We start from the raw sequence: 57,671 nt of genomic DNA on the forward strand, positions 1-57,671 counted from the left end.
ACACCCAGGAAATTTTCGGCCCTGTGCTGGTGGTGCTGGAAGTCGACACCCTCGACCAGGCCATCGCGCTGGTCAACGCCAACCCGTTCGGCAACGGCACCGGCCTGTTCACCCAGAGCGGTGCGGCGGCGCGTAAATTCCAGAGCGAAATCGATGTGGGCCAGGTCGGTATCAACATCCCGATCCCGGTACCGGTGCCGTTCTTCAGCTTCACCGGTTCACGCGGCTCGAAACTCGGCGACCTGGGCCCGTACGGCAAGCAAGTGGTGCAGTTCTACACCCAGACCAAAACCGTCACCAGCCGCTGGTTCGACGACGACAGCGTCAACGATGGCGTCAACACCACCATCAACTTGCGCTGATCGAGGAGATGACCATGAAGATTGCATTTATTGGCCTGGGCAACATGGGCGCGCCGATGGCGCGCAACCTGATCAAGGCGGGCCATACGCTGAACCTGTTTGACCTGAACCAGACCGTGCTCCAGGAACTGGCCGAGCTGGGCGGCACCATCAGCGCCTCACCGCGCGCCGCAGCAGAAGGCGCCGAGTTGGTGGTAACCATGCTTCCGGCGGCAGCCCACGTGCGCAGCGTATGGCTGGGTGGAGAAGGCGTGCTGGCCGGCATCGGCAAAGGCGTGCCGGCGGTGGATTGCAGCACCATCGACCCGCAGACCGCCCGCGATGTAGCAGCGGCGGCAGCAAAACAGGGCGTGGTGATGGCCGATGCCCCGGTGTCCGGCGGCACCGGCGGCGCCCAGGCCGGGACACTGACCTTCATGGTCGGCGCCACCCCGGAACTGTTCGCCACCCTGCAACCGGTACTGGCGCAGATGGGCCGCAACATCGTGCATTGCGGCGAAGTCGGCACCGGGCAAATCGCCAAGATCTGCAACAACCTGCTGCTGGGCATCACCATGGTCGGCGTCAGCGAAGCCATGGCCCTGGGCGATGCGCTGGGCATCGACACCCAAGTGTTGGCGGGGATTATCAACAGCTCCACCGGGCGCTGCTGGAGTTCGGACACCTACAACCCGTGGCCCGGGATTATCGAAACGGCACCGTCGTCCCGGGGTTATACCGGCGGGTTTGGTGCGGAACTGATGCTCAAGGATCTGGGGCTGGCCACTGAAGCCGCACGCCAGGCGCACCAACCGGTGATCCTCGGCGCAGTGGCGCAGCAGTTGTATCAATCGATGAGCCAGCGTGGGGAAGGGGGCCAGGACTTCTCGGCGATCATCAACAGCTATCGCAAGCCCAGGTAGGGCTGCTGTCTCTCACCACGGTGAGGCCCTGATTTTTACTGCGTAAACCTTTCAGCACCAGCTCACCACTGGTGCTTTTTTTTGCCCTGAATAAACCCCTTTACTACGTTCGTGGGGAGCCGGTATTACTTATCGACTAATGCCTAGGCGTAAAGTCATTTTGCATTGTTATAACTGTGAAATAAAATTTTACAAGTTTGCTGAATAATGGCTGAATATCAAGTTATTGATCATGGGTTATTAATGGGTTTAGTGCTTGCGAAGTGCTCGGTTATAACGCGATTGTAATAAGTTTCGCGATTGTGTGTGCTCGGTTTGTCGTGGGTGTTCGTATTAATTGCCCATGTTTAATGCGTGTTTACTTTTCCCTTTGATGTTGACTATTGCCTCGCTAGTATCGGCTTCGCGAGCGTTGCGATGGTTGCCATGTCTCGATAATTTCCGCCGAAGCGTTGTACTTTTTAAAGTTGTGCAGGTGTGTCAGAGATGGCTAGCGAACGGATGCGTACATCGGGTTTACCAGGGCTGTCGGCCTCATCGGACGAGGCCGCCGTGGAACTCGAAAAAGCCCGCATCCTGGCCTGCCACCTCTCCCGGCTGCTCGACCTCTGGGCTCCCTTGAGGTCCAACCCTAGGCCCGGGCAGGCTTATTCTGATGCGAAGGATGTGCCACTTCATTCGGCGTCAGCGTGTTGCAAGCGCACCCGTGTGGGCCTGCAATTTCGTGAAGAAACCGGCGTGGGTTGATCGCTGTCAATCCTGACGAGTCCTCTATAAACGCAAAAAGAGTTTAGTGCTCGGCGGCAACTACCGTCGTGGGCATTCGCTCGCGCTGAAATACGTGTGTCCATATAAAAAACGGGTGAGAGATGAAAAACATAACAATTGTCGACAAGGCAACGGGGGCGGCGACGGAACATGCCTTTGGTAACGCCAGCCTCAAGGGAACCAGCATTGTAAAACTGCCGTTCGGACAAGAAAGCGTTCAATCGTTTCAACAGTCCGGCCAAAACCTGGTGGTCACTCTGAAGTCTGGAGAAACCATCACCATTCAGAACTTTTTTGTGGTGGGACCCGACGGCGCCGCTAACCAACTGGTCCTGGAAAATGCCGACGGAACATTGTTGCTCGGCAACTATTCCACGCCGTATTCGGGCTTCAACTTCACCGAAATCTCGACCCTGGACGACCTGGGTGTAGCAGCCATTGCTGCTGACAGTGCGGTACCGGACTGGGTGCTGTGGGGCTTGGGCATCCTCGCCGTCGGCGGTACCGCCGCGGCATTGAGCGGTGGTGGCGGTGGTGGTGGCCATCATCAAACGCCAGTCCCTGCACCCGGTGTTGCGACCGGTTTGGCGGTCAATGGCGCGGGAACGGTGGTTAGCGGTAAAGGCCAGGCTGGCACCACGGTCACCGTCAAGGATGCCGCCGGTAATGTACTGGGTACCGGCACTGTGGGCGCCGACGGCAACTTCCAGGTCAACCTGGGCAAGCCGCAAACCAATGGCGAAACCCTGCAAGTTGTCCTCAAGGATGCAGCGGGTCAGGAATCGCCACCTGCTCCTGTGGTAGCGGGTGATACAACAGCCCCCGCCGCACCGACCGGTTTGGCCGTCAGCGCAGACGGTACAACCATCAGCGGTAAGGGCGAGCCTAATTCGACCGTGACCATCAAGGATGCCAACGGCGATACCATCGGCACCGGCACTGTGGATGCTGAAGGCAACTTCCAGGTCACCCTGGAAACGCCGCAAACCAATGGCGAAACCCTGCAAGTCACCCTCAAGGACGCAGCGGGCAATGAATCGCCGGGCAGCCCCGTGGTGGCGGGCGACACCACTGCTCCAGATGCACCGGTCGACCTGGTGATCAGTGCCGATGGCTCAACCGTCAGCGGTAAAGGTGAACCGAACACTACCGTGACCATCAAGGACGCCGGTGGCAACGTGATCGGTACGGGCACCGTCGGCGCGGATGGCAATTTCCAGGCCTCGCTCGACACCCCCGCGACCGAGGGCGAAAGCCTCGCAGTCACGCTCAAGGACGCTGCTGGCAATGAGTCGGCGCCGGGTGCGTTGGTTGTCGCTGATATCGAGACACCGCTGGCGCCGCGCAATCTGGCAATCAGTGATGCCGGTGACACGCTCAGCGGTGAAGGCGCCGCAGCCCATAAGGTCACCATTCTCAACGATGCCGGTGAAGTGGTCGGCACCGGTACGGTGGCAGATGACGGTACATTCCTGGTTCAACTGAACGCGTTGCATATCAATGGTGAGCGGCTACGCGTATTCCTGCGCAATTTCTCGGGCAAAGAATCCCTGCCGGGCACTGCTTTCGCGGGCGACACCACCGCCCCTGACGCCCCAACCAACCTGATAGCTGGCGAAGATGGAAGCATTGTGACCGGCAAGGGGGAGCCAGGTGCGACTGTTACCGTCAAGGATGCTGATGGCAACGTGATCGGTACCGGCACGGTGGGCGACGACGGTAATTTCCAGGTCACCCTCGCCCCGCCTCAGGTTAACGGCGAAACACTGGCTGTCACATTGACCGACGCGGCAGGCAACGAGTCTATTCCCGCTTCTGTGATAGCTATTGATATTGATGATACGGACGCTGATGCGGATGCGGATGCGGATGCCGACGCTGATGCTGACGCAGACGCAGACGCAGACGCAGACGCAGACGCTGATGCCGACGCTGATGCTGATGCTGATGCTGATGCTGATGCCGATGCCGATGCCGATGCCGATGCCGACGCCGATGCGGACGCGGATGCTGACGCTGACGCTGATGCCGACGCGGATGCTGACGCCGACGCCGACGCGGATGCCGACGCTGATGCTGATGCGGACGCAGACGCGGATGCTGATGCCGATGCCGATGCCGATGCCGATGCCGATGCTGATGCCGACGCCGACGCCGACGCCGACGCTGATGCCGACGCCGACGCTGATGCCGACGCGGATGCTGATGCTGATGCTGATGCTGATGCTGATGCTGATGCTGATGCTGATGCCGACGCGGATGCTGATGCTGATGCCGACGCTGATGCTGATGCTGATGCCGACGCTGATGCTGATGCTGATGCTGATGCTGATGCTGATGCTGACGCTGATGCTGATGCTGATGCTGATGCTGATGCTGATGCCGATGCCGATGCCGATGCCGATGCCGATGCTGATGCTGACGCTGACGCTGACGCTGACGCTGATGCTGACGCGGATGCGGATGCCGACGCTGATGCTGACGCGGATGCGGATGCGGATGCGGATGCCGACGCTGATGCTGACGCGGACGCGGATGCGGATGCGGATGCGGATGCGGATGCCGACGCTGATGCCGACGCTGATGCTGATGCTGATGCTGATGCTGATGCTGATGCTGATGCCGACGCTGATGCCGACGCTGATGCTGATGCTGATGCTGATGCCGACGCTGATGCCGATGCCGATGCCGACGCCGATGCCGACGCGGATGCCGACGCTGATGCCGACGCCGATGCCGATGCCGATGCCGATGCTGATGCTGATGCTGATGCTGATGCTGATGCTGATGCGGACGCTGATGCTGATGCTGATGCTGATGCTGATGCTGATGCTGATGCGGACGCTGATGCTGATGCTGATGCTGATGCTGATGCTGATGCTGATGCGGACGCTGATGCTGATGCTGATGCTGATGCTGATGCTGATGCTGATGCGGACGCTGATGCTGATGCTGATGCTGATGCTGATGCTGATGCTGATGCCGACGCTGATGCCGATGCCGACGCCGATGCCGACGCGGATGCCGACGCTGATGCCGACGCCGACGCCGATGCCGATGCCGATGCTGATGCTGATGCTGATGCGGACGCTGATGCTGATGCTGATGCTGATGCTGATGCTGATGCCGATGCCGATGCCGATGCTGACGCTGATGCCGACGCTGATGCTGATGCGGACGCTGACGCTGACGCTGATGCCGATGCCGATGCTGATGCCGATGCTGACGCTGACGCTGACGCTGACGCTGATGCTGATGCTGATGCTGATGCTGATGCTGATGCTGATGCTGATGCTGATGCGGACGCTGACGCTGATGCCGATGCCGATGCCGATGCTGATGCCGATGCTGACGCTGACGCTGACGCTGACGCTGACGCTGATGCTGATGCTGATGCTGATGCTGATGCTGATGCTGATGCTGATGCCGACGCCGACGCCGACGCCGATGCTGACGCTGATGCTGATGCTGATGCTGATGCTGATGCTGATGCCGACGCGGATGCTGACGCTGATGCTGATGCTGACGCTGATGCGGACGCTGATGCTGATGCCGATGCCGATGCTGATGCTGACGCTGACGCTGATGCCGACGCCGACGCCGACGCCGACGCCGATGCAGACGCCGATGCCGACGCGGATGCCGATGCCGACGCCGACGCCGATCTTGAAGCCTTCGATGATCTCGCCACCGGCGAAGTGACCATCAAACCCGTAACGTCCGATACCGCTCTGGCCGATATGCGCGTCTTCACCCTGTTGGGTATCGGCGGCATCATCCTGGGCGATCACACCAAGCAGCAGGAATTCTCGGTTGCCGAGGGCTCCAGCGGGACGTTGAACCTGCAGTTTGCCCAGGCCGACCTGGTCTCGCTATTGGGCGGTGGCTTCACCGCGACGCTGGAAGTGAGCGACGGTGCAGGTGGATGGTTGCCGGTGCAACAAGGCAGTAACGGTTCGGGCCTGCTCGACCTGTTAGGTCTGTTCGGACAAAGCTCCAGCGCCAAAATCGAAGGGCTGGAAGCCGGGCAGTATCGCTTTACGCTCAAGCTCGACCCCAACCTGGTCAGCGTCGGTGCAGGCGCCACGGCCAAGCTGAGCGTCACCAATGAAAGCCTGACCGACTTCACCGGTGTAGCGGGGCCGGATGTCACCGGCAACGTCATCACCGACCCGGGCATCGGCGGTCAACCGGATGAACCGGGAACCGGCGGACCAGTGAAGGTACAGGTTGAGGTTGAAGGCGAATTTGTAGATGCCGACGCCACCACGGGTACGGTGCTGCAGGGCCAATATGGTCAACTGACCATTTTTGCCAACGGCGACTACAAGTACACCCCGAATGGCGATATCGCCAACATCGGCAAGGTGGATGCCTTCGAGTATCACCTGGTCAATGGTTCCGGTGGTTCGGCCTCGGCAACCTTGTATGTACGCATCGACAGCCCAAGTGTCGACGTGGAGTGGAGTGCTACCGATCCGTCGGCGCCAGGCGTGATCAACACGGTCGCCAATGACGACCTGGGTTCGGCACAGATCGACATTGTCAACCTGGTCACCCAGGCCGACCTGGCGACCCTGAGCTACAACCTGGCACTGCTCGGAAGCAGTACGGGTACGGGTGCAGCCATCAACGTTGGCACGGGCACGACCGCAGAGCTTGCGATCAACGTCACCGTCACCGGCATTGCGTTGTTGCCAGGCACGACCGTCAACCTGCAGAAGTTCATCGATAACGCATGGGTCACGCAGCAGACCACTACCCAGGCGAACTACACGTTCAAAGGGCTGGATGCCGGGACCTATCGCGTGACCGGGACGACCGGTGCGGTGCTGTCTCTGAGTGCGCTGCACATCGCTCAGAAGCTCACTACCACCTTCCTCACGGAGTTCGTCACCGGCGCGATGGAAAATGCGACAGGCAACCTGCTGTCCGACAGCTTGTCCGGGCCGGATGTACTCGGTTCGCCGCTGACGGTACTCAGTGTGCTGGTCAACGGGGTCTATGTGATTCCTGGGCAAACGGGGGCGAACATCAACGGTGACCACGGCACATTGACCGTGTTCGCCGATGGCAAGTACGTCTACACCCCGCATGCAGGGCTGACGCTGGACGAGATTGGCCAGGTGGATAAATTCACCTACAAGCTCACCACGCCAACCGGCCAGGAAGACACTGCCGACCTGTACATCCGCATCGACTCACCGGATCGCGACCTGGTCTGGGACGACACCAACCCGGGTGCGCCCGCCACTGAAGGTGCCGGTATTGCCGCTGCCCACAGTGCGGTGGACCAGGTGGTGGATGACGGCGCCAACGTTGACGGCGATCACCACGATGCCGTGGTGGCCGACGACACCGACTTCACCCATGTCGATGCTGGCGCGGGTGCAGACGGGTTGCTGTGGGAGGGTGGCGATGCAGCCATCAACCTCACCGACCTGATTGGCACAGTCAGCGGGGTGCACAGCATCGACCTGAACGATGTCAGCGCCGTTGACCTGACCTTGAGCCTCGAAGACCTGGTGTCCATCACCGGGCCTGAGTCGGATCGCTTGATGATCCAGGGTGACGATCAGGACAGCGTGCATTTGACAGGTGACTGGAGCGCCGGCGCGACCCAGGTAGAGAACGGTCTTGAGTACGTGATCTACACCAGTGCGGAAGATGAAACCCATCAGCTCTGGGTACAGAGCGGCATCAGCGTGGTGTAACGCCACGCCTGGCGACCGGGCCGCAAGGCCCGGTTTTCCTCTCCAACGGTATTGCAGCGATGGGCCATGACGTCAGTCACGGCCCGTTGTTGTACTCATCAGGTTTGACAACAGTCAGGTGACTAGCAGTGAGGCAAAAGAGTTTGGCCAAGCAGCTGTCTGCCGTAATTCTGGCAGTCGCAATGATCGCGCCCGAGAGTGCGCCGGTCATGGCAGCGTCGTATATCGACGATGAAGAACGCGTCAACATCATCAGCCCGAGCAACCTGGGCACACATTTACCCGGCGGGCCAACGAGCGTAAGCGCACCGGTGGCACCCGAGCACGTCATACCGAGCAACCTTGACCTGACACGCGCCATTCAACTGGCGGTGGAATGGCATCCGGCAATTTCCGAGGCGATCGGCCAGCTGTACCAACAAAACGAGAACGTGAACATCGCCCGTTCCGGTTACTACCCGCAAGTCAGCGGCGGCTTCAATTCGGGCTACGACAGTGGCCTGACGGGCAACGGCCAGAGCCGCGCGTTTTCCTTGTCGGCCTCGCAGATGCTGTATGACTTCGGCAAGGTTTCAAGTTCTGTCGACAGCGCCCTGGCACGGGTCAGTGCCAGCCAGGCGTCGGTGTTGCTGTCGATTGATCAGGTGGCCCGGGATACCTCGTTCGCCGTGATCGAATTGCAGCGCTCGCAGTTGCTGGTGCAACTGGCGCGCGAGCAGGTCGACGGCATTTCGGCGATTGCAGAGCTGGCGAAAAAGCGCAGCGACATGGGCGCCAGCACCCGTTCGGACCTCATCCAGGCCCGCTCGCGGGTCGAGGCCTCAATGGCGACGCAACTGCAATTCGCCGCGCAATTCAATCGCTGGCGCAGCACCTTGAGCAGCCTCTTGGGGGCTCAGTCACCGGTGAGTGTTGCCAATGGTTTTCCGGCAAGCCTGGAACAATCCTGCGTAGGCGTGGTGCCCGATACGGCGGTCACGCCGACATTGCTGATCGCCCAGGCGCAGCGTGTCGATGCGCTGGCGCTGATTGCACAAGCCCGTGCCGAGGCGTTGCCGACCGTGTCGCTGGACCCGTCCATCACGCACTACCTGGACAGCAACGACGACAGCAACGTCCCCGGCGGCCGCGACCGTACCCGTTATGGCGTATTTCTCAACGTGAAAATGCCGCTGTACCAGGGCGGCGCAATCACCGCGCGTAAATCTGCGGCGCAACAGGCCCTGCGTTCCGCGGATGCCGCCAATGACGCCGCGCGCCTCGCGGTACGCCAGGGGTTGCTGGAAGCGCGAGACCAGATATCAAGCCTAAGTCAGCGCCTTTCCACCCTGGATTTTCGTGAGCGCAGCATCTCCGAAACCCGCGACCTGTATCGCCAGCAGTACCTCGAACTGGGCACACGGCCGTTGCTCGACCTGCTGAATGCCGAGCAGGAAATTCACCAGGCACGCATGGACCGGGAAAACACCGCCGCTGACCTGCGTCGCCTGAAAATCGATTGCCTCTACAACACGGGTGCACTGCGCACGGCGTTCCACCTGGACAACAGCACCCTGCAAGGTGTGGAGATTCGGCCATGAATGATGCTGTGATGCTTGCGCATGAAACCAACGCAGTACAAACACCGCTGAACCCGGCGCCTGCAGTGGATTATGAAGTGTGGCTGGAGGCCGTCCTGAGCGTGGCCCGGCATTACCGCCTGGAATGCTCGGCCCAAAGCGTGCGAATCGCCGCACAATGGACCGAAGGCGCTTCGGTGGAAGAGGTGGTACGGCAGATGGCCCGCCAGGCGGGGTTGAACTGCGTGATTGCGGACTTCAGCGAAACCACGCTGATGCAGCGTCAATTACCGGTAGTGCTGCAATTTGCCGACGGCCAGGTGGGCGTGCTCGAAACCCTCGGCGACGGCGAAAACCTGGGCATCGCCTACAGCGGCGACGGCGGCCTGCAAAGCCGGCTCACCCGCCAGGACCTGTTGGAGCAAGCGCGCAAGAGCGTGATTCTGCGACCCATGACGGCAGTGCGTGACCGGCGTGTGGACGACTACATCAAGCCTTACGAGAAGGCGTGGTTCAAAAACATCGTGCTGCGCGATCTGCGGCCCTATGGCTACGTCATGCTCGCCTCATTGGTCACCAGCGTGCTCGGTCTGGCCGGCGTGCTGTTTTCGATGCAGGTGTACGACCGGGTGATCCCGGCCGAATCCATGCCCACCCTGTATGTGCTCTTTGGCGGGGTGATGCTGGCGCTGGTGTTTGATTTCATCATGCGCATCACCCGTGTACGCATCACCGACATGCTCGGCAAACGCGCCGATTTGCGTGTCTCCGACCTGGTCTTCGGGCATGCCATTCGCTTGCGTAACAGCGCCCGGCCGAAGTCCACCGGCTCGTTCATTTCGCAGCTCAAGGAGCTGGAACAACTGCGTGAGCTGATCACCTCCAGCACCGCCACGGCGCTGGCCGACCTGCCGTTCTTCCTGCTGTTTCTGGTGATCTACTGGTTGATCGCCGGCCCGCTGGTGGCGGTGCCGATGGTGGCCGTGCTGTTCCTGATAGTCCCGGGGCTGTTGGCGCAGAAAAAACTCGCGGCACTGGCGAATGAATCGATGCGCGAAAGCTCGTTGCGCAGCGCCATGCTGGTGGAAACGGTGCAAGGGCTGGACGATATCAAGGCGCTGCAGGCTGAACAGCGCTTCCAGCAGCAATGGAATCACTACAACGCCACCTGCGGCGATGCCAGTCTGCGCTTGCGCATGCTCACCAACAAACTGGTGACCTGGAGCAACAATGTGCAGGGCTCGGTGTTTGCCGTGGTAGTGGTGTTCGGTGCGCCGATGGTCATGGCCAGCGAAATGACCACCGGTAGCCTGGTGGCCGCCTCCATCCTGGCGTCGCGGATGATGGCGCCGATGTCCCAGATCACCCAGGTGCTGACGCGCTGGCAGCAGGCCAAGGTCGCGCTGCAAGGCCTGAACCGGATCATGGAATTGCCGGTGGATCATCCCGAGGGCAGCAAGCGCGTGCACCTGCCGGTGATCAAAGGCCAATACGCGCTAAGCCAGGCGGCGTTCCAGTATTCCGACGACGCCCCTGTGCCGGCGTTGCGTGTGGCGGACTTGAAGATCCAGCCGGGGGAGCGCATCGCAATTCTGGGGCGTAACGGCGCCGGAAAATCCACATTGTTACAGGCGTTGGCCGGGATGCTTGATCTCAAGGCTGGCACCATCAGCCTCGACGGTGTTGCCCTCAGTCACATCGACCCGGCGGACGTGCGCCGCGATGTGGGGCTGATGACGCAAAACTCGCGGCTGTTCCACGGCACCCTGCGCGACAACCTGATCATGGGGGCCCCGCATGCCAGCGACCAGGAAATCCTCCAGGCTCTGGTGTTGACCGGCGCCGCCGACTTTATCGGCAAGTTCGCCGACGGCATGGACCACATGATCCTGGAGGGCGGCCTCGGTCTGTCGGGCGGGCAGCGTCAGTCGCTGCTGCTGTCGCGGCTGATCATTCGCCAGCCGCATATCGTGCTGCTCGATGAACCCACCGCCTCCCTCGATGAAGCCACCGAGCGCCAGTTGATCCACAACCTCGACCGCTGGGCCGCCCACCGCACGCTGATTATCGCCACGCATCGCATGAGTGTATTGAGCCTGGTGAATCGGGTGATCGTGGTCGACAACGGCCAGATCATCGTTGATGACAGCAAAGACAACGCGATTGCGCGGCTGTCCAAACCCAAGGGGAACACCCAGTGAAAAGCCATGCGCCGAAAACCATTCCCCTGCTCGCCACCGAAGACGAAGGCGCCCGGCATAGCCACGACGGCGTGGATGAGCACACCGTGGTACGCGCCACGCGTGTGGTGGGTTGGGTGTTTGTCATGCTGATTGCGTTTGGTGCCTGGGCTTACTTTTTTGAAGTGGACGAAGTCTCGACGGGCAGCGGCAAAGTCATCCCGACCTCGCGAGAGCAAATTATCCAGTCGCTGGAAGGTGGCATCGTCACTGAGTTGAATGTGGCTGAGGGCGATATTGTCAAAAATGGCCAGACGTTAGCCAAGCTTGACCCGACCAAAACCGAATCCAACTTTGACGAAAGTGCCTCCAAATACCGGGCGTCGCTGGCCAGCGTCGCGCGTTTGCAGGCTGAGGTAGATGGCAAGCCGTTGCTGTTCCCGCCGGAGCTTGAGCGTTACCCGGCACTGGTACGCGCCGAAACCGACCTGTTCAACACACGGCGCAAGGGCCTTGAAGAGTCGTTGGCCGGCGTGCGTTCGTCCCTCGGGCTGGTGCGCAGCGAGCTGGAAATTACCGAAAACCTGGCCAAGGTCGGCGCCGCCAGCAACGTTGAAGTGCTGCGTCTCAAGCGCCAAAAGGCCGAGTTGGAGTTGAAGCTGACCCAGGCTCGCTCCGAGTACATGGTACGAGCCGGTGAGGATCTGGCCAAGGTCAACGCCGACGTCGAGACGCTGTCGTCGGTCATGCGCGGGCGCTCGGATTCGGTGACTCGCCTGACCCTGCGCTCGCCGGTGCGCGGTATCGTCAAGGGCATTGAGGTCACCACCATCGGCGGGATCATCCCGCCCAACGGGCGCTTGATGCAGATTGTGCCGCTGGATGAGCAGTTGTTGATCGAGGCGCGCATCTCCCCGCGGGACATCGCCTTTATCCACCCCGACCAAGTGGCCAAGGTTAAGATCACTGCCTACGACTACTCCATTTATGGTGGCATGGACGGCAAGGTAGTGACCATTTCGCCAGACACCATCCAGGACGAGGTCAAGCCGGAAGTTTTCTACTACCGCGTGTTTATTCGCACCGACGCCGACACCTTGAGAAACAAGGCCGGCAAGTCGTTCTCGATCGTGCCGGGGATGATCGCTTCGGTAGATATCAAGACCGGCCAGAAAACCGTGCTCGACTATTTGATCAAACCCATGAACCGTGCGCGCGAGGCCTTGCGTGAACGCTAGCGGAGGTCGCCGTGATCAGGTTTGCGCTGTGGTGGGGGCTGCTGTTGAGCGGTGTGCCGGGCGCGTGGGCCCTGAGTGACGGTTCGACACCGTTGCTTTGGAACACCCCGGCTGACCAGGCGACCTGCAACCAGGCCGACTCTTCACTTTGGGTTGAGTTTGCCGGGGGCGATGAGTGCATTCGTTATTTTGCCGGGGCGGTGCTGAGCCATGCGCCAGTGGTGATCGTGATGTTTCATGGCGACCGCAACGTGGAAATGCACCGCTCTCCCGAGTCGATCCGTGGCAATAGCCTGGCCGCCAAGGTCACGCAGGCCAAGGCACTCAGCCGGCGCGCGGGCGTGCCGGTGGTGATTGTGGCGCGGCCTGGTACCTACGGGTCCAGCGGCAACCATGGGCAGCGGCGCCAAGCGCGCGAGTTTATTGCGCTGGATGGCGCGCTGAACGAACTGCGAAAACGCTACAGCATCGGGCAGTTTGTGTTGCTGGGGCACAGCGGCGGCGCCACGGTGGCGGCGGCATTGTTAACCTTGGGGCGTACCGATATGAAGTGTGTGGTGATGACTTCCGGGGCGTTCGCTCTGGTGCAGCGCGCGCAGATGTTGCGTCAAAGCAAAGGCTTGCCTTCGCGTCCGGGACGCGACACCAATGGGTTACTGCACCCTTATGATCCCCTCGAACACATCGCCGGCATTGCCGTCGCGCCTGCGCGGCAGTTGTTCGTGATTGGCAGCGTGGACGACCAGGTAACGCCATTCGTGTTGCAGGAACGTTTTTACCAGGCGCTGATTCGCGCCGGGCATCGTGCACAGTTGGTCAAGGCGCAGGGCGTGCCTGCGGTGTTTCACCAACTGCGCAATGAGATTGGCCTGAAGACGGCTGCGGGTTGCGCGGGCTAGCCCGCAGGCACCGCCTGTTCGGCTGTGTTCAGCCAATCACAGATCTGCGACAACCCGGTACCACCGGAGCTCTTGACCAGTACCCAATCCCCCGGCTGGAACCACTGATCGGGGTGGTGTGCCAACGCCTGGCTTAATGCCTTGGCATTCTCGAACCACTGCACTGACAGCTCGTTGCGTAGCTCCCGGTACAGCTCAAGCATCAGCGGCCCGCAGAGCACCAAATGCCTGGGCGCCGCCGTGCGCAGCGAGTCAGCCAAGTCCAGGTGGTAGCGCTGGGCGTCGGGGCCCAGTTCCAGCATGTCGCCCAACACCAACACCCGGTGCCGTGAGGCCACGGGCAGGTCGGTCATCGAACGCAAGGCCGCGACCATCGAACCGGGGTTGGCGTTGTATGCATCGTTGATCAGTTGGAAATGCCCGCCGGTGCACTTGATCGAGAGGATATTGCCGCGACCTTCCACCGCTTTGAAACCGGTCAACACCTCCAGTGCGTGCTCGGCCTCAAGTCCGGCGGCGAACAGCGACGCGAGCACCCCCAGCGCGTTGAGCACCATGTGTCGGCCGCGAGCACTCAGGCTGAAACTCAGCCGTTGCGTGCCACGTTGCGCGGTGACGCAGACCCGGTCGGCCTCGCTGCGCACGTCGAGCAGGCGTACGTCGGCATCGGCATGTTCGCCATAGCTGGTCACGTGCAAGCGCGCCATTTCGGCGGCATGGGCGAACACCTCGTAGTGCGGCATGTCACGGCACAGCACCGCGTGGCCGCCGGGTGCCATCGAGCGGAAGATCGCGCTCTTTTTACGCGCCAGGTTCTCAAGAGTGCCGTGGTATTCCAGGTGCGCCGGAGCCAGCCCGGTCACGATAGCAATGTGTGGGCGCACCAGCTCCGAGTTAATCGGCATGCGGCCCACGGCCATTTCGAGTACCCAGAATCTGGCGGGGCGGGGCATGCTCGCCAGGTTCCAGGCGATGCCATGGGGCAGGTTGGCGTTGGCCTCGGTGTGCCCCACTTCCCCCCAGTGGTTCAGCGCGTGGGCGAGCATGGCGACCACAGTTGTTTTGCCAAAGCTGCCGGTGACGCCGAACACCTGGCCGGCGAATTGCTGCCTGGCGTATCGACCCATTTGCAGCATGGCCTCGCTGGTGTCGGCAACCTGCAACACCGGCAGGCCACTGTTCAGATAGGGCGTCGGGTCTACACACAAGAAAGCCGAAGGGCGCCGCTCAGGGCTCGCCTGAGCCCAGCGCAGTGCCGACTGCTCTTCGTTGGGGCCGACTTTGCCGGGATGCCGATTGAGCATGCGTTGCGGTTTGAAAAACTGCATCGACGGCGTCAAACCCGACGTGTACCAGCCGGCCGGCGGCTGTTTTGCCCAAGTCCCGTGGGTCACACGGGCTAAGGTGTTGGCGTCCCAGGCCCAGTCGAGGGGGGCTGCATCCTGGGCCAGGCTCACCTGCGGCGCGCCGTTGAGCAGGTAGCGGTGGTAGGCAATCAGCCCCGAAAGGTAATGCTCCACGTCGTCGATGCGCACCCTGAACGCGTGGTGACGGATAAAAAACGAACCGACAATGCGCGCAGGGTTGGCGAAGTACATCGCCATCTCCGGCCAGAAATACCCGTTGAGCAGATAGCGCGCACGATGATGCAAGGCTCGGTAAAACGCGTGCAGATCGATCGCGGTGAGCAGATGGCGCAAATCGGATTGTTGGGCGATGCGTTCAAGCATCTGTTGCGCGGCCATCATTAATTCCAGCAGGGTCGGAAAAGTGGTGATTCGCTGCTGCACGAACCCCAGGTAACCCGCAACGTTATTCAGGCCGAAGCGGAAATACTTCTCGTCAGGTCGGTAGCGCGTCAGTTCGTTTACGCAGTAGCTGAGCCAGTGATCGTGCTCGCGCCAGTGCTCTTTTTCGATGAAGTAGTCGAAGGCTTTCTCCACCACGGTCAACCAGCGTTCATCGCGGGTCAGGCCGTAGAGGCGGATCAGCCCGAACGCGGCTTCGCCGTCGTAGTAGATAATCCGGAACGCCTCTTTTACAGCGAGGTCGCGGCCATGCAAGACATGCACGAAGGCGCCGGTGGTCGCGTCCTGCATCCAGGCCATGCCATTGGCCAGGGCTTCCAGCACGGGTAGATAGTGGCGGGTACCGGTGACTTCGCTGTACTTGACCAGAGCCAGCAGGCACACGGCATTGCCGCCCAGTTTGATCTCGTCACCGGTGTCCAGCAGATACGCGGCTACGCTGGCGTCGGGCAGCACGTAGGATTTGATCAGCTCCTGGGTGAGGCAGGCCAGCGAGCGGTCGATGGCGGACTTAAGCGCTTCATCGCCGGTCAGTGCCCAGGCCTCGATCATTGAGTAGGTGGTACTGGCATGGCGCAACGTGTTGTAGTTTTTTATCGCCCGGTCGAAGCACGGGAAATAGCCGTAGACGAACTGTCCGCTGTCCTGCACCTGCGCGCCCAGGTAGTTTGCGGCGCTGGTGATGCTCGCCCTTACCATGCCGGGCTCCAGCGCTGCCAACGTGCGCCAGCCAGTTTCTGCCGGGCCCGGGTTCAGCAAGTGGGGTACGCCGTCTTCTGCACAAAAAACGCCCAGCGTGTCGAACATGAACACCGGTGTTTCAGGTTTCAGCGTGGCGATCAGGTCGGCGGTATTGAGCCCTGTAAAACGACGCCTGGCATACACCGTAAAATTTCCGGCATTGAAGGTCGCGTGATTGATAGCGTTGCCGCCATACAGAATCGCGTTGGCATTCAGTTCCTGCTCGGTGATCGCAATTTGCAGCGTCGCATCGAAGGCAATACCGTGCCGGAAGTAATTACGCTTGTGGCGCTTGAAGCGCGCATTGAGTTGGGCCCAGGTGATAGGGCTTACGTTAATTGCGTATTCGACGCGTATCCATGAACGTTCGGCGATGTTGTCCGACTTCGCACAGTTTCGTTCGTAGCTTTCCTGCACTTGTTGTATGCCGGTTTGCCAGGCGGTTTCGAAGTTATCTGCCGTTACATGAAAAACATGTGCGCGCCGTGTAGTGTCGCTCAGAGAGAAAAACAAGGTACAGGGTGCAGTGTCTGATGATATAGCAGGCCCATTAATTTCCTTGCTCAAATGAGCATAACAAGCAAGCAGTTGCTGTTTCACAGACATAGTTCATCACCAGTCATTAACTTGGACAGGAGGGGGCATGCAGTTCCGCGAATAAACTGCACGCCGAACGATAGATAAGGAGGAAGTTGTGCCGTGTTTTTATAAAGGCAAATCAGCCGAGCTTATATATCAGGAATAGAGTGATGAATCCTCTTTCGCCGGTTCCAGGACGGAAGGAGGGATTTGGCTCTCGTACTGCTGGAGATGGTCGCGAATGAGCTTGCGAATGACCTGAGAAATAGTAAGGTCAACTTCCTCAGACAATGACTCAAGACGCTGCTTGGTCGGATGGTCGATGAGAATGGTCAGACGCGTTGTTTTTTCAGGCATTTTCTTGATCCTTTTACAAAAGCGCGGTCTCGACTGCCGCGTGCAGTAAGTGCTGGAAGACGTATAGGTTCCTTAGAACAAACCAATGGGGTGATCAATTGATTCATTGGAAGTCTAATTCAAATCGATGCGCGTTTTCCATCACTGTGCGGAGAAGGTTGCGATAATGTGAAGTTCTGCACCTTCTTCGCGGCTCTTATTATCATAGGGTTATAATGCTATGAACATCAGATATAGCCGGTTTTCAAGAAAGCTATCTCAAACTGTAGGGGGTGTCAAAAGCCAATATTATCTATAACTAAAGTAGTGGTTGTACTGTTTGGTGAGTTTGATTATGTATTTTCACGCATTACGTCATGACGGCTTTTCAAAAACTTGGCGCTCACAACATTCTGTCACAAAATACCAATTGATTGTTTTGGAATGCAAGGGTTTGTTATTCGCAAATAATAGGGGATGTAATTGGAAGGGGGGTAGGAAGAAGCGGCTTGTAAGTCAGAGGGGAGGCTGGTCGTGGTTCAGGCAAAAGGGGCCAGGGACCCCTTTCCGGGCAGAGTGATCAGGCAAACACAAAATACTTGCGCACCGTCTCGACCACTTCCCACGTCCCCTTCATCCCCGGCTCCACCACAAAGATATCCCCAGCCCGCAAATGGATCGGCTCCAGGCCATCCGGGGTGATCACGCAGTAGCCTTCCTGGAAGTGGCAGTATTCCCACTTCACATACTCCACCCGCCATTTGCCCGGGGTGCAGATCCAGGTGCCCATGATCTTGCTGCCGTCTTCGCTGGTGTAGGCGTTGAGGTTGACGGTGTGCGGGTCGCCTTCGAGTTTTTCCCATTTGCAGGCGTCCAGCACCGGCAGTGGGTGGGTGTCGCGCAGTACGGTGATTGGCTTGGACATGATGATTCCGAGGCAGAGGAAGGGAAGTCCGAACCCTATCGCCTTGGGCCGCCCGCCAATGGTCTGAACTCGACATCGGGATGCCAGGAAGCGCAGTCATTTGCACATCCGTGAGTCACCGCTAACCCCTGTGGGAGCCGGGCTTGCCCGCGATGGCGGAGTGTCAGGCGATGGAAGGGGAAGCTGTGCCGGCCTCATCGCGGGCAAGCCCGGCTCCCACAGGGAATATTTGTTGTTTGAAGGAATGAGTCAGTACGAAATATCTGTGCGCCAATCAGCCATTTCCTCGCAGTAAGTGCGAAAGATTTCCCGCTTTGCGCTGGAATTCGCAAGAATATTTACAGCTGGCCCTCGTATCATTCACCCCAGTAACGACCGAGAGCCTTGAAATGAATCCAATAAAAACGTGGTGGGACATCAGCCCGCCCTTGAGCACCGCGACCCCGACCTGGCCGGGTGATACGCCGTTTCAGGAAGAGCGGGTCTGGCAGTTCGGCCCCGAGTGCCCGGTGAATGTCGGGCGCATCACCCTGTCGCCCCACACCGGCGCCCATGTGGACGCGCCGTTGCACTACAGCGCTGACGGTGCGCCGATCGGCGAAGTGTCCCTGGAGGTATACATGGGCCCGTGCCGGGTGCTGCACTGCCTGGGCAGCGGCTCGCTGGTGCAACCGCATCAGTTGGAAGGCCGCCTGGATAACCTGCCGGAGCGGGTGCTGTTGCGCACTTATCAACAGGCACCGCTGGATACCTGGGATTCGAATTTCACTGCAGTCGCCCCGCAAACCGTCGAACTGCTGGCCAGCCTCGGTGTGCGCCTGATCGGTATCGACACGCCGTCCCTCGACCCGCAACAGTCCAAGACCATGGACTCCCACAACGCCGTCGCCCGGCATGGCATGGCGATTCTCGAAGGCATCGTCCTCGACGACGTGCCGGAGGGCGATTACGAGTTGATCGCGTTGCCGCTGCGGTTTGCCAACCTCGATGCCAGCCCGGTACGAGCCATTCTCCGCCCGCTCAAGGAGCCCACGCGATGAGCCAGTGTCCTTTCTCCCCCGATTACCAGCCGCCGGAAGAATGGCATAACGCCGAGCTGAATTTTTCCGAGTCCATGAGCTATGGCGACTACCTGGACCTGGGCAAAGTGCTCAGCGCCCAACACCCGCTGTCACCGGACCACAACGAGATGCTGTTCATCATCCAGCACCAGACCTCGGAGCTGTGGATGAAGCTGATGCTCCACGAACTCAAGGCTGCCCGCGAACACGTGCGGCTGGGTGAGTTGCCGCCGGCGTTCAAGATGCTGGCGCGGGTGTCGCGGATCTTTGACCAACTGGTGCACGCCTGGGCGGTGCTGGCGACCATGACGCCGTCGGAGTACAAGTCGATTCGTCCGTACCTGGGCCAGTCGTCGGGCTTCCAGTCATTCCAGTACCGGGAAATCGAATTCATCCTCGGCAACAAAAGCGCGGCGCTGTTGCGGCCTCACGCCCATCGCCCGGAGTTATTGAACGAGTTGAAAGTGGCGATTGCCACGCCGTCGCTGTACGACGAGGCGGTCAACCTGATGGCCAAGGCCGGACTGGCGATCGACCCGCAGCGCGCTGAACGCGACCCCACGGCGCCGACGGTTCACGATGACTCAGTGGAGGCGGCGTGGCGCGAGGTTTATCGCGACCCGAGCCGGTATTGGGACCTGTACCAACTGGCCGAAAAGTTTATCGACCTGGAAGATTCCTTCCGTCAGTGGCGCTTCCGCCATGTCACTACCGTGGAGCGGATCATCGGCTTCCAGCCGGGCACCGGCGGCACCGAAGGCGTGGGTTACCTGCGCAAGATGCTCGACACCGTGCTGTTCCCCGAGCTGTGGCGAGTGCGTTCCACGCTGTAATCAAGGCCCAGCAAAAAGCCCCGGCACTCATCGAGTACCGGGGCTTTTTTACAGCTCAAATACGCCACCTGTAGGAGCCGGCTTGCCGGCGATAGCGGCCTTGAGGCTAGCGCAAGGCTACGGTCCTCATCGCCGGCAAGCCGGCTCCTACAAGGGTTAGCGTGCGGCGGCCAAGGCTTTACCCTTGCTCAACCGCAACCGGTACGCCACATAGATAATCCCGACCCAAACCGGAATCGCATACACCGACGCCCGCACACCCGGAATCGCCAGCATCACGCAGATGATCATCAGCATGAACGCCAGGCACAGGTAGTTGCTGAACGGGAACCAGAAGGTCTTGAACGACGGCACCACGCCTTGCTCGCCCATGGCCTTGCGGAACTTGATGTGGGTCAGGCTGATCAGCGCCCAGTTGATCATCAGCGAAGCAACCACCAGCGCGAACAACAGCTCCAGCGCGTCATGCGGCGCGACGTAGTTGATCACCACGCACAACAGCGTCACCAGGGCCGAAATGCCCAGGGCACGCAACGGCACGCCTTGCTTGTTCAACTTCATCAGCGCTTTGGGCGCATCGCCTTGCTCGGCCAGGCCGAACAGCATGCGGCTGTTGCAGTACACGCCGCTGTTGTACACCGACAGCGCCGCGGTCAATACCACGAAGTTGAGGATGTGGGCGGCGGTGTCGTTACCGATCAAGGAAAAGATCTGCACAAACGGGCTGCCGCTGTAGGCATCGCCCGACGCGCCGAGGGTTTGCAGCAGTTGGTCCCATGGGTACAGCGACAGCAGCACGGTGAGGGCGCCGACGTAGAAAATCAGGATCCGGTACACCACCTGGTTGATCGCCTTCGGGATCACCTTGCGTGGCTCGCTGGCTTCGGCGGCGGTAATGCCCACCAGCTCCAGGCCGCCGAACGAGAACATGATGAACGCCATGGACATCAACAGCCCCATGCCGCCATTGGGGAAGAACCCGCCGTGGCTCCACAGGTTGCTCACCGAGGCTTGCGGGCCGCCGGTGCCGCTGAACAGCAGGTAGCAGCCGAGCACGATCATGCCGACAATCGCCACCACCTTGATGATCGCAAACCAGAACTCGGTCTCACCGAAGAACTTCACGTTGAGGGTGTTGATCAGGTTGACCAGCACAAAGAACACCACCGCGCTGACCCAGGTCGGAATCTCCGGCCACCAGAACTGGATGTACTTGCCCACCGCCGTCAGCTCGGCCATGCCCACCAGTACGTAGAGTACCCAGTAGTTCCAGCCGGCGAGGAAGCCTGCGTAACCGCCCCAGTATTTGTGGGCGAAGTGGCTGAAGGAGCCTGCCACCGGTTCCTCGACGATCATCTCGCCCAGCTGGCGCATGATCAGGAACGCGATGAAACCGGCTACCGCATAGCCCAGGATCATCGAGGGGCCAGCCGACTTGAGCACGCCCGCCGAGCCGAGGAACAGCCCGGTCCCGATCGCCCCTCCCAAGGCAATCAGCTGAATATGCCGGTTCTTCAGGCCACGCTTGAGGCCCACCGGGTTAACCATGTCATCCGCCATTAACATTCCCTTCTACTTGTTTTTTTCAGGGTTGATCGCACACCGAACCAGCCCCTCATACCGCTGAGGGGTCAGATATTACTCTCGGTAAACTTTTCGTAATACAGCTGAACGTCATCAAGTGCCTGATCCAGCAGCCATTGTTTGATGGATTCGACCATCGGCGGGGGCCCGCACACGTACATATCTGCCGATTGATCCCGCAATTCGGCCAGGTCGAAATGTTCGGTGAGGTAGCCGCGTTTGCCGGGCCAGTCGGAGGGCGGGTCGCTGAGGACTTCGGTGTAGCGAAACCCCGGGATTTTTTCGGCGTAGGCTTTTATGCGTGCGGCCTCACATAAATCTGCCGCACCGCGTACGCCGTAATACAGGTGCACCGGCTGCTGGCAACCGTTGGCGGCCAGCTCATCAAGCATGCCCAGCAACGCCGACAATCCGGTGCCGCCAGCCACCAGCACCAGCGGTTGGGTGACGTGCCGCAGGTAGAAAGCGCCCAGTGGCGCTTCCAGCAGCAGCTCATCGCCGACCTGGCTGCGTTCGCGGATGTAGTTGCTCATGACGCCATCGGGCAGCAGGCGGATCAGGAACTGCAACCGGTTGCCCGGGCGGTTGGCGAAGGAGTAGGAGCGCCAACTATCGGTGCCGGGAATCGACAGGCGGGCGTACTGGCCGGGCAGGAAGTCCAGCGGGGCTTCAAGCTGCACGTGCAGGATCGCCGTGCTGGCCGAGACTTGCTGCACCTGGCTCACGGTGCTGCGGATCTGCACCGGCCCCGGCGCGTTGCAGAGGCTGGAATCGAAGTCGAAGTAAAACGCCGCGTCGGATTGGACCCGGGTCTGGCAACTGAGCATTTTGCGTTGTTGCAGGTCGAGGCTGGAGAGGGCTTCCTCGTCCACGTAGTCCTGAGTGAACTCGCCCGACTCGCACCGGCCCTGGCAAGTCCCGCACACGCCTTCGCGGCAATCGAGCGGGATCTTGATGCCGTTGCGCAACGCCGCGTCCAGCAGGATCTCATTGGCGCCCACCGGGAAAAACAGGGTCTTGCCGTCGGCAAAACTGAAGGCCACTTTGTGATTCATTCGCAGAGCTCCGCGAGTTTGATTGTTATGCCTGACGAGCAAGCTTTTGTGGTGAGGGGGCTTGTCCCCCGTTGGGCTGCGAAGCGGCCCCAAATCCAGGTACAGCGATCCATCTGTCAGACCGCGTTTACCTTATTGGGGCTGCTGCGCAGCCCAACGGGGGACAAGCCCCCTCGCCACAGGATCGCGCTCGCCACAAAAGCGCGTTGTCACAGGTGATAGAAATCCAGCACCGAGTTGATGGTGTCGTTGAGCAGCAGCGCATGCTTGCGGGTGATCAGCCAACTGTCGCCATTGGGCTTGAGGCTGTAAGTGGCGCTGCCGTAGAACTGCTCCGACATCGCCAGCCGATAGAACAGCGTGTGCCAGTTCAGCTTCACTTCCAGCAGCCCGTCCGGTTGCTCGGCAATCCGCACGTTATTGATCAAATGCAGGGTTCTCGGCATCGGCGTGGCCGACGCCGCCTTGCCGGTGCGCAGGCGAAACACCCGATCCTCCAGCCCCGACCGATTGGCGTAGTAGATCAGCGACATCTCGCGCTTGGGGTCGCGGGTGTAGACGTGTTCCGAGTCCCACTGCGGCAGGTGGAACTCACTCTGCGGGTCGAACAGCTGCACGTAGGCGTCCCAATCCTGGGCATCGCACAGCTCGGATTTACGGTAAAAAAACTGCTCGATCCGGTACTGCAATTGCGCATTCATCATTCCACCTCCCGCAGTTTCAGGGCTTGGGCATCAAGCCCGTTCAGCAGGAATTTCTGCCAGTTGCGATGCTGGTTGACGTACAACCCTTCGTGGGTGAATTCGGTGCCGGTCATTGCCGGCTGGATACCGATGGCTTCGCTGTTGGGCGTCGGCCCGGTTTCCCAGCGATGGCTGCCGCGGGAGATATCGCTCCAGCGCTCCAGGCGGCCCTGGAAGCCGCGCTGGGCTTCGCGAAATTCCACCAGGTCATCCGGCGTGCCCATGCCCGAGACGTTGAAGAAGTCCTCGAACTGGCGAATGCGGTTTTCACGGTCGGCGTCAGACTCGCCCTTCACCCCCAGGCACTGGCTGATGATCTCGGTCTTGTTCCAGGCGATAGGGCGGATGATCCGCAACTGCGAGCTGATCTGGTCGAGAAAGAACAGGCTTGGGTAGATGTTCAGGTTGCGCAGGCGGTGCATCATCCACTCGGCTTTTTGCTGACCGTGTTCTTCGACCAGGCGCGGCATGATGGTGGCGTAGCCCGAACGCACGGTGGGGTTGGGCATGTCGCTGAACAACAGGCTATGGCCATTGTTGAAGGCGAACCAGCCGTCGTCGGTGTTGGCATCACCGGCGCCGAGCTTGCTGTAGTCCAGGGTCGTGCCGGAACCTGTGCCGTTCTCGGTGTTGACCTGCTGGCGGTGCTGCACCGTGGCCACGTAGTTGTAGTGCACGGTGCTGACGTGATAACCGTCCAGGCCGTTTTCGTTTTGCAGTTTCCAGTTGCCGTCGTAGGTGTAGGCGGATTTGCCCGGCAGTACTTCCAGCTCACCGGTGGCCGACTGGGCGACCATCATGTCGAAGAACACTTTGGCGTCGCCCAGGAAGTCTTCCAGGCGGTTAGTGCCGTTCACGTCCAGGCTGATGAATACGAAGCCCTTGTAGCTCTCGATCCGCGCCTTCTTCAGGCCGCGAGTGGCCTTGTCGAAGCCTTCCGGGTATTCCCCCGGCGCCTTGACCTTCACCAGCCGGCCGTCGCTCTTGTAGCACCAGGCGTGGAACGGGCAGGTGAACGTGGACTGGTTGCCCTTGCCGACCCGCGTCAGGGTGGTGCCGCGATGCTGGCAGGCGTTGATCAGTGCGTTGAGCTGGCCTTCGCCGTCGCGGGTGATGATCATCGGCTGGCGCCCGGCACGCATCGTCACGAAGTCATGCTTGTTGGCCAATTCGCTTTCGTGACAGGCGTAGATCCAGTTCTTTTCGAAGATCAGCTCCATCTCCAGATCAAACAGTTCCGGCTCGGTGAACATGTCCCGGGCGATGCGGAACACCTCATCCACCGGACGAAAGTCCAGGCAGCCTTCGATAAAACTTTTCCACTGCTCGACGCTTCTTGCACCACTCATGGGAGGCACCTTTTGGATAATGGCTAAACGGGTAGGCCATTAAGAGGCTGCGGCGGGGCGGCGGGCTATCCGGTTAATGGGGGAAGGTGGGCCACTTAGTTGGGCACGAAATACCCACTGCGGTGCAGAGTGGTGGCGGAATGCGCTACTGTCTTGCAAGGTGATTGTCGGAAAAGTCTGTGGGTTATCCACTTAGTCGACGGTTGCTATCCACCCAGTGGCATTGCTGCCGGCGTGGCGTAAAACTTGCTCTGGATTCAACCAGGACGCGCCGTCAGAGCGCGCCGGCCACAATTGCCGTGGGTGCCCCGTGATGAGTAGCAACACACGCGATATACGTATCGAGCGCTTCGACCTTGAAGGCGCCTGCAGCTGGATGTCCGGCATTTGCGGGCCGCACCGGCTGCAAACCGCGACGCCGGAGCGCATCCGTTTTCACCACAGTGCCAATGTGTTCAAGTCCCGCGCCACGACGCTGGGGATTATCGAATACGGCACCGACGTCACCATCGACATCGAAGACGCCGAGCACTTCAGCAGCTACAGCCTGACCTTGCCGCTGGTGGGCGAGCAGGAGTTGAGCAAGAACGGCGTACGCCTCAGTTCCAATCGTGACCAGGGCGTGATCATCTCGCCCAACGAGCATCAGGTACTGGAGATCTCGGGTGACTGCCGCAAGCTGCAAGTGGTGATCACCCGCGCGGCCATGAGCGAATCCCTGGAAGGCTTGCTGCAGCGGCCGATTGAAGCGCCGCTGCGCTTTGAGTCGGCGATGGACGCGGTGGACGGCGCCTCCGCATCGTGGTGGCGCATGGCGCGGTATTTCATCGCCGAGCTGGAACGCAGCAGCGAGCTGTATGACCAGGTGGCGTTTACCCGGGACCTGGAAAGCTCGCTGATCAAGGGCCTGATCCTGGCCCAGCCAAACAACTATTCCGAAGAACTGCGGGACGTGCTGGGGGTGAAGCTGCCGCACTATCTGATCCGTGCCCGGCAGTACATCCACGACAACGCCCGGGAAGCGGTGCACCTGGAGGATCTGGAGGCGGCGGCAGGCGTGTCGCGGTTCAAGCTGTTCGATGCCTTCCGCAAATACTTTGCTTTGTCGCCCATGGCCTATCTGAAGAAATACCGCCTGGGTGCCGTGCGCCAGCAAATCCTCGAACACGGCTCCACCCGCACCATCTCCGAGATCGCCCTGGGCTGGGGCTTTACCCACCTGGGGCGATTCTCGGCCGAGTACCGCAAGCTGTTCGATGAGTCTCCCAGCCAGACCCTTCAGCGCAACGATGCCCGGCGCATGCGTGGCTGAACACATTACTCAAAAACAACGGAGATCAACTGTAGGAGCTGGCTTGCCTGCGATAGCGGTGGATCAGCTTGCATTTTCTTTTCTGAATCACCGCTATCGCAGGCAAGCCAGCTCCCACAGGGGATTTCTGGTGGTTGTGAGATCTCAGATCAATTCTTCGACCAATTGCAGGCAATGATTAAGCCCCGGCGACTGGTCATTGATCCGCCGGCTGAGAATGATCGGCGAAGTGGCGGTGGCTTCCACCACCGGCGTGTAGCCGATGTCGGCGCGGTGCAGCACCTGCACCGAGGCTGGCACCAGCGTCACGCCCATGCCCGCACCGACCAGGCCGATGGCGGTCTGCAATTCGTTGGTCCATTGCGCAACCTTAAGGCTCAAACCGTGGGCGTCGAACAACGCGATCACATGGTCGGCGTAGCTCGGTCGCGGGTTGCCGGGGTAGAGCACGAACGGTTCTGCGGCCAGCTGCGCAAGCGTTGCCGGAGCACCGAGCAGGGGATGCCCGGCCGGCAGCACCGCCACCAGCCGATCCTCCACCAACACCCGCTGCACGATGGCCGGGTCGTCGATGCGAATCCGCCCGAAGCCCACGTCAATCCGCCCGGCCTTGAGGGCTTCGACTTGTTGCAGGGTGGTCATCTCAGAAAGCCCCAACTCCAGCTCCAGGCCATCGTGGCTGCGCAGCCGGCGAATCAACTCGGGCAGCACGCCATACAGCGTCGACGGCGCAAAACCGATGCCCAGCCAGGTCTTTTGGCCAAGGCCGATGCGCCGGGTGTTGTCGCACACCTTGCCCAGTTGTTCGAGCAGCACATTGGCGTGCTCATAGAAAAACCGCCCGGCTTCGGTCAGGCGCAACGGCCGCCCGCGCTCCAGCAAGACCACGCCCAGTTCGTCCTCCAGTTGCTGGATCTGCCGACTCAACGGCGGCTGGGCAATGTGCAGGCGTTCGGCGGCGCGGGTGAAGTTGAGGGTTTCACCCAGCACCTGGAAGTAACGCAGATGGCGCAGTTCCATAAAGACTCCATTCATACCTTAAGGGTATTGTTCGAGACCCATTCTATATTGGAAGCCAGCAGAGATCCGGAACAGAATCAGGCCAAATCTATAAAGAACCCAACGGGTATTGCCATGCCGATTTGTGCCATCGAGTCGATCGAGACCATCATCGTCGACCTTCCTACCATCCGCCCGCACAAGCTGGCGATGCACACGATGCAGAACCAGACCCTGGTGATCATCCGCGTGCGCTGCGCCGACGGCATCGAAGGCATTGGTGAATCCACCACCATCGGCGGCCTGAGCTACGGCAATGAAAGCCCCGACAGCATCAAAGTCAACATCGACCAGCACTTCGCGCCGCTACTGCTAGGCCAGGACGCGAGCAATATCAACGCCGCCATGTTGCGCCTGGAGCGCAGCATTCGGGGCAACACCTTTGCCAAGTCGGGTATCGAAAGCGCCTTGCTCGATGCCCTCGGCAAACGCCTGAATCTGCCGGTCAGCGAATTGCTCGGCGGTCGTGTGCGGGACGCCCTGCCGGTGGCCTGGACCCTGGCCAGCGGTAACACCGAAAAAGACATCGCCGAAGCCGAGAAGATGCTCGACCTGCGCCGCCACCGCATCTTCAAGCTGAAGATCGGCGCCGGTGACGTCAGCCAAGACCTGGCGCATGTCATCGCGATCAAAAAAGCCCTGGGCGACCGCGCCAGCGTGCGGGTCGACGTCAACCAGGCCTGGGACGAAGCCGTGGCCCTGCGCGCCTGCAAGGTGCTGGGCGACAACGGTATCGACCTGATCGAACAACCGATTTCGCGCAACAACCGTGGCGGCATGGTGCGGCTCAACCTGTCGAGCCCGGCGCCGATCATGGCCGACGAATCGATTGAATGTGTGGAAGACGCCTTCAACCTGGCCCGCGAAGGTGCGGCCTCGGTGTTCGCCCTGAAGATCGCCAAAAACGGCGGCCCGCGTGCGGTGTTGCGTACCGCAGCGATTGCCGAGGCGGCGGGCATCGGCCTGTACGGCGGCACCATGCTCGAAGGCGGTATCGGCACCCTGGCCTCGGCCCATGCCTTTCTCACCTTGAACAAACTGGCGTGGGACACCGAACTGTTCGGCCCGCTGCTGCTCACCGAAGACATCCTGGCCGAGCCGCTGGTGTACCGCGATTTCCACCTGCATGTCTCCACCGCTCCGGGCCTGGGCCTGGCCATCGATGAAGAGCGCCTGGCGTTCTTCCGTCGCGACCAATAACAAGAGGACACCTGCGATGTTGTTCCACGTAAAAATGACCGTGAACCTGCCCGTCGACATGAACCCCGAGCGCGCTGCTGCCCTCAAGGCTGAAGAAAAAGCCTTCTCGCAGCGGCTGCAAGAGCAAGGCAAATGGCGCCACCTGTGGCGCATCGCCGGGCTGTATGCCAACTACAGCGTGTTCGATGTCGACAGCGTGCAGGAACTGCATGACCTGCTGATGCAACTGCCGCTTTATCCTTACATGGCCATCGAAGTGAATGCCCTGTGCCGGCATCCGTCGTCGATCCGTGAGGATGATCGCTGAGTCTGTTTTTTCACCTAATAATTACAAGATGAGGATTGCACCATGTCCATCCGACTTTCCCAGACTGCTCACGCCCAACAGTTTCTCGAAGAAGCCAGCGGCAACCTTAACGACGGCGGCAACCCACGGGCCAAGGCGCTGATCTACCGGATCCTGCGGGACACGGTGAACATCATCGAAGACCTGGAAGTGACCCCGGAAGAGTTCTGGAAGGCGGTCAACTACCTCAACGAACTGGGCAAGAACCAGGAGGCCGGGTTGCTCGCGGCAGGCCTGGGCCTGGAGCATTACCTGGACATGCTGATGGACGCGGCTGACGAGGAAGCCGGCAAATCCGGCGGCACCCCGCGCACCATCGAAGGCCCGCTGTATGTGGCCGGCGCGCCGCTGTCCAAATACGAGGCGCGGCTGGATGACGGGCTGGATCCGGGTGTGCCGCTGTTCATGCAGGGCCAGGTACGCGACACCCACGGCAAACCGCTGGCGGGGGCGATTGTCGATGTGTGGCAGGCCAACACGGGCGGCACGTATTCGTGGTTTGACGGCACGCAGTCGGAGTTCAACCTGCGCCGTCGGATCGAGACCGATGCCCAGGGCAACTATCGTTTTCGCAGCATCGTGCCGTCCGGGTACGGCTGCCCGCCGACCGGTCCGACTCAGCAATTGCTCGACCAGTTGGGGCGCCACGGGCAGCGGCCGGCGCATATCCACTTCTTCATCTCGGCACCGGGCCACCGGCACCTGACCACGCAGATCAACCTGTCGGACGATCCATACCTGCATGATGATTTTGCCTATGCGACGCGGGATGAGTTGATCGCCGAAATTCGCTTCAGCGAGGACGCGAACCTGGCGAAGGAATTTGGCGTGGAAGGGCAGTTTGCGCAGATTGATTTTGACTTTGAGTTGCAGTCGGCGGCTGCGCCGGTAGAGCAGAAGCGCATGCAGCGGGTGCGCGCCCTCGAAGACTGAACGCGGTAAAAAATGTGGGAGCTGGCTTGCTGTGGTGAGGGGGCTTGTCCCCCGTCGGGTTCACTACAGATTGAAGGGGCTGCTTCGCAGCCCAACGCGGGGCAAGCCCGCTCGCCACAGCAAGCCCGCTCCCACATTTGAATCTGCATCGTTTGGCCTATTTGCGAACAACCAGATCCAGCAAATCATCCCGATCCTTGATCTTCTGCAGCACAATCTCCGACCGGATATCCATCACCCCCGCCGTGCGGTTCAGGTGGTTCACGATAAAATCCGAAAAGTGCTTGAGGTTGCGCGCCTGCACCCGCAACACATAGTTGCTCGCCCCGGTGATCACATACGCACTGGCCACCTCCGGCCACCCTTGCACCTTCTTGATGAACGTCTCGTGCCAATCCTCCACGTCCTGGCGCAACGACAGGTGGACGATGGCCTCCAGCTCAATCCCGAGGTGCTCGGCGTTCAACACCGCCCGATAGCCACTGATGATGCCCTCGCTCTCCAGCAGGCGTAAACGCCGCAGGCAGGCCGATGGCGACAGGGCGACTTTCTCCGCCAGTTCCTGGTTGCTGATACGGCCATCCTGTTGCAGGAAATGCAGAAGGCGCAGGTCGGTAGCGTCGAGCATCATGGTTAGAATAAATCCGCGTGTTTGGGGGTTAAATTCGAATTTCCTACAGCTTAATTAGCCTGTTGCCCACCACTTTGCACGAAAATTCTCTAAAGCTTCGTTCATTATTTGGCTCATTGTTACTACAAGAACAGGACTGACCATGACCACCCGCACCCATTGCCTGACCCTCGACGCCCAGGATCCGCTGGCGTCGCTGCGCAACCAATTCGCCTTGCCTGCCGGGGTGATCTACCTCGACGGCAACTCCCTCGGCGCACGCCCGGTGGCAGCGCTGGAGCGGGCGCACGCGGTGATTGCCGAGGAGTGGGGCAATGGGCTGATTCGCAGCTGGAACAGCGCCGGCTGGGCTGACCTGTCCCAGCGCCTGGGCAATCGCCTGGCACCGCTGATCGGGGCCCGCGACGGTGAAGTGGTGATCACCGATACCACCTCCATCAACCTGTTCAAAGTGCTCAGCGCCGCGTTGACCGTGCAGCGCGAGCGGGCGCCAAGCCGCAAGGTGATCGTCAGCGAAGCGAGCAATTTTCCCACCGACCTGTACATCGCCGAAGGCCTGACCGAACTGCTGCAACAGGGCTACTCCCTGCGCCTGGTCAACAGCCCGGACGAACTGCCCAAGGCCATCGACCAGGACACCGCCGTGGTGATGCTTACCCACGTCAACTACAAGACCGGCTACATGTACGACATGCAGGCCCAGACCGCGTTGAGCCATGAATGTGGCGCGCTGGCGATCTGGGACCTGGCGCATTCGGCGGGCGCGGTGCCGATCGACCTGCATCAGGCAGGCGCCGATTACGCGATCGGCTGCACCTACAAATACCTCAACGGCGGGCCCGGCTCCCAGGCGTTTGTGTGGGTCAACCCGGCGCTGGTGGATGTGGTCACGCAGCCGCTGTCGGGCTGGTTCGGGCATACCCGGCAGTTCGCCATGGAATCGCGTTATGCGCCGAGCCAGGGCATTGCGCGCTACCTGTGCGGCACCCAGCCGATAACCTCGCTGGCGATGGTGGAATGTGGCCTGGATATTTTTGCCCAGACCGACATGGCCAGCCTGCGCACTAAATCCCTGGCGTTGACTGACCTGTTTATCGCGTTGGTGGAGTCCCGTTGCGCCGCCCACGAATTGACCCTGATCACCCCGCGTGAACATGCCCGGCGCGGCAGCCACGTCAGCTTTGAACACCCGCAAGGCTATGCGGTTATCCAGGCCCTGATCGCCCGTGGCGTGATTGGTGATTATCGCGAGCCGCGGATAATGCGGTTCGGGTTTACGCCGTTGTACACCAGCTTCACTGAGGTCTGGGACGCGGTGGAAATCCTTGGCGAAATTCTCGACCAGAAAACCTGGGACCAGCCGCAATTCAAAGTTCGCCATAGCGTTACCTGATACAACACAAAACCCCTGTAGGAGCCCGGCTTGCCGGCGATGGCGTCCGTAAGATCGCCATCGCCGGCAAGCCGGACTCCTACAAGGGGCATCAACATCGTGTGCAATCACAATAATAAAGGGGCACGCCACGTGACCACGCCAGACCAAGGCTTTACCGAAATTACCAATCGCGAGTTGGGCCTCAGGCGCCAGCTCACTTCCGGCCAGATGAGCATGATCGCCATCGGTGGCGCCATCGGCACCGGGCTGTTCATGGGCAGCGCCTACGCCATCGGCTATGCCGGGCCCAGCGTGCTGGTCAGCTATGCCATTGGCGCGCTGATCACCTTGCTGTTGATGGGCTGCCTGGCGGAAATGACCGTGGCGCACTCCACCTCGGGCTCGTTCGGCGCGTATGCCGAGTTTTACGTCAGCCCGCTGGCGGGTTTCCTGGTGCGGTATGCGTACTGGGCGGCGATTGTGCTGGCGGTGGGCGCCGAGGTCACGGCGGTGGCGATGTACATGAAGTACTGGTTCGCCAATGTGCCGGAGTGGGTGTGGATCGTGTCGTTTTCCAGCGTGCTGATCGTGCTCAACGCTATCAGCGTCAAGACCTTCGGCAACTTCGAGTACTGGTTCTCCACGATCAAGATCAGCGCCATCGTCGGCTTCATCATCCTCGCGGTGTATGTGGTGTTCGGCTCCGGTAACCCGGATTACGGCGTGCAGCATTACACCGCCCATGGCGGCTTTTTCCCGAACGGGTTGAGCGGCATGTGGATCGCGGTGATTGTCTCGATCTTCAGCTACCTGAGCGTGGAAATGATCGCGGTGGCCGCCGGTGAAGCCGCCGACCCGGAGCAGGCGGTGAAGAAAGCCTTCCGCGCGACCATCGTGCGGCTGGTGGTGTTCTACCTGCTGACCCTGGCGCTGATGTTGGCCATCGTGCCGTGGAACCAGGCCGGGCATGCCCAGAGCCCGTTCGTCACAGTGATGCAGACCATCGGCATTCCTGGCGCCACTGGGGTGATGAACTTCGTGATCCTGATCGCCGCCTTGTCGGCGATGAACAGCCAGCTCTACATCACCACCCGCATGATGTTCAGCCTGTCCCGCGCCGGTTTTGCGCCCAAGTCCATGGGCGCCTTGAGCAAGAGCGGGATCCCGTTGAACGCCTTGCTGCTGTCCAGTTCGGGCATCGCCCTGGCGACGCTGCTGAACGTGGTGTACCCGGAAAGCTCGTTCACCCTGATGATGGCGATCTCGATGTTTGGCGCGATCTTCACCTGGTTCATGATCTTCCTCACGCACCTGTTTTTCCGCCGCTACCGCCAGCGTCATGGCGGGGCGAAGTTGTCGTTTCAACTGGCGCTGTTTCCCTACAGCACCCTGCTGGGCCTGGTGTTGATGGGGGCGGTGATGATCACCACGTTCTTCACCGACGCGTTCAAGATGACGCTGGTGTTCGGGGTGCCGTTCCTGCTGATTCTGTCGCTGGTGTACTACGTATTCTTCCGCAAGGGCGCGGCCAAGGCATCGAACAAGGCTTTGGCATAACCAGGCAATTGCTCGAACTCGCGGGCGCATAACAGCAGTTTGCGACAGGCCCAATCCTCGGTCAGGGGTTGGGCCTTGAAGCGCCGCTCCAACGGCCAGCGTTCCAGCGCCGCCTGGGGCACGATCCCCAGCCCGGCGCCCCGGGCGACCATGCGAATCAACCCGTCAAAGCTGTCCGCGCGGATGCGTGTCTGCAAGCGAAAGCCGGCGTGCAGCGCCTGTTCTTCCAGGTACACCGCCAGCGCGCTGCCGGCGGCCAGGCCCACGTAGTCGTGCTGCAAGCTGTCGATAAAACTCACGGTGCGTTCGGCCAAGGGATGATCCAGCGGCCTGATCAGTACCAGCGGGTCGTCGCGAAAGGGCAGGGTTTGCAGGCCGTGGGTGTCCACCGCATCGGAAATAATCCCGAGGTCTGCGGTGCCCTGGCGCAAGGCGTGGGTGATGCGCAGGCTCGGCAGTTCCTGCAGGTCGATGTCGAGGTTGGCGTGCTCGTGCAGAAAATCCGCCAGCAGTTCCGGCAGGTATTCGCTCAGGGCGGTGGTGTTGCACAGCAGGCGCACCTGGCCTTTGACGCCGTTGGCGTATTCCGCGAGGTCTTGCTGCAGGTGCTCGGCTTGCTGCAACAGCAGGCGGGCGTGACGGGCCAGGGCTTTGCCTGCCGGAGTCGGGGTGACGCCTCGGCGGCCACGCTCCAGGAACTCGATGCCCAGTGAAGCTTCCATCGCCCGGATCCGCGCGCTGGCGGCTGCCAGGGACAAATGGCTGCGGCCGGCGCCGGCGGTGATATTGCCGGTGTCGAGGATGTGCAGGTACAGGCGCAGGTCGATCAGGTCAAAGTGCATGGCGAGTTTCCAGGGTGGCTGTGCCGGCCTCATCGCGGGCAAGCCCGCTCCCACTTTGGAATGCGATCACTGTGGGAGCTGGCTTGCCTGCGATGGGGCCATCAGCCTCAAACAAAACAAGAGGCAAGCTCAGTATATGGCGAATTTCAAATCCCACGCCAAGCCCGCAAAATCAACCCATGAATACTTTTCTCGCGTTCTACCAAAACCTCGGTCCGGCCCTGACATTACTGGTGATCGGCACGTTTATGCTGGCCGGCACGGTCAAGGGCGTGATCGGCCTGGGCCTGCCCACCGTCGCCATTGGCATGCTCGGCCTGGCTATGTTGCCGGCGCAGGCTGCCGCGCTACTGATCATTCCGTCGACGATCACTAACCTCTGGCAACTGGCGTTCGGCGGCCACCTGAGCGCTTTGATCAAACGCCTGTGGCCGATGCTCCTGCTGATTTTCCTCGGCACCGGGCTGGGCTCGTTGTGGCTCGGCATGGACGGCGGGCATTGGGTGGTGCGGGCGTTGGGCGGGGCGTTGCTGGTGTATGCCTTGAGCGGGCTGTTGCTGCCGACGTTCAACGTGAGCCCGACCACCGAGCGCTGGCTGGGGCCGCTGTGCGGGGTGCTGACCGGAGTCATCACCTCGGCCACCGGGGTGTTTGTGATCCCGGCGGTACCGTATCTGCAAGCGTTGGGCTTGAACCGCGACCAACTGGTGCAGGCGCTGGGGCTGTCGTTCACCGTATCGACCCTGGCGCTGGCGGCCGGGCTCTTCTGGCGCGGTAGCCTGGGCGGCGGCGAGTTGAATGCCTCGCTACTGGCGCTGGTCCCCGCGCTGCTCGGCATGTGGCTGGGCCAGGCCCTGCGCCAGCGCATCAGTGCGGTGTTGTTCAAGCGCGTATTTTTTATCGGCATGGCCGCGTTGGGGGGGCATCTGCTGATCAGTGGTTAAGAATGCATTGTAGATTCGTGCTTTACGGTCAAATGTATTTTGCCTGCCCGGCGCTTATTCCAAAGCCCCGGCCTCGTTACCCTGCCTTCAGACATTTTTAATCTTTAGGCACTCCCATGAAGAAAATTCTCCTGCTCAACGGCGGCAAGAAGTTCGCCCACTCCGACGGTCGCTACAACAGCACCCTGCATGAAGCCGCCCTGGCCGTGCTGGACCGTGGCGGCGTCGACGTCAAGGAAACCCACATCGACGCCGGCTACGACGTGGCCGAAGAAGTCGCCAAGTTCCTCTGGGCCGACGTGATCATTTACCAGATGCCCGGCTGGTGGATGGGCGCCCCGTGGATCGTCAAAAAGTACATCGACGAAGTCTTCACCGAAGGCCACGGCAGCCTCTATGCCAGCGACGGCCGCACCCGCTCCGACTCTTCGCAGAAATACGGCAGCGGCGGCCTGATCCAGGGCAAGCAATACATGTTGTCCCTGACCTGGAACGCCCCGCAGCAAGCCTTCGACGACCCTACCGACTTCTTCGAAGCCAAGGGCGTGGACGCGGTGTATTTCCCGTTCCACAAGGCCAACGAATTCCTCGGCATGACCGGCCTGCCGACCTTCCTGTGCGTGGACGTGATGAAGCGCCCGGCCATCGAAGCCGACGTGGCGCGTTATGAGCAGCATCTGGCGCAGGTGTTTAACCTGAGTCTGTAATGCGGCTAGTATCCGTGCAGCCGCTATAAAGAGGATTCACGTTGAAAGCCCGATCCGATGAGCTACAGATCTTCGTCTGCGTGATTGAATGCGGGTCGATTTCCGCCGCCGCCGAACAGGTCGGGCAGACGCCTTCGGCGGTCAGCCGCACCTTGTCGCGCCTGGAAGCCAAGCTCGACACCACCTTGATCAACCGCACCACCCGGCGCATGGACCTGACCGAAGAGGGCAAGTATTTCTTCGAGCGGGCCAAGGTGATCCTCGAACAGATGGACGACCTCGAAGAGCGCCTGTCGTCGCGCCAGCAAACCCCGTCGGGGCGCCTGCGGATCAACGCGGCGTCGCCCTTCATGCTGCACGCGATCGTGCCGTACATCGCCGAGTTTCGTGGCCTGTACCCGGATATCCAGCTGGAGCTGAACAGCAACGACCTGATCATCGACCTGCTGGAGCAGAGCACCGACATCGCGATTCGCATCGGTGCCCTGGCCGACTCGACCCTGCACGCCCGCTCACTGGGTTGCAGCCCGCTGCGTATCCTCGCCAGCCCGGCTTACCTGGAACAGCACGGCACCCCCGGCACCGTTGCCGAACTGGCCGAACACACCTTGCTCGGCTTCACCCAGACCGAAACCCTCAACCACTGGCCATTGCGCCATGTGCACGGGGATCGCTGGCAGATCCAGCCGGGCGTCGCGGCCTCCAGCGGCGAAACCTTGCGCCAGCTGGCGCTGGAAGGGCAGGGCATCACCTGTTTGTCGGACTTCATGACCGCCCAGGACATCAAGACCGGGCGCCTGATACCGGTGTTGGCCGAGTTCAACAGCGGCTATCGCCAGCCGATCAACGCCGTGTACTACCGCAACTCGCAATTGGCCTTGCGCATCCAGTGCTTCCTGGACTTTATCCAGGGCAAGCTGGCCAGCTACGCCAGCTGATTCGTGACCCCTGCGCAAGATTGAATTGGGCAATACGGACTTATTCCGCATGGATAGGTCCGCAATACTGACGCCATCAATTACTCACGCAGGGAGACACCTCCATGAACGTATTCATTACCGGCGCTGCCGGTTTTATCGGCGGCTCCATCGCCACGGGCCTGGTCAAGGCCGGCCATAACGTCACCGGTTTGGTGCGCAGCGCCGAGCAAGCTGCCGAAATGACTGCATTGGGCATCACGCCGGTGACCGGCACGCTGGATGACAGCGCGCTGCTGACCGAGCAAGCGAAGAAGGCTGACGCGGTCATCAACGCCGCCAGCAGCGACCATCGCGGTGCTGTGGAAACCTTGCTGGCCGCCTTGCGCGGTTCCAACAAGCCGTTCCTGCACACCAGCGGTTCGAGCATTGTCGGTGATGCGTCCGGCGGTAAGTCGAGCGACGTCATCTACGTCGAAGACAACCTGCCGGAGCCGACCGTCGACAAGGCCGCCCGCGTGGCCATCGACAATCTGATCCTGGCTGCCGCCCAAGACGGCGTGAACTCGGCGGTGATCTGCAACACCCTGATCTACGGCCACAGCCTGGGCGTGAAGCGCGACAGCGTGCAATTGCCGCGCTTGCTCAAGCAGGCGCGCAAGAGCGGTGTAGTGCGTCATGTGGGCACTGGCCAGAACATCTGGTCCAACGTGCACATCGAAGACGTGGTGGCGCTGTACCTGCTGGCGCTGGAAAAGAATGTGCCGGGTACGTTCTACTTTGTGGAGAGTGGCGAAGCGGCGTTTATCGACATGACCACTGCGATTGCCGAAGCGCTGAAACTGGGCAAGCCACAGGATTGGCCATTGGCGGATGCCGAGGCCGAGTGGGGCTATGAAATGGCCAACTATGGCTTGGGCTCCAACAGCCGGGTGCGTGGCAAGCATGCGCGGGAATTGCTCGGGTGGGCGCCGAAGCGGACCTCTGTAGTCGAGTGGATTCGCAACGAGATGGTGTGATGTTCGCTTGAAACCGAGTTGAGCCCATCGCGGGCAAGCCCGGCTCCCACATTTTGATGTGTGAACGCCCTCAAATGTGGGAGCTGGCTTGCCTGCGATGAAGGCAACCCGGTCTACTTGTCATGACACCGCACTAGCCCCACCTCGCCCAATTCCGTACCATCCCCAGCCTTATCCCCGCGACTCCCCGGTACTTCAATGAACCTCACCCGTCTGCGCGCCGACACCCTGGCCGGACTCACCACGTCTTTCGCCTTGCTGCCTGAATGCATCGCCTTCGCCCTGGTCGCCCACCTCAACCCGCTGATGGGCCTCTACGGCGCGTTCATCATCTGCACCCTCACCGCGTTGTTCGGCGGCCGGCCGGGCATGGTCTCCGGTGCCGCCGGCTCGATGGCGGTGGTGATCGTCGCACTGGTGGTGCAGCACGGCGTGCAGTACTTGCTGGCCACGGTGTTGCTGGGTGGGTTGATCATGGTCGCCTTCGGCCTGTTGCGCCTGGGCAAGCTGGTGCGCATGGTGCCGCACTCGGTAATGCTCGGGTTCGTTAACGGCCTGGCGATCATCATTGCCCTGGCGCAGCTGGAGCACTTCAAGAACGGTGACACCTGGCTCAGCGGCACGCCGCTGTACGTGATGACCGGGCTGGTCGCGGCAACCATGGCCATCGTCTACCTGCTGCCGCGCCTGACCCGCGCCGTGCCGCCGGCCCTGGTGGCGATCCTCGGCGTGGGCCTGGCGGTGTATCTGCTCGGCCTGCCGACCCGCACCCTGGGCGACATGGCCCACATCGCCGGCGGCCTGCCGACCTTCGCGCTGCCGCAGATTCCCTGGACCCTCGAAACCCTGCACATCATCGCGCCCTACGCGATCCTGATGGCCATGGTCGGCCTGCTGGAAACCCTGCTGACCCTCAACCTCACCGACGAAATCACCGAAACCCGTGGCTACCCGGACCGCGAAAGCGTGGCCCTGGGCGCGGCGAATATGGTCTCCGGATTATTCGGCGGCATGGGCGGCTGCGCGATGATCGGGCAAACCGTGATCAACCTCAGCTCCGGCGGGCGCGGGCGCTTCTCCGGGGTATTTGCCGGGGTGATGATCCTGTTGTTCATTCTGTTTCTGTCACCGCTGATCGAGCGTATTCCGCTGGCGGCGCTGGTGGGGGTGATGTTCGTGGTGTCCCAGCAGACGTTTGCCTGGGCTTCGTTGCGGGTGATCAACAAGGTGCCGCTCAACGACGTGCTGGTGATTATGGCGGTGACGGTGATTACCGTGTTCACCGACCTGGCGACGGCAGTGTTGTGCGGGATTGTGATTGCGGCGCTGAACTTCGCCTGGCAGCAAGCGCGTGAGCTGTATGCCGATGAGCATATGGAGCCGGACGGCAGCAAACTCTATCGGGTGCACGGCACGCTGTTCTTTGCCTCGACCACGCCGTTTCTCAACCGGTTCGACCCGGCCAACGACCCGGCCCAGGTGACGCTGGATTGCCGTCACTTGAGCTTTGTTGACTATTCAGCGATTGCCGCCTTGATGACCCTGCGGGAGCGCTACACCAAGGCCGGCAAGCATCTGCGGGTGCTGCACCTGTCCGAACGCTGCCGCAAACTGCTCAAGCGCGCCCGGGTACAGCACGACTAGTATCACGGCCCGACCAGGTTTTCCAACTCCTGGGCGCGGGTCTGGGTCATGTCCAGCACGCAGCCGGAGCCGTTGACCTGATCGATGGTGCCGCCGGTTGCCGAGCCGATGAAGCCGCAATTGGCATCGCGAAACTTGATCCACTGGCGCTGCACATCCTGCAATTGCTGTTTGCGGTTGCCTTCCATCGCCGTCATCGCGGTTTTGTAGGCGGTGTTCAGGCGCGCGTCCTGAACCTTGGTTTCCCTGGCATTGCAATCGACCATGTCGGCGGTGGTGTTGGCGCCGTCCATGCATTTTTTCAGCGCCGGGTTCTCGTCGGCCGAGGCCGTGCCGCACAGGGCCAGCAGCAGTGCGCCGGCGGCGAAGGGAACAAGCAGGTGTTGACGATTCATTCTGGGTTTTCCTGGTCATGAGTCGGTGTGCAGTCTAAGACTCGGCCTGCGCAGTTGAGTTTCCAGCCCCGGCAATCTTCATGTAAGAACGCCCCCCGAATTTTCATCCACTGACCCTGGGCATATCCCTGTGCGACAGGGCTTATCCGTGGGCGAAAATTACTTTCATAAAAATTGAAAATCCACCTCGGTAATGATTTATGACTTTCACAACCTATTCGACGTGACCCTTTCCGAGGAGTACCGCATGGCCGCATCACCGGGGTATTGGCTGTTGATCTACGCCGCCATCGCCATCATTGCATTGATCGTATTGATCGCGCGTTACCGGCTCAACCCGTTTATCGTCATCACCCTGGTGTCCATCGGCCTGGCCCTGTTGGCCGGGATGCCGGCGGACACGATCATGGGCTCCTACGAGGCGGGCGTCGGCAAGACGCTGGGGCATATTGCGCTGGTGGTCGCGCTGGGGACGATGCTCGGCAAGATGATGGCCGAATCCGGCGGCGCCGAGCAGGTGGCGCGCACGCTGATCAACCGCTTCGGCGAGCGTAATGCCCACTGGGCAATGGTGTGCATTGCCTTCCTGGTGGGGCTGCCGCTGTTTTTCGAGGTCGGGTTTGTGTTGCTGGTGCCGATCGCCTTTACCGTGGCACGGCGAGTGGGCGTGTCGATCCTGATGGTCGGTTTGCCGATGGTGGCGGGCTTGTCGGTGGTGCATGCGCTGGTGCCGCCCCATCCGGCGGCCATGATGGCGGTGCTGGCCTATAACGCGTCGGTCGGTCAAACCGTGCTGTATGCGATTCTAGTGGGTATCCCGACGGCAATCATTGCCGGCCCCCTGTACGCCAAGTTCATCGTGCCGCACATCCACCTGCCGGCGGAAAACCCGCTGGAACGTCAGTTCATCGACCGCGAACCGCGCACCCGTTTGCCGAGTTTCGCCCTGACCATGGGCACCATCCTGTTGCCGGTGGTGCTGATGATGATCGGCGGCTGGGCCAACCTGATTTCCACGCCGGGCACCGCGTTCAACCAGTTCCTGTTGTTTATCGGCAACTCGGTGATCGCGCTGCTGGTGGCCACCTTGGTGAGCTTCTGGACCCTGGGCCTGGCCCAGGGCTTCAACCGCGAATCGATCCTCAAGTTCACCAACGAATGCCTGGCACCGACGGCCAGCATCACCTTGCTGGTGGGCGCGGGCGGCGGCTTGAACCGGATTTTGGTGGACGCTGGTGTCACCAATGAAATCCTTGGCCTGGCGCATGCCTTCAACTTGTCGCCGCTGGTGATGGGTTGGCTGTTCGCCGCGTTGATGCGCATCGCCACCGGCTCGGCTACGGTGGCCATGACCACCGCCTCGGGCGTGGTTGCGCCGGTGGCGATGGGCCTGGGTTATCCCCATCCGGAATTGCTGGTGCTGGCTACCGGTGCGGGGTCGGTCATCTTTTCCCACGTGAACGACGGCGGCTTCTGGCTGATCAAGGAATACTTCAATATGACGGTGATCCAGACCTTCAAGACCTGGACCGTGCTGGAGACCCTGATTTCGGTGGTCGCCTTCGGTCTGACTTATGGCCTGTCCTGCATTTTGTAACCCGGAGCCGAACCGATGGACATCCTCTACCAGATCCGCGCCCGCCAGGATTCCTTCAGCGCCGGCGAAGGGCGTATCGCCAAGCTGATGCTGGATGATGTCGGCTTTGCTGCGTCCGCCAGCCTGGAAGAATTGTCCCAGCGGGCCGAGGTCAGCACCGCGACCTTGTCGCGTTTCGCCCGCAGCGTCGGGTGCCGCGACCTGCGTGACCTGCGCCTGCAACTGGCCCAGGCCAGCGGCGTCGGTAGCCGATTCCTCGACCCGGCCGGGTTGCCCGAGCAGTCGGCGTTTCACCGGCAGATTCTCAGCGATATCGAGGCGACGTTGCGCCGGCACTTGTCCGGTTTCAACCAGCGCAGTTTTGTCGACGCCGTGAGCCTGCTGGGCCATGCGCGGATGATCCACGCGTTCGGCATGGGCGGGCCGTCGAGCCTGTGCAGCGACGAGTTGCAAGTGCGCCTGGTGCGCCTGGGCTACTCGATCGCCGCCTGCCACGACCCGGTGATGATGCGCGTGACGGCCGCCACCTTGGGCCCGGAGCATGCGCTGATCGTCTGCTCGCTGACCGGCATCACCCCGGAGGTGTTGGGCGTGGTGGCACTGGCGCGCAACTACGGCGCAAAAATCATCGCCATCACCCTGCCGGACTCCCCGCTGGCGCAGTTGGCCGATGTGTTGCTGCCGCTGCAACCGGCGGAAACCAGTTTTATCTACAAGCCAACGGCGGCGCGCTACGGAATGCTGTTGGCCATCGACGTGCTCGCCACCGAGCTGGCCCTGGCCATGCCGGACGACAACCAGGAACGCCTGCGACGGATCAAGCTGGCCCTGGACGATTATCGCGGCGGCCCCGACAGCCTGCCGCTTGGAGATTGAGATGAAGTACCACACGCTGATCCGCCAGGCTTTGATCATTGATGGCAGCAACACCCCCGGCTATGTCGCCGATGTGGCGTTGCGCGAAGGGCGTATCGAGAAAATCGGCGACCTGTCCCTGGACACTGCCGAGCATGAAATCGACGCCACCGGGCGCGTGCTGGCGCCGGGGTTTATCGACGTGCACACCCACGATGACACGGTGGTGATTCGTCACCCGCAGATGCTGCCCAAGCTCAGCCAGGGCGTGACCACGGTGATCGTCGGCAATTGCGGCATCAGCGCTTCGCCGGTGAGCCTGCGGGCCGATCCGCCGGACCCGATGAACCTGTTGGGCAAGCGTGAGGCCTTCGCCTATCCGCGGTTTGCCGATTACCGAGCGGCGGTGGAAAACGCTCACCCGGCGGTGAACGTAGCGGCGCTGATCGGCCACACGGCGCTGCGCAGCAACCATATGGACGACCTGCACCGCACCGCCACGCCCGGCGAAATCGCCGCCATGCGCGTGCAGTTGCAGGAGAGTCTTGCGGACGGTGCCCTGGGTTTGTCCACCGGCCTTGCGTACGCCAGCGCGTTCAACGCCGAGACCGATGAAGTGCTGCAACTGAGTGAAGAGCTCACGGCGTTCGGCGCGGTGTACACCACCCATTTGCGCAGCGAATTCGAGCCGGTGCTGGAGGCCATGGACGAGGCGTTTCAGATTGGTCGTCACGCCAGGGCACCGGTGATTATTTCCCACCTCAAGTGCGCGGGCGCCGGTAACTGGGGGCGTAGCCCGCAATTGTTGGCTTCACTGGAACACGCAGCGAAGACTCATCCGGTGGGCTGCGATTGCTATCCCTATGCGGCCAGCTCTTCGACCCTGGACCTCAAGCAAGTCACCGATGCGTTTCGCATCACCATCACCTGGTCGACGCCGCACCCGGAAATGGGCGGGCGGGACCTGCAGGACATTGCCGCCGAGTGGGCAGTGCCGCTGATGGACGCGGCCCGTCGCCTGCAACCTGCCGGCGCGGTGTATTACGGGATGGATGAGACCGATGTGCAGCGCATCCTGGCGCATCCGCTGTCGATGATCGGTTCGGATGGTTTGCCGGAAGATCCGTTCCCTCATCCACGGTTGTGGGGCGCGTTTCCGCGGGTGCTGGGGCATTTCAGCCGGGACCTTGGTTTGTTCCCGCTGCACACCGCGGTGCACAAGATGACTGGCTTGTCGGCGGCGCGCTTTGGCTTGGCCGAGCGCGGCGAAATTCGCGAAGGGCACTGGGCGGACCTGGTGTTGTTCGGCCCGTTGCGGGTGCGGGATGTGGCGGACTTCAAGGCGCCCCAGCGCGCGGCGGAAGGGATTGACGGGGTGTGGGTCAACGGCGTGTTGAGCTACAGCGACGGCCAGCCCAACGGCCAGCGGCCCGGACGATTCCTGGCGCGCAGCGGGGATTTGCGTAAAGGGTTCGCGGCTTTATAGTGGCCGCACTCAAACACGGAGCAATCGCCATGCACTTAGGAAAAGTCACCCCCATTCTGCGCAGTTTCGACGAGGCCAGGACGCTGGAGTTCTACGTCGACTTCCTGGGGTTCAAGGTCGATTGGCAGCACCGGTTTGAAGACAATTTCCCGCTGTACCTGCAGGTGTCGCTGGGGGAATGCGTGCTGCACCTGTCCGAGCACCATGGCGATTGCACGCCAGGCGCGGCGGTGCGGATTCAAGCCCAGGGCCTGGAGGCGTACCAGCAGCAGTTGCTGGCCAAAAACTACCGCAACGCCAAGCCCGGGATTGAAGACACGCCGTGGGGCAGTCGCGAAATGAGCATCAGCGACCCGTCGGGGAACCGGTTGGTGTTTGTTGAAGAAGTAGCGGTTTGAACCCGTTCTAATGTGGCGAGGGAGCTTGCTCCCGTTGGGCTGCGCAGCAGCCCCAAAACCAGGCGCCGGGTTTACCTGAACGGTCTCAGTTGTTTGGACTGGGGCCGCTTCGCGGCCCAACGGGAGCAAGCTCCCTCGCCACAGTTTGAAGGTGCTTGCGTTGAAGGTGTGTTTACACCCGGAAATGGCTGACCATCTGCTGCAATTGCCCGCCCAGGCGCGCCAGTTCCACACTCGACTTGGCCGTCTCGTCACTGGCCGCCGCCGTCTGTTCCGACACGTCCCGCACGTTCACAATGCTGCGGCTGATCTCTTCGGCCACGGCACTCTGTTGTTCGGCGGCGGCGGCAATCTGCTGGTTCATCGATTGGATGTTCGACACCGTACGGGTGATGTTTTCCAGTGATACACCGGCCTTGCGGGTCAGTTCGACGCTGCTGTCGGTGAGGCTGCGGCTGTTGTTCATCACGGCGGCCACTTGCTGGGTGCCGTTCTGCAAACCGGCCACCAGGCCTTCGATTTCTTCGGTGGATTTCTGGGTGCGCTGGGCCAGGCCCCGGACTTCATCGGCAACCACCGCAAAACCGCGACCGGCTTCACCGGCACGGGCGGCTTCGATGGCGGCGTTGAGTGCCAGCAGGTTGGTCTGCTCGGCCACGGCCTTGATCACGTCCATCACGCTGCCGATCTTGTTGCTCTCTTGTTGCAGGTGCGTCATGGCGTCGGTGGAGCGCGCCACTTCGGCAGCCAGACGTTCGATCTGGGCGATGGCTTCGGCCACCACCTTGTCACCGGCACGGGCTTCACCGTCGGCGGCCGAGGCGGCCTGGGAAGCTTGTTCGGCGTTGCGTGCGACTTCCTGCACGGTGGCCGTCATTTCGTGCATGGCGGTGGCCACTTGATCGGTCTCGATCTTCTGGCTGTTGACCCCGGCGCTGGTCTGTTCGGTCACGGCCGACAACTCTTCGGCGGCGCTGGCGATCTGGGTCACGCCGTCACGGATGCCGGTGATCAGTTCGCGCAGGGTCACGCCCATCCGCTGGATGCCTTGTTGCAGCACGCCCAGTTCATCTCGGCGGGTAACCTGCAGGTTGTGGCTCAGGTCGCCGGAAGCGATGCGCTCCACCACGGCCAAGGTCTCACGCAGTGGGCGGGTGATCTGGCGGGTGATGATCACGGCGGCCACGATGCCCACCAGCAACGCCAGCAACGTGCTGATCAGTTGCAGGCTGCGGGCCTGGGCGCTCTCGGCGTCACGGCGTTGCAGCTGGATGTCGTACAGCTTGTCGCTGATGGTGACGATATCGGCGCCCTGGGTGGTCATTTCTGCCCGGGCCGAGACGATGTTGGCGTTGGCCGCCTTGTAGTTCTGCACCGCACTGCGATAAGCGCCGAGGGCGGTTTCCAGTGAGCCGAGGGCGGTCTGTTGGCTGGCGCCGAATACGGCATGCAGGCCTTTCAAACCGTCGATGGCTTTCTCGATCTGCGCCGCCGCGCGGGCTTCGGTTTCGGCGTTGACGTTGCCGGTGTAGCCGCGCACTTCGTAGCGGGCCAACTGGAACTGTTCCTTGGCGGTGGCCACCGCCTCGAACTGGGCGAAGCGCTCGGTGCTGTCGGACATCTGGCGCACGCTGGCGTCCAGGGCGCTGATCTGCGCGTTGGCGACGTCGGCCTTGTCACCCATGACTTGGCGTGAGGCGTTGCCGTTGCGATAAGCCTCGCGCATTTTGTTCAAGGACTGCTGGTAGGCGGTGATGATCGCCTTTTGCTCGTTGAGCAGCTTGAGGTTGTCCGGGCTCTTGAAACTGTCCAGCAGCTTCTGTTGCTGGGCCGCAAAACTGTCGAGGTTGGTCTGTACGTTTTGCGCTACGGCTTCGTCACCGTTGGCCAGCATGTATTGCAGGCGCACGATCCGCAATTTGGTCAGCGACGCGTTGAGCTGGGTGATGTCGCTCATCCAATTGCTGCGGTCGATCAGGCCGCCCAGGCTGGTCCAGCCGGTGAGTGCGAGGATTCCGGTGAGCACCAGCACCAGGCCGAAGCCCAGGCCCAGTTTCATATTGACGCTGATATTGCCGAACCAACTATTCATCGAATTCCTCCAGGAACAGATTTGCGTGTGTGTGCTGGAAGAGCGCCCAGCGATGGGTTAGTACGGGTGTATCGGCAGCCCGGGCGAGAGCTGAAACGGTTTTTTCGTGGAGGCTGGATTCACTGATCGTGGCTGACGGACGGTCATTTTTTCGACGAGGGCGCCCCCTCCAGGGAAGGGGCGCCCGAGGAGCGTCAGTCGATTTTTCGCATTTGTTTGTGGGTTTCGATAAAGGTCATCAGGTGTTCCTGGGTGGCGAAGCGCAAGTTGTCGAAATGCCAGCGATTGACGTAATACCCTTTGATGTCGCGGAGTAGCGGGGTGTGGATCAATACGCGGTTGCGGTCCATATGGACGATCTCCTTCGCGTCGTCCGTGGCGCCCTGTATCAAGTAATCGCCAGGGCGCCTCAGGCGCTGTTGCAAGCCGCTCAGCGGGGTGGCGGCTGCGCGGGCTTCGACCGTTTTCCTGAAGTCATAGCGCACCAGCGGCCACTTCTGCTCGGGCGGCAATGTCGCGATGTTGGCGGGCTCCAGCGCAAACCCTTTGCCCGAGCCAGGCGGTACATCCGCAAGCAGCAGGCTTATGCCTTTGTTGAGGTCGGCGACTCCCGGCACACCGTGGTAGGTGTGAAGGTGTGTCTCGCCCACCAGCGCCAGCCACTTGTGCGGGCCGGCGCGCAACTGATCGGCTTTGATCACTTGCGTCGCAAAGTAGTTGAACATTGAGGTTCGAGTCGGGCGCACCCCGTCCACCCGCAAACTGGCGATGCAGTCCAGGGCGCGGATGCGTACTTTGTGTTTGATGGCCACTTGCACCAGGCTGGAGAAGTTATGAGGGCTGCTGGCGGGCACGCCGTGGCCGGTGTCCAGTGCGCGCAGATAGGCCCTCAGCTCGTTCGTCAGGATCCCGGTGCTGTGGGCAATATCCAGGTCGGCCTGATGCAGCTCGGTGGTGAGTTGCTCCAGGTACAGCGTCTTGACGTTGCGTTGGCCCGTCATGTGCTCCATGTGATTGCTCAGGAACGCTTTGCTCGATGTCGCACCATGGGACTCACCCACCACCAGGCCGTCGGCGCTCTCCAGTACCTGATCAATAAAGGCTTTTTCGTCGAGGGTTTCGGCGATCTCGGGCAGGGCGACGCGGGCAGGCGGGGTGTGCTCGCTGAAGAACTGCTGTGCGTCGTCCCGCAGTTTTTTGCGGGTGGTTTCGAAGGTCCTCTGTGCGTTTCGGCGTATGACGGCAAGTTCGGGGTAGGCGGTATTGAACATCGCTTCCTTGCTGCCCAGTGGCAGTGTGATCTCTTGGGCAAACAGTGGGAGGTGTTCCTCGGGCAAGTCAAAGCGATTGAAATGGCTGTGCTCCACCGCCGGCCCGGGGCGCGGCGACGGCGGTTCCAGTGCTTGCACGGAGGTACGCAACGACAGCTTCAGATCACCCTTGGCCAATGGGTCTCCGGGAATGGCGCCGGCCACGTCGGTGACCAATCGAGTGGGCTGACCGAAGGCGTCATCGACCCGCAGCGCAATGCTTTTTTGCAGGTCGGCCATACCCGGCGTGCCCCGGAAGGTACTCATGCGTTTGTGTTCCACCAGTGCGATCCAGCGCTCACCGGGAGCCTTTTCGATATCGGCGTTGAGCACGGTGTGGGAGTAGTAATTCATCAACGATACGGGACGCGTCGCAGCGGGCCGCGAGTCGATCAGGCCGAGGACGTTTTCCAGGTCGTAGCAGCTGGAGGCATTCAGCGACCTGATCTCGACGCCGTTCTGCATTGCGGCCTCCACCAACTTCCAATAGCCATGCTCACTCTCAGGGTCCATGAAGTGGGCTCGGTCGGTGGACTTGAGATGTTTTTTTGCCTGTTTGGAAATGCCCTTGGAAAACCGCGAGTGGGTTTGCAGATGATGCACGTCGCGCCACAGGTGTTCGATGTAGATCGCCTTGACTTGCAACTCCTTGAGCAGCGGCATGTGTTCGATCAGCAGCTGTTTGCTGGCGATGGAAAAATACGTTTCGCCAATCACCAGGCTCTGCGCATCGTCGAGCAGCCGTCGCAGGAGGTCGGCGGGGAGAATGTCTTGTGCCAGGTCCAGGGTCTCGACCCGCTTGACCAGGGGCGGCAGTTTTGCAAAAAAATCATCGGCATCACGGGTCAACAGCTGTACCTGATTCAGGTGCGATTCGAGGGCGGGATGCAACTCGCGCCGCATTGACCAGATCATGTGGGTATTCATCGAGTCGTCCAGGCTTTGTGCCAGGAGGAACATCGCCGTGCGGTCTTCGGACGCCAGGACGCCGGCGACGTTCTCCCCCAGTTTTTCCGATAACTCATAGGGTGTGCGGAGTTTTTCATACTTGGGCGTACCGCCGGTGACCCCGGCACGCAGCCATTGCCCGTCGGCCTTTTTGCTCACCAGTTTGCCGGTGGAGCGCAGTTGGTCCTGGACGGCGTCATACCGAAACAGCAGGAACCGCCCAAGGCTGTCGGGCGTTTGCGCGGCCCACAACGCATCGCCGCCAAACGCCACCGGCTGCATGCCGCGCAGCGCTGTTGGTTCGGGCGGCAACTGTTGGATCAGTGCCATCGCCTGTTGCTCCCGGGGCAGGCGGGCGATATGGCGCAAGGGTTTGTTGGCGAGCTTGCTGGCCGACAACAGCACCGGCCTAAGGTCGGTCAGGACCGCGCCGCCCGCGTTGAGCAGCGCACTCAGATAGTGGTTCAGGGCCGCTTGGGTGTCGCCGCGATTGTAGGCATGCAGGGCCAGCATGGCGTCCTTGAAAACCAGCAGCGTACCCAGCGCCAGGCTCAGGACCGGAAATGGAATCGTGGCGATGGCTATGGTCAGTTCGGCGATCAGGATAACCAGCTCCATGATCATTTCGAGCCGGCTGGTGGTGGTGCTCCTGACGTCGTCGAGCACGTGCCGCAGCGGCTTGTCGTATACGCAGAAACGCAGGTCACGCAGGGGTTCGAAGGGGCGGGGTACGTCGAAGACCGGTTTTGAGTAAACGCCGCGCCGTTGGGGCTCCAGGCGGTTCAGCAGGTCGCGCAAGGTTGACTCGAATGCCCTGCGCTCAAGGCTTGCCACGCGCTTGGTGTAGTAGCTGGCCATGCCGCCGACGTTTTTCAGACGCTCGTTGAATTCTTTTTGCGCGCGAAAATCGATGCCGTCCGGTGATTGCGGGGTGTACAGCAACGGCACGTCATCCAGGTGATGGAAGCGGTAGCAGCCGTCGATGACCTGCCCGCACAGCTCCAGCGGATATACCTGGTACAGCGCGCGCGTGGCAAGACTGCTGTCCCCCAGGCTGTCGATGCTCCTGATCAGCCAGGCCAGGTCGCTGCGCGCAAGATGACCTTGCAGGCAGCTGACCCAGGCGGCCTTTTTCATGCGCAATTGCGTCAGTTCCAGTGCCAGGTTGCGGCGCCACGGGTAGTGAGGCGCCAGGGGATCCAGCAGGGTTTTTTCCACCTGCATGATGTAGCGCGACCCGATCCAGGTACCTCTGACGGATTTGCTCACGGCCTCCGCGTTCAGCCGGCTCAGGTCAACGCCTGGGGGGCCCTTGAACTGCGCCATGGTGTCGGCGGCGGGGTTGAGGAAGCCAAGGCTGTAGTCATAACCGTTGCGGTAGAGCATGGTGTAGGAGACATGCTCGCGGGGCGTGATGACTTGTACCTGATTGGGGTCGACCGCCGGTGTGGGGTTGCCCAGCAATGTGTTGAGCGCCTTGTGCGCCGCTTCATACAGGTAGCTGTCGAAGTCCGGAAACTGCTCCGGGCTGCCAGGGCTGGCGCTATAGGCCTGGGCCGCGCCGGCAGCGTCTTCATCGAGGTCGGCAAGTGTCTGGCGATCAATCTTCGGCGCGCGGCTCAACCAGTCCGGGGTACGGTGCAGGTGTTCATCCGCTTGCATGGCCAGCAGGTTCTCGCTCATTTCCAGCAAACAATCCTGATAGCTGGAGGCCGGGCTGAGGATGATCATCTGATGCTCCAGGGTGTCCGGCCTGAAGCCCAGGGTCGATAGCATGAGGTTGTAGGTGGGGCGGATGCGGCTGACCAGTTGTTCAAGCAGGTATGTCTTTATCGTCACCGGCCGGGTGGGCGACGGTATCTCCTGGCTCCAGCCCAGAATGTGCGCCTGCAATTCCCGCTCGCTGCCAAAGGCCTGGAACTGCTCGGCGCGCGGTGCCTGGGGTGTACACAACAGCAAGCGTTGGGTGGCGCCCTGTTCGTCAAGGTGACGCATTACCCACAGGTCCTTGAGCGGCGCTTCGTGCAGTGCTACGCAACTGGCCTTCAGGGCGGCGGACGGGGTTGCCTTGAGGGTTTCAAACAGCTGGTAATCCGTGGGGCTGATGTGGTTTTGCAGCAGGGCACTGTAGGCCAGCGTCTGTAGCCGAGTGTCGACCATGTCTTGCATCGCGCGCTTGACCACTGTGGAACCGAGTGCGCGGGCCTGCTCGTCGGCAAAGTCAAAGCGTGGTTGCAGGGTGTCGAGCAGTTCGGCCAGGTACTGCGGGGTGACTGCGCTGAGCTCGGGCGGCAGCGGCTGGCCGGCGTAGGTCAGTCGGGTGTGCTTGAGGAACGCTGAGCCTGGCTGTGTATCGCCGACATGCAGGCCACGCACTGCCAATGCCGTCAGGGTGTGCTGTTGTTGATAGGAGTTGCCAGACATCAACGGCCGTTCGGTGCTGATCAGCAACTGCTCGGGCACCAGCGCCTGAATGTCCAGCTCCTGATCGAGGCGTTCGAGCAACTGCGCCCGCGCCAGGTGCTCGGGGGACGCCGCCGGCCCCAGCAGCGCCACCAGGTCCTCGCGCGCCTGTTCGTAGGCCTGCGTATGTCGCACCAGCGTCTGATGTTGCGCGTGGGTGGCGCGGCGAAACCAGTCCGGTGCGGCAGCGTGCAGCAGCTTGTCCAGCAGCTGCTGCGCACGCAGTTCCAGGCGTGTATCGAGGTTCCAGAGCGTGCAGCAGATCGCCTGGTCCATTTCGGCGGTGAGTTGGGCCACGCTGTGTGGCGGCGGGTTGCCGTTCAAGCCCAGCGCAAAGTCGATGTCCAGGCGCTGTTTGGCCTGCAGGGCGTTGTAGGTGTGTTCGGCCAGGGGCATGGAGTCGATGACGTTCAGTTGCAAAGGCCAGAGGCCCGCTGCGCGCAGATGCTGGTCGCGGCGGGGCAGGTGTTGCAGCAACTCCTGGCGCCAGGCGGGATGGTCCATGCGCTCACGCAGGGCGCGGTCCAGTAGGTTGAGCGAGGCGAAGGCCTCCAGGCCACGGGACGGCGTGAACAGCAGCACGCTGCCGACGGTGGTGTCTCCCGTCAGTAGGGTGACGGGTGTCTGCAAGGCGGTCAGGACAAACGCCCCGGCAAACTCGATGGTACGCCCGCGGTGGCTGAAACTCAGCGCATACATCGCGGGACGCAAGGGTGGGCTGCCGGGAATGTTCAGCACCAGGTCACGGTCGCTGGGCAATAACAGTTGGTCCTCCACCTTGAGGTGGGCCTCGGCTTCCAGCGCGGCCTGATGTTGATCGAGTATCCAGCGCTTGAGTACTCGGCCGTCGTGCACACGTTCCGTCTCCAGGGCCTCGAGTTTTTTACGCACGGCGAGATTGATGCGGTTGCGGTTCAGCAGGCCTTGGTCGCCATCGAGGACCCACTTGGCAGGCAGGGTGTAGGGCACTTTGGCCTGCTGGAGCAGGCGCTGCGCTTCGTCGGTCAGTTGGGTGTTGAGCTGCTCCATGGCCTGGAACAGCGCAGAGGGCTTTGTCGCCGATAGCTGGTCGAGTGACTGGCTGGGGGAATCGGAGGGTAGGGTGCTCACGGGGGAAACCTCGGGTGTTGGATAAAACCCGAGGTTGCGGGGTTTGAGCACCCGGCTGGGGGTACTTAGTTAATCCGCTGCCGGCGCCGGCAAAGCCTGGGCGGGCAGCACGGTGAGGATCAGGCGCGAGGCATGGTCGCGGCTCATATGCACGGTGTTGCAGGCCACCCGCGGATGCTGCGCCTGGCCCTGAGCCTCGCCGCTGTTGGGGTTGACGTCAAAGTGCGGGAAGTTGCTGCTGGCAATGTCCAGGCGCAGGCGATGGCCGCGCTTGAACAGGTTGCAGGTGGCGAAGGGCTCGATCACGACCTTGACCCGCTCACCGGGTGTGAGCAGTGTCGGCTGTTCCCAAGAGTCGCGGTAGCGGGCGCGGCGGATTCCGTCGGTGATGTTCATGGCATAGCCGTCGGGATAGACGTCTACCAGTTTTGCGGTGAAGTCGGTATCCGGCGCGTCGCTGTCGATCCACAGCTCGATTTGCAACGGGCCGGCGGCGACCAGGTCTTCGGCCAGGGGCGGCGTCTGAAAACTCAGAATGTCCTCGCGCTCGTTCAGCGGGCGGTTATCACCCCGCGTGCCGAAAAAATCAGCGCGCTCGCGTTGGTCGAACGCACCGCCGACGAACACCGGGCTACCCGAGGTCAGTGCGCCACCGAGGGTCGGCACGGGGTTGGCGGGGTCGGCGTGGTAACTCAGTTGCCCCTCAGCGTTACGTGGGCAGGTGTCTGTCAGCCGCCGGTCTTCCTGTAAATAGAGGGTCAACGGTTGGCTGCCGGGCAGCGGCCATTGGCGGCTTTCGAGCCAGCGGCCACCGTGTTGCAGGCGGCCCTGTTCGTCCCGCGCGCCGGTGCCGCCGCCCATCAAAAACACCTTCACGGGCGCGGGAGCCGGCAGCGAAGCGTCCTTGAGGGCGCGTTCGAACCAGTCCAGGCGACAGCTCAGCCAGTCCCTGGCGACCTGGCCATCGAAGGCGCCCAAGGCGCCGAATTCAACTTCGCCGCTGTGGGTGATGTTGCGATCGCCGTGCAGCCACGGGCCCATGATCAGTTGGTGCCGCGCCTGGGTCCCCGCGCAAAACGCCGAGTAATTGGCCAGGGTCGAACTCACGTAGGCGTCGTACCAACTGGACATGAACAGCACCGGGATATCCGGCAAATCCTGATAATGCCCTTCGGCGTAGATTCCCGGTGACTGCCAGTACGGCCCGAAATCACCCTGTGCCCATTGCTCCAGCAAATAGGCTTCGTATTCCGGCACATGGCGCAGCGGCGACTGCCCGGCCTGCCACGGCATGCGCGTGAACCACTGGTGAATATCTTCCTGTTCCAGCGCCTCAAGGATCGCCGGGTTTGCCAGCGCCGCCGGGCTTTCCTTGGCCTGGCGCCAGGCCCAGGTGGCTTGCTTGAGCTCGAATGCGCCGCCCTGGCGAATCCCGCATTGGTAGGCATTGGCGAAGCCGCCGCTGTCCAGGACCATGCTGCTCAGGCCGGGCGGATGCAGGCAGGCCATCGCCAGTTGGGTGTGGGCAGCGTAGGACAGGCCCATGCTGCCGATCTTGCCGTTGCACCAGGGCTGCTCGACGATCCAGGCCAGGGTGTCGAACCCGTCTTCGCCCTCGGCGGTGTATTTGATGAACACACCTTCGGAGGCGTAGCGCCCGCGGCAATCCTGGAAGATCGCGACAAAGCCCTGGGCCGTGAACCGCGCGGCCATTTGCTCGCGGGAGATGTGCTGGCCGTCGAGCTGTATTTCCGAGCGCGACGGTTTGCTTTTGTCGTAGGGCGTACGTTCGATCACCACCGGAAACGGGCCTGGACCGGGCGGCAAGTAGATGTCGGTGGCCAGGTGGATGCCGTCGCGCATGGCGATCATCTGGTTGTGCAGCGTCTGCATGGAAAAAACACTCATGGGTTCAATATCCGGTCCCAACGGCAATGGCCAACAGCACCATCGCCAGCACGGCATAGATCAGAAACAGCGGCAGGATGTAGCGCGCCCACTGGCCCCAGCCGACGTTGGCGGTGGCCAGCAGCACCAGCAGGCCGCTGGAGGTCGGGGTGATCATGTTGGTCAGGCCGTTGCCCATTAAAAACGCGAACACCGTGGTTTGCGGGCTGACACCGGAGAGTTGCCCCAACGGCCCGAAGATCGGCATGGTCACGGCCGCCTGGCCCGAGGTGGACGGGATCAGCACATCCAGCCCCAGTTGCGCGAAGAACATGCCATAGGCCGAGACTACCGGGCCGTGATCGCCCACCAGGTTGGCCAGGCTGTTGACGATGGTGTCGAGCACCTGGCCGGTGCTGAGGATGATTTCCACGGCGGTTGCCAGGCCGATCAACACACCGGCAATCAGCACCTTTTTCATCCCGTCGACAAAGGCGCTGGCGGCGGTGCTGGCGCCGAGCCCGGCGATCACCGTGAAGGCCACGGTCAGCAGCAGGTAGAACGCCGACAGCTCGTGGTATTTCCACTCCCAGCGGTTGGAGGCGTACACCAGGAAACCAATGCCGGCGCCGAGTACGATCAGGTTCAGCAGGTGGCGCAGGGGCAGCGGCTTGCGTTCGAAGGTGATCTGCGCGCTGGCATCAAAGCCGTGCTTGCGGATGCTCCACAACACGAATGCGATGCCCACCAGCAGGAAGGTGCAGTAGGCCAGGACGCGCATGCTCAAGCCGCTGAAAATCGGCAGCCCCACCATCGGCTGTGCCACGGACAACGCCACCGGGTTGGAGATGGAGGCCAGGTAGCCGATCTTCACCGAGATGGTCACGATGGCCAGCCCGATCAGGTTCGACAGCCCCAGGCGGTTGGCCATGGCCACCATCAACGGCACGATCAGGATGAACTCCTTGGCCAGGCCCATGAAGGTGCTGCCGGCGGAGAACACCAGCATCAGGCTGGGCACCAGCACGTAGATATTGCCCCGGGTCAGCCCCAGCAGGCGCTCAAGGCCGGCGTCGATCACCCCGGCCTTGTTCAGTACGCCGAACATGCCACCGATGAACAGCACCATGAAAATCAGCGCAGCGCGTTTTTCGATGCCTTGTGGAATGGCCATGAAACCCTCCACCAGCGACACCGGCCGGGCGATGGTATCGCCGGCCTTGCGCGGCTCGAGGGAGAACAGTTGGCCGAAGGAGTCGTGTTTCTCCAGCACCTGATAGGAGCCGGGCACCACCAGGCCATTCTGGCGCTGGAACTTGCCCGAGTTCACCGCGTAGGTGAAGGCGACGGCCAGCAGCACGATGCTCAACAGGATGATGGCCGGGTTGATCTGCTTGCGCTGCGCCGGTTTTTCCACCGGCGTTTCAGTGGGCGAGTGGGTACGGACGATCTGCGGTTCGGTCATGCTGGTTGCCCCGGTGTGCGCTGTTATTGTTGTGTCGGGTGACACTTGTGGAGCGGACACTAGGGCAAAGTTTTAGCGGCGACAACGTTATGCGCGGGCTGGGTTGGGCTATGCGTTTTGTGCGGCCAGCCGGTGCTTGAGGTGCTCGGCAAACGCCGTCACCACCTTGGACCTGGGTTCATTCGCGCGAAACGCCAGGCCGAACGCATAGGGCAATGCCGGCCGAAACGGGCGGACCACAATCGGCAAATGCATGAAGTGGCTGGCCAGCAAACCATTGACGATCGACACCCCGAGCCCCTCGGCGACAAAGCTGCACGCGGCGCCCACCGAGTGCACTTCGACCCGCACCTGCGGCGTCAGGTTGGCCGCACGAAACACCTGATTCAACTCGGCCCGCAGCGCCCGTTGCCGGCCCAGCATCACCAGCGGCACGTCCCGCAGGTGCTGCACCTCAATGCAGGCGTGACGGGTCAACGGGTGGTCCGCCGGCATCACGCACACGCCTTCGGTTTCCAGCACCGGTTCAATCTCGAAGTCGGGAATCTCGGTGGGCAAACGCACAAAACCGAGGTCGGCGGAGCGGTCGAGCACGGCCCGTTCGATCATGTCGTAGGAGCCGGTCAGCAACTCGACGACGATGTCTTCACGGCCCTTGAGAAACTCGGCGACGATCCGTGGCAGCAGCTCTTGCGTCATGCTGGTGGGCACCCCGACCTTGATCAGGCTCTTGCGCGAACGGCCCACGCGCATCTCATCCGCCAGGCGCTGGATACGCTGCATGCCGTCCACCAGTCCGGCCACTTCGGTGAGCAGTTCTTCAGCCTCCGGGGTCGCCATCAAGCGGCCCTTTTTGCGCAGGAACAACGCGAAACCCAAGGCCTCCTCCAACTGGCTCAGCAACCGGCTGACCGCCGATTGCGACAGGCCCATGCGGGTCGCCGCACCGATGGTCGAACCGGTGGACATGATCGCCTTGAAGGCTTCGAGCTGCTTGAGATTCACCGTGATGTTCCTGTGGTTTGAGGGCTTTGCGCATAGCCTGATGCGCTTCTCGCATAACGTTGCCGGGCGTTCGATCAGCCGTTAGTGTCCGCCGCAATGCGACACGCCGTCCAGCCTGTCGCAGGCAGCAACTGCCCATAAAAAACCACAATACGGCATTCGGGAGACGGTTATGCGTGAGCTTTTCACGAGGGGAGGAGTGGTGTCTGCAGGCTTGTTGGCGAGCCTGTCACCGGCGTTGATGGCCCAGGGTTTCTGGGAGGACTCCCACGGCAAGCTGACCTTGCGCAATTACTATTTCAACGACGGATACCGTGACGGCGGCGAGGACCGCAAGGAGTGGGCCCAGGGTTTTTTACTCAACCTGCAATCGGGCTATACCGAGGGCACAGTGGGCTTCGGCCTGGATGCATTGGGGTTGTCGGGGATCAAGCTCGACTCCAGTCGCGCCCATGCCGGCACCGGGTTATTGCCGGTGCACGACGATGGCCGCGCGGCCAGTGAATTCTCAAGCCTGGGCGTCACCGCGAAGATGCGCATCGGTGAGGCCGTGGTGAAAACCGGCACGCTGCTGCCGAAAATTCCGGTGCTGGTGTACAACGATGGCCGGCTGTTGCCGCAAACGTTCCAGGGCACTCAAGTCGAGTACAGCGGCATCCGTAACCTGTACGTGCACGCCGGGCACCTGGACAAGTTCAAGCTGCGAAACTCGACCGACAGCGTGGACATTTATCCCCAGGGCTACAGCGGCAAAAAGGGCAGCGACTTTGATTTCGCCGGCGCCACCTACGCCTTCACACCCAAGCTGAGCGGCACCTGGTACTACGGCGAAATGCGCGAATTCTATCGCCAGCAGTTCTTTGGCCTGGTGCATAAACAGCCAGTGGGTGCCGGCAGCCTGACCAGCGACTTGCGTTACTTCATCAGCAACGAAGCGGGCGAGGCACGCAATGGCAAGGTCGACAGCGACATGTTCAGCGGGTTGTTCACCTACCGGCTGGGGCCGCAGGCGTTGGGCGTGGGTTATCAGAAAGTCACCGGCGATACCGCCTTGCCCTATGCCAGCGTGTCGACCGTGTATTCCTTCAGCAACGCCGGCGTCGGCAAATTCATCCAGGCCGGTGAGCAAACCTGGATGCTGCGTTATGACTACGACTTGGTCGCCGTGCTGCCGGGCCTGACCTTCATGACCCGTTACTACAAGGGCCAGAACGGTGATTTCAATGGCCGCGAAGCCCGTGAGTGGGAGTCGGACACCAACCTGCGCTACGTGATCCAGGACAGCACCTTCAAAGGCCTGGGCGTCGAGTTGCGCAAGGCCACGTATCGCTCGACTTATGCGAGCGATCGTGACAACTACCGGGTTTACCTCACGTACGACCTGGCACTGTGGTAACCGGCTTCACTGCTCGACGAAATAGTACGGCTGACGGTTGATCGCCATCTCCTTGACCACCGTCACCGGTACGTTCAGCCGGTCAGTATTGTCCACCAAGGCCACGTTACCGGGCTTGGCCGCGAGGTAGCTTTTGAGTTCC

Annotated in this window: 42 protein-coding genes and 2 pseudogenes (2 of these 44 running past the window's edge); 26 read left to right on the top strand and 18 right to left on the bottom strand. The window is 61.4% G+C overall.

Going from position 1 to position 57,671, the window contains the following annotated elements; all coding sequences use genetic code 11:
• The 8 genes and pseudogenes from HKK54_RS13720 to HKK54_RS13770 form a co-directional block, all read left to right on the top strand.
• A protein-coding gene (locus HKK54_RS13720) for a CoA-acylating methylmalonate-semialdehyde dehydrogenase (RefSeq protein ID WP_010174165.1) crosses the window boundary here: on the top strand, positions 1 to 362 show its 3' portion. Its footprint begins 1,156 nt before the window's first position; the window shows 362 of its 1,518 coding nt (coding positions 1,157-1,518); its start codon lies beyond the left edge, outside the window; it ends in the stop codon at positions 360 to 362.
• Between the two features lie 14 nt (positions 363 to 376).
• Positions 377 to 1,264: a 3-hydroxyisobutyrate dehydrogenase gene (gene mmsB, locus HKK54_RS13725; RefSeq protein WP_169387014.1), complete on the top strand. Its 888-nt coding sequence runs from the start codon at positions 377 to 379 to the stop codon at positions 1,262 to 1,264.
• 869 nt (positions 1,265 to 2,133) lie between these two features.
• Positions 2,134 to 3,804, top strand: a pseudogene (locus tag HKK54_RS33980) (Ig-like domain-containing protein); the annotation flags it as partial.
• 1,968 nt (positions 3,805 to 5,772) lie between these two features.
• Positions 5,773 to 7,746: a BapA/Bap/LapF family large adhesin gene (locus tag HKK54_RS33595; RefSeq protein WP_237151059.1), complete on the top strand. Its 1,974-nt coding sequence runs from the start codon at positions 5,773 to 5,775 to the stop codon at positions 7,744 to 7,746.
• 182 nt (positions 7,747 to 7,928) lie between these two features.
• Complete coding sequence (locus HKK54_RS13755; RefSeq protein ID WP_178120981.1) at positions 7,929 to 9,326, top strand: TolC family outer membrane protein; 1,398 nt, start codon at positions 7,929 to 7,931, stop codon at positions 9,324 to 9,326.
• Positions 9,323 to 11,506 (top strand): type I secretion system permease/ATPase, encoded by a 2,184-nt coding sequence (locus tag HKK54_RS13760; protein WP_169387016.1) that lies wholly within the window; start codon positions 9,323 to 9,325, stop codon positions 11,504 to 11,506. The genes HKK54_RS13755 and HKK54_RS13760 overlap by 4 nt, the downstream gene beginning before the upstream one ends.
• A gap of 26 nt (positions 11,507 to 11,532) precedes the next feature.
• Entirely contained in the window at positions 11,533 to 12,723 is a 1,191-nt protein-coding gene (locus tag HKK54_RS13765) for an HlyD family efflux transporter periplasmic adaptor subunit (protein WP_169389282.1), read from the top strand.
• Between the two features lie 11 nt (positions 12,724 to 12,734).
• A complete protein-coding gene (locus HKK54_RS13770) occupies positions 12,735 to 13,622 on the top strand; it encodes an alpha/beta hydrolase family protein (protein ID WP_169387017.1) in 888 nt (295 codons plus the stop codon).
• Here HKK54_RS13770 and HKK54_RS13775 read toward each other — a convergent pair.
• The 3 genes from HKK54_RS13775 to HKK54_RS13785 all read right to left on the bottom strand — a co-directional run bounded on the left by HKK54_RS13775 (position 13,619) and on the right by HKK54_RS13785 (position 18,011).
• On the bottom strand, positions 13,619 to 16,588 hold the full coding sequence (locus tag HKK54_RS13775; RefSeq protein ID WP_237151060.1) for a UDP-N-acetylmuramoyl-tripeptide--D-alanyl-D-alanine ligase: 2,970 nt from the start codon (positions 16,586 to 16,588) through the stop codon (positions 13,619 to 13,621). The two genes, HKK54_RS13770 and HKK54_RS13775, sit on opposite strands and share 4 nt — an antisense overlap.
• 318 nt (positions 16,589 to 16,906) lie before the next feature.
• Positions 16,907 to 17,107, bottom strand: coding sequence for a hypothetical protein (locus HKK54_RS13780; protein WP_010174179.1), 201 nt, complete (start codon positions 17,105 to 17,107; stop codon positions 16,907 to 16,909).
• Between the two features lie 559 nt (positions 17,108 to 17,666).
• On the bottom strand, positions 17,667 to 18,011 hold the full coding sequence (locus tag HKK54_RS13785; RefSeq protein WP_003212331.1) for a cupin domain-containing protein: 345 nt from the start codon (positions 18,009 to 18,011) through the stop codon (positions 17,667 to 17,669).
• 389 nt (positions 18,012 to 18,400) lie between these two features.
• On the opposite strand from HKK54_RS13785, the gene kynB reads away from it, so the two are divergent.
• Positions 18,401 to 19,051: an arylformamidase gene (gene kynB / locus HKK54_RS13790; protein ID WP_169387019.1), complete on the top strand. Its 651-nt coding sequence runs from the start codon at positions 18,401 to 18,403 to the stop codon at positions 19,049 to 19,051.
• Complete coding sequence (gene kynA / locus HKK54_RS13795) at positions 19,048 to 19,905, top strand: tryptophan 2,3-dioxygenase (protein ID WP_010174181.1); 858 nt, start codon at positions 19,048 to 19,050, stop codon at positions 19,903 to 19,905. Before kynB ends, kynA begins: the two co-directional genes overlap by 4 nt.
• A gap of 156 nt (positions 19,906 to 20,061) precedes the next feature.
• Here the strand turns inward: kynA and HKK54_RS13800 are convergent, their stop codons facing one another.
• The 4 genes from HKK54_RS13800 to antA all read right to left on the bottom strand — a co-directional run bounded on the left by HKK54_RS13800 (position 20,062) and on the right by antA (position 24,636).
• Positions 20,062 to 21,465, bottom strand: a complete 1,404-nt coding sequence (locus HKK54_RS13800; protein WP_010174183.1) for an amino acid permease — start codon at positions 21,463 to 21,465, stop codon at positions 20,062 to 20,064.
• Positions 21,466 to 21,536: 71 nt separating this feature from the next.
• Positions 21,537 to 22,544: an anthranilate 1,2-dioxygenase electron transfer component AntC gene (antC, locus tag HKK54_RS13805; RefSeq protein WP_169387020.1), complete on the bottom strand. Its 1,008-nt coding sequence runs from the start codon at positions 22,542 to 22,544 to the stop codon at positions 21,537 to 21,539.
• 209 nt (positions 22,545 to 22,753) lie between these two features.
• Positions 22,754 to 23,245 carry an anthranilate 1,2-dioxygenase small subunit gene (gene antB, locus HKK54_RS13810; RefSeq protein WP_169387021.1) on the bottom strand — a complete coding sequence of 164 codons (492 nt, stop codon included), beginning with the start codon at positions 23,243 to 23,245 and terminating at the stop codon, positions 22,754 to 22,756.
• Positions 23,245 to 24,636, bottom strand: a complete 1,392-nt coding sequence (gene antA, locus HKK54_RS13815; RefSeq protein ID WP_169387022.1) for an anthranilate 1,2-dioxygenase large subunit — start codon at positions 24,634 to 24,636, stop codon at positions 23,245 to 23,247. The genes antB and antA overlap by 1 nt, the downstream gene beginning before the upstream one ends.
• Before the next feature lie 313 nt (positions 24,637 to 24,949).
• Between antA and HKK54_RS13820 the strand changes: the two genes are divergently transcribed.
• Positions 24,950 to 25,948 (top strand): AraC family transcriptional regulator, encoded by a 999-nt coding sequence (locus HKK54_RS13820; RefSeq protein ID WP_008436676.1) that lies wholly within the window; start codon positions 24,950 to 24,952, stop codon positions 25,946 to 25,948.
• A 144-nt stretch (positions 25,949 to 26,092) separates the two neighbouring features.
• Here the strand turns inward: HKK54_RS13820 and HKK54_RS13825 are convergent, their stop codons facing one another.
• Positions 26,093 to 26,968, bottom strand: a complete 876-nt coding sequence (locus HKK54_RS13825; protein WP_169387023.1) for a LysR family transcriptional regulator — start codon at positions 26,966 to 26,968, stop codon at positions 26,093 to 26,095.
• 114 nt (positions 26,969 to 27,082) lie between these two features.
• Here HKK54_RS13825 and HKK54_RS13830 point away from each other — a divergent pair, with 114 nt between their 5' ends.
• Genes HKK54_RS13830 through catA form a run of 3 tightly spaced genes read left to right on the top strand, consistent with a single transcriptional unit; the run spans position 27,083 to position 29,486 of the window.
• The gene (locus HKK54_RS13830; protein ID WP_169387024.1) at positions 27,083 to 28,207 is read left to right on the top strand and encodes a muconate cycloisomerase family protein; all 1,125 of its coding nucleotides are present in this window, start codon (positions 27,083 to 27,085) and stop codon (positions 28,205 to 28,207) included.
• Between the two features lie 16 nt (positions 28,208 to 28,223).
• Positions 28,224 to 28,514 (top strand): muconolactone Delta-isomerase, encoded by a 291-nt coding sequence (gene catC / locus HKK54_RS13835; RefSeq protein WP_010165520.1) that lies wholly within the window; start codon positions 28,224 to 28,226, stop codon positions 28,512 to 28,514.
• 42 nt (positions 28,515 to 28,556) lie between these two features.
• Complete coding sequence (gene catA, locus HKK54_RS13840) at positions 28,557 to 29,486, top strand: catechol 1,2-dioxygenase (RefSeq protein WP_010165519.1); 930 nt, start codon at positions 28,557 to 28,559, stop codon at positions 29,484 to 29,486.
• 157 nt (positions 29,487 to 29,643) lie between these two features.
• Here the strand turns inward: catA and HKK54_RS13845 are convergent, their stop codons facing one another.
• Positions 29,644 to 30,117: an Lrp/AsnC family transcriptional regulator gene (locus HKK54_RS13845; RefSeq protein ID WP_010165517.1), complete on the bottom strand. Its 474-nt coding sequence runs from the start codon at positions 30,115 to 30,117 to the stop codon at positions 29,644 to 29,646.
• 142 nt (positions 30,118 to 30,259) lie between these two features.
• Between HKK54_RS13845 and kynU the strand changes: the two genes are divergently transcribed.
• Together kynU and HKK54_RS13855 are read left to right on the top strand one after the other, a co-directional pair.
• The gene (gene kynU, locus HKK54_RS13850; RefSeq protein ID WP_169387025.1) at positions 30,260 to 31,510 is read left to right on the top strand and encodes a kynureninase; all 1,251 of its coding nucleotides are present in this window, start codon (positions 30,260 to 30,262) and stop codon (positions 31,508 to 31,510) included.
• A 132-nt stretch (positions 31,511 to 31,642) separates the two neighbouring features.
• Positions 31,643 to 33,049 carry an amino acid permease gene (locus tag HKK54_RS13855; protein WP_169387026.1) on the top strand — a complete coding sequence of 469 codons (1,407 nt, stop codon included), beginning with the start codon at positions 31,643 to 31,645 and terminating at the stop codon, positions 33,047 to 33,049.
• Here HKK54_RS13855 and HKK54_RS13860 read toward each other — a convergent pair.
• A complete protein-coding gene (locus HKK54_RS13860) occupies positions 32,995 to 33,891 on the bottom strand; it encodes a LysR family transcriptional regulator (RefSeq protein WP_010174206.1) in 897 nt (298 codons plus the stop codon). The genes HKK54_RS13855 and HKK54_RS13860 overlap by 55 nt on opposite strands.
• A 179-nt stretch (positions 33,892 to 34,070) precedes the next feature.
• On the opposite strand from HKK54_RS13860, the gene HKK54_RS13865 reads away from it, so the two are divergent.
• From HKK54_RS13865 to HKK54_RS13885, 5 genes are all read left to right on the top strand, one after another.
• The gene (locus HKK54_RS13865) at positions 34,071 to 34,835 is read left to right on the top strand and encodes a sulfite exporter TauE/SafE family protein (protein ID WP_010174208.1); all 765 of its coding nucleotides are present in this window, start codon (positions 34,071 to 34,073) and stop codon (positions 34,833 to 34,835) included.
• Between the two features lie 116 nt (positions 34,836 to 34,951).
• A complete protein-coding gene (locus tag HKK54_RS13870; RefSeq protein ID WP_010174210.1) occupies positions 34,952 to 35,542 on the top strand; it encodes an NAD(P)H-dependent oxidoreductase in 591 nt (196 codons plus the stop codon).
• Between the two features lie 41 nt (positions 35,543 to 35,583).
• On the top strand, positions 35,584 to 36,480 hold the full coding sequence (locus HKK54_RS13875) for a LysR family transcriptional regulator (RefSeq protein ID WP_169387027.1): 897 nt from the start codon (positions 35,584 to 35,586) through the stop codon (positions 36,478 to 36,480).
• Positions 36,481 to 36,584: 104 nt separating this feature from the next.
• Complete coding sequence (locus HKK54_RS13880; protein ID WP_169387028.1) at positions 36,585 to 37,478, top strand: NAD-dependent epimerase/dehydratase family protein; 894 nt, start codon at positions 36,585 to 36,587, stop codon at positions 37,476 to 37,478.
• Between the two features lie 198 nt (positions 37,479 to 37,676).
• Entirely contained in the window at positions 37,677 to 39,122 is a 1,446-nt protein-coding gene (locus HKK54_RS13885) for a SulP family inorganic anion transporter (RefSeq protein ID WP_169387029.1), read from the top strand.
• Positions 39,123 to 39,124: 2 nt separating this feature from the next.
• Here the strand turns inward: HKK54_RS13885 and HKK54_RS13890 are convergent, their stop codons facing one another.
• Positions 39,125 to 39,517 carry a lysozyme inhibitor LprI family protein gene (locus HKK54_RS13890; RefSeq protein WP_169387030.1) on the bottom strand — a complete coding sequence of 131 codons (393 nt, stop codon included), beginning with the start codon at positions 39,515 to 39,517 and terminating at the stop codon, positions 39,125 to 39,127.
• Positions 39,518 to 39,710: 193 nt separating this feature from the next.
• On the opposite strand from HKK54_RS13890, the gene HKK54_RS13895 reads away from it, so the two are divergent.
• Genes HKK54_RS13895 through HKK54_RS13910 form a run of 4 tightly spaced genes read left to right on the top strand, consistent with a single transcriptional unit; the run spans position 39,711 to position 43,853 of the window.
• Positions 39,711 to 41,114, top strand: a complete 1,404-nt coding sequence (locus tag HKK54_RS13895) for a GntT/GntP/DsdX family permease (protein ID WP_169387031.1) — start codon at positions 39,711 to 39,713, stop codon at positions 41,112 to 41,114.
• 15 nt (positions 41,115 to 41,129) lie between these two features.
• The gene (locus HKK54_RS13900) at positions 41,130 to 41,990 is read left to right on the top strand and encodes a MurR/RpiR family transcriptional regulator (protein ID WP_010174223.1); all 861 of its coding nucleotides are present in this window, start codon (positions 41,130 to 41,132) and stop codon (positions 41,988 to 41,990) included.
• A gap of 1 nt (position 41,991) precedes the next feature.
• A complete protein-coding gene (locus HKK54_RS13905; protein WP_169387032.1) occupies positions 41,992 to 43,455 on the top strand; it encodes an N-acyl-D-amino-acid deacylase family protein in 1,464 nt (487 codons plus the stop codon).
• Between the two features lie 29 nt (positions 43,456 to 43,484).
• Positions 43,485 to 43,853: a glyoxalase superfamily protein gene (locus HKK54_RS13910; protein ID WP_010174227.1), complete on the top strand. Its 369-nt coding sequence runs from the start codon at positions 43,485 to 43,487 to the stop codon at positions 43,851 to 43,853.
• Positions 43,854 to 44,025: 172 nt separating this feature from the next.
• On the opposite strand, the gene HKK54_RS33985 is transcribed toward HKK54_RS13910, so the two are convergent.
• The 6 genes and pseudogenes from HKK54_RS33985 to HKK54_RS13935 form a co-directional block, all read right to left on the bottom strand.
• Positions 44,026 to 44,889 carry a methyl-accepting chemotaxis protein gene (locus tag HKK54_RS33985; protein ID WP_442962335.1) on the bottom strand — a complete coding sequence of 288 codons (864 nt, stop codon included), beginning with the start codon at positions 44,887 to 44,889 and terminating at the stop codon, positions 44,026 to 44,028.
• Positions 44,884 to 45,945, bottom strand: a pseudogene (locus HKK54_RS33990) (methyl-accepting chemotaxis protein); the annotation flags it as partial. The gene HKK54_RS33985 and the pseudogene HKK54_RS33990, both read right to left, overlap by 6 nt.
• A gap of 194 nt (positions 45,946 to 46,139) precedes the next feature.
• Entirely contained in the window at positions 46,140 to 51,776 is a 5,637-nt protein-coding gene (locus HKK54_RS13920) for a membrane-targeted effector domain-containing toxin (RefSeq protein ID WP_237151061.1), read from the bottom strand.
• Between the two features lie 69 nt (positions 51,777 to 51,845).
• Positions 51,846 to 53,669 carry a CocE/NonD family hydrolase gene (locus HKK54_RS13925; protein ID WP_169389284.1) on the bottom strand — a complete coding sequence of 608 codons (1,824 nt, stop codon included), beginning with the start codon at positions 53,667 to 53,669 and terminating at the stop codon, positions 51,846 to 51,848.
• Positions 53,670 to 53,688: 19 nt separating this feature from the next.
• On the bottom strand, positions 53,689 to 55,128 hold the full coding sequence (locus tag HKK54_RS13930; RefSeq protein WP_010174235.1) for a YfcC family protein: 1,440 nt from the start codon (positions 55,126 to 55,128) through the stop codon (positions 53,689 to 53,691).
• Between the two features lie 108 nt (positions 55,129 to 55,236).
• Positions 55,237 to 56,133, bottom strand: coding sequence for a LysR family transcriptional regulator (locus HKK54_RS13935; protein WP_010174236.1), 897 nt, complete (start codon positions 56,131 to 56,133; stop codon positions 55,237 to 55,239).
• A 172-nt stretch (positions 56,134 to 56,305) separates the two neighbouring features.
• Between HKK54_RS13935 and HKK54_RS13940 the strand changes: the two genes are divergently transcribed.
• The gene (locus HKK54_RS13940; RefSeq protein WP_178120982.1) at positions 56,306 to 57,529 is read left to right on the top strand and encodes an OprD family porin; all 1,224 of its coding nucleotides are present in this window, start codon (positions 56,306 to 56,308) and stop codon (positions 57,527 to 57,529) included.
• A 6-nt stretch (positions 57,530 to 57,535) separates the two neighbouring features.
• Here HKK54_RS13940 and HKK54_RS13945 read toward each other — a convergent pair whose 3' ends face one another.
• Positions 57,536 to 57,671, bottom strand: partial view of an ArnT family glycosyltransferase gene (locus HKK54_RS13945; protein WP_169387033.1) — the 3' portion only. 1,322 nt of this gene lie beyond the right edge of the window; the window shows 136 of its 1,458 coding nt (coding positions 1,323-1,458); its start codon lies off the right edge, out of view; its stop codon occupies positions 57,536 to 57,538.

The sequence above is a fragment of the Pseudomonas sp. ADAK13 genome (assembly GCF_012935715.1).
Taxonomy (GTDB): Bacteria; Pseudomonadota; Gammaproteobacteria; order Pseudomonadales; family Pseudomonadaceae; genus Aquipseudomonas.

Bases quoted from the DNA above. Each gene is read 5' to 3' on its own strand.
- mmsB (WP_169387014.1), top strand. From the start codon at position 377: ATGAAGATTGCATTTATTGGCCTGGGCAACATGGGCGCGCCGATGGCG.
- HKK54_RS33595 (WP_237151059.1), top strand. From the start codon at position 5,773: ATGCGCGTCTTCACCCTGTTGGGTATCGGCGGCATCATCCTGGGCGAT.
- HKK54_RS13755 (WP_178120981.1), top strand. From the start codon at position 7,929: ATGATCGCGCCCGAGAGTGCGCCGGTCATGGCAGCGTCGTATATCGAC.
- HKK54_RS13760 (WP_169387016.1), top strand. From the start codon at position 9,323: ATGAATGATGCTGTGATGCTTGCGCATGAAACCAACGCAGTACAAACA.
- HKK54_RS13780 (WP_010174179.1), bottom strand. From the start codon at position 17,107: ATGCCTGAAAAAACAACGCGTCTGACCATTCTCATCGACCATCCGACC.
- HKK54_RS13785 (WP_003212331.1), bottom strand. From the start codon at position 18,011: ATGTCCAAGCCAATCACCGTACTGCGCGACACCCACCCACTGCCGGTG.
- kynB (WP_169387019.1), top strand. From the start codon at position 18,401: ATGAATCCAATAAAAACGTGGTGGGACATCAGCCCGCCCTTGAGCACC.
- kynA (WP_010174181.1), top strand. From the start codon at position 19,048: ATGAGCCAGTGTCCTTTCTCCCCCGATTACCAGCCGCCGGAAGAATGG.
- HKK54_RS13800 (WP_010174183.1), bottom strand. From the start codon at position 21,465: ATGGCGGATGACATGGTTAACCCGGTGGGCCTCAAGCGTGGCCTGAAG.
- antC (WP_169387020.1), bottom strand. From the start codon at position 22,544: ATGAATCACAAAGTGGCCTTCAGTTTTGCCGACGGCAAGACCCTGTTT.
- antB (WP_169387021.1), bottom strand. From the start codon at position 23,245: ATGAATGCGCAATTGCAGTACCGGATCGAGCAGTTTTTTTACCGTAAA.
- antA (WP_169387022.1), bottom strand. From the start codon at position 24,636: ATGAGTGGTGCAAGAAGCGTCGAGCAGTGGAAAAGTTTTATCGAAGGC.
- HKK54_RS13820 (WP_008436676.1), top strand. From the start codon at position 24,950: ATGAGTAGCAACACACGCGATATACGTATCGAGCGCTTCGACCTTGAA.
- HKK54_RS13825 (WP_169387023.1), bottom strand. From the start codon at position 26,968: ATGGAACTGCGCCATCTGCGTTACTTCCAGGTGCTGGGTGAAACCCTC.
- HKK54_RS13830 (WP_169387024.1), top strand. From the start codon at position 27,083: ATGCCGATTTGTGCCATCGAGTCGATCGAGACCATCATCGTCGACCTT.
- catC (WP_010165520.1), top strand. From the start codon at position 28,224: ATGTTGTTCCACGTAAAAATGACCGTGAACCTGCCCGTCGACATGAAC.
- catA (WP_010165519.1), top strand. From the start codon at position 28,557: ATGTCCATCCGACTTTCCCAGACTGCTCACGCCCAACAGTTTCTCGAA.
- HKK54_RS13845 (WP_010165517.1), bottom strand. From the start codon at position 30,117: ATGATGCTCGACGCTACCGACCTGCGCCTTCTGCATTTCCTGCAACAG.
- kynU (WP_169387025.1), top strand. From the start codon at position 30,260: ATGACCACCCGCACCCATTGCCTGACCCTCGACGCCCAGGATCCGCTG.
- HKK54_RS13860 (WP_010174206.1), bottom strand. From the start codon at position 33,891: ATGCACTTTGACCTGATCGACCTGCGCCTGTACCTGCACATCCTCGAC.
- HKK54_RS13865 (WP_010174208.1), top strand. From the start codon at position 34,071: ATGAATACTTTTCTCGCGTTCTACCAAAACCTCGGTCCGGCCCTGACA.
- HKK54_RS13870 (WP_010174210.1), top strand. From the start codon at position 34,952: ATGAAGAAAATTCTCCTGCTCAACGGCGGCAAGAAGTTCGCCCACTCC.
- HKK54_RS13880 (WP_169387028.1), top strand. From the start codon at position 36,585: ATGAACGTATTCATTACCGGCGCTGCCGGTTTTATCGGCGGCTCCATC.
- HKK54_RS13885 (WP_169387029.1), top strand. From the start codon at position 37,677: ATGAACCTCACCCGTCTGCGCGCCGACACCCTGGCCGGACTCACCACG.
- HKK54_RS13890 (WP_169387030.1), bottom strand. From the start codon at position 39,517: ATGAATCGTCAACACCTGCTTGTTCCCTTCGCCGCCGGCGCACTGCTG.
- HKK54_RS13895 (WP_169387031.1), top strand. From the start codon at position 39,711: ATGATTTATGACTTTCACAACCTATTCGACGTGACCCTTTCCGAGGAG.
- HKK54_RS13900 (WP_010174223.1), top strand. From the start codon at position 41,130: ATGGACATCCTCTACCAGATCCGCGCCCGCCAGGATTCCTTCAGCGCC.
- HKK54_RS13905 (WP_169387032.1), top strand. From the start codon at position 41,992: ATGAAGTACCACACGCTGATCCGCCAGGCTTTGATCATTGATGGCAGC.
- HKK54_RS13910 (WP_010174227.1), top strand. From the start codon at position 43,485: ATGCACTTAGGAAAAGTCACCCCCATTCTGCGCAGTTTCGACGAGGCC.
- HKK54_RS33985 (WP_442962335.1), bottom strand. From the start codon at position 44,889: ATGGGCGTGACCCTGCGCGAACTGATCACCGGCATCCGTGACGGCGTG.
- HKK54_RS13925 (WP_169389284.1), bottom strand. From the start codon at position 53,669: ATGCAGACGCTGCACAACCAGATGATCGCCATGCGCGACGGCATCCAC.
- HKK54_RS13930 (WP_010174235.1), bottom strand. From the start codon at position 55,128: ATGACCGAACCGCAGATCGTCCGTACCCACTCGCCCACTGAAACGCCG.
- HKK54_RS13940 (WP_178120982.1), top strand. From the start codon at position 56,306: ATGCGTGAGCTTTTCACGAGGGGAGGAGTGGTGTCTGCAGGCTTGTTG.